General features: G+C 68.9%; 37 protein-coding genes. 17 read left to right on the top strand and 20 right to left on the bottom strand.

Annotated features, from left to right (window positions below; genetic code table 11):
* Nucleotides 1-205: 205 nt before the first annotated feature.
* Nucleotides 206-1261 carry an alkene reductase gene (locus HR086_RS07285; RefSeq protein WP_174465204.1) on the bottom strand — a complete coding sequence of 352 codons (1056 nt, stop codon included), beginning with the start codon at nt 1259-1261 and terminating at the stop codon, nt 206-208.
* Between the two features lie 89 nt (nt 1262-1350).
* On the opposite strand from HR086_RS07285, the gene HR086_RS07280 reads away from it, so the two are divergent.
* Nucleotides 1351-2277: a LysR family transcriptional regulator gene (locus HR086_RS07280; RefSeq protein ID WP_174462718.1), complete on the top strand. Its 927-nt coding sequence runs from the start codon at nt 1351-1353 to the stop codon at nt 2275-2277.
* A 166-nt stretch (nt 2278-2443) separates the two neighbouring features.
* Here HR086_RS07280 and gcvA read toward each other — a convergent pair whose 3' ends face one another.
* Nucleotides 2444-3361, bottom strand: coding sequence for a transcriptional regulator GcvA (gene gcvA, locus HR086_RS07275; RefSeq protein WP_174462719.1), 918 nt, complete (start codon nt 3359-3361; stop codon nt 2444-2446).
* 121 nt (nt 3362-3482) lie between these two features.
* Between gcvA and HR086_RS07270 the strand changes: the two genes are divergently transcribed.
* Nucleotides 3483-4088, top strand: coding sequence for a LysE family translocator (locus HR086_RS07270; RefSeq protein WP_174465203.1), 606 nt, complete (start codon nt 3483-3485; stop codon nt 4086-4088).
* Between the two features lie 4 nt (nt 4089-4092).
* On the opposite strand, the gene HR086_RS07265 is transcribed toward HR086_RS07270, so the two are convergent.
* A complete protein-coding gene (locus tag HR086_RS07265) occupies nt 4093-4869 on the bottom strand; it encodes a hypothetical protein (RefSeq protein ID WP_174465202.1) in 777 nt (258 codons plus the stop codon).
* Nucleotides 4870-5004: 135 nt separating this feature from the next.
* Between HR086_RS07265 and HR086_RS07260 the strand changes: the two genes are divergently transcribed.
* From HR086_RS07260 to HR086_RS07250, 3 genes are all read left to right on the top strand, one after another.
* Nucleotides 5005-7521, top strand: a complete 2517-nt coding sequence (locus tag HR086_RS07260; RefSeq protein WP_174465201.1) for a cellulose binding domain-containing protein — start codon at nt 5005-5007, stop codon at nt 7519-7521.
* A gap of 77 nt (nt 7522-7598) precedes the next feature.
* Nucleotides 7599-8171, top strand: coding sequence for a nuclear transport factor 2 family protein (locus tag HR086_RS07255; protein ID WP_217441708.1), 573 nt, complete (start codon nt 7599-7601; stop codon nt 8169-8171).
* Between the two features lie 14 nt (nt 8172-8185).
* Nucleotides 8186-9307 (top strand): serine hydrolase, encoded by a 1122-nt coding sequence (locus HR086_RS07250; protein ID WP_174462722.1) that lies wholly within the window; start codon nt 8186-8188, stop codon nt 9305-9307.
* Between the two features lie 10 nt (nt 9308-9317).
* On the opposite strand, the gene HR086_RS07245 is transcribed toward HR086_RS07250, so the two are convergent.
* Entirely contained in the window at nt 9318-9785 is a 468-nt protein-coding gene (locus HR086_RS07245) for an Lrp/AsnC family transcriptional regulator (protein WP_174456387.1), read from the bottom strand.
* A 64-nt stretch (nt 9786-9849) separates the two neighbouring features.
* On the opposite strand from HR086_RS07245, the gene HR086_RS07240 reads away from it, so the two are divergent.
* Nucleotides 9850-11979: a M3 family metallopeptidase gene (locus HR086_RS07240; protein ID WP_174462724.1), complete on the top strand. Its 2130-nt coding sequence runs from the start codon at nt 9850-9852 to the stop codon at nt 11977-11979.
* Here HR086_RS07240 and HR086_RS07235 read toward each other — a convergent pair.
* The gene (locus HR086_RS07235) at nt 11967-12599 is read right to left on the bottom strand and encodes a TetR/AcrR family transcriptional regulator (protein WP_174462725.1); all 633 of its coding nucleotides are present in this window, start codon (nt 12597-12599) and stop codon (nt 11967-11969) included. The two genes, HR086_RS07240 and HR086_RS07235, sit on opposite strands and share 13 nt — an antisense overlap.
* A 99-nt stretch (nt 12600-12698) precedes the next feature.
* On the opposite strand from HR086_RS07235, the gene HR086_RS07230 reads away from it, so the two are divergent.
* The gene (locus HR086_RS07230) at nt 12699-13286 is read left to right on the top strand and encodes an NADPH-dependent FMN reductase (RefSeq protein ID WP_174465200.1); all 588 of its coding nucleotides are present in this window, start codon (nt 12699-12701) and stop codon (nt 13284-13286) included.
* Nucleotides 13287-13292: 6 nt separating this feature from the next.
* Here HR086_RS07230 and HR086_RS07225 read toward each other — a convergent pair whose 3' ends face one another.
* The 3 genes from HR086_RS07225 to HR086_RS07220 form a co-directional block, all read right to left on the bottom strand.
* Nucleotides 13293-14204 carry a LysR family transcriptional regulator gene (locus HR086_RS07225; protein ID WP_174465199.1) on the bottom strand — a complete coding sequence of 304 codons (912 nt, stop codon included), beginning with the start codon at nt 14202-14204 and terminating at the stop codon, nt 13293-13295.
* A 99-nt stretch (nt 14205-14303) separates the two neighbouring features.
* Entirely contained in the window at nt 14304-16160 is a 1857-nt protein-coding gene (locus HR086_RS48345; protein WP_254626224.1) for an OmpA family protein, read from the bottom strand.
* Nucleotides 16161-16207: 47 nt separating this feature from the next.
* The gene (locus HR086_RS07220; protein ID WP_254626223.1) at nt 16208-21532 is read right to left on the bottom strand and encodes an HYR domain-containing protein; all 5325 of its coding nucleotides are present in this window, start codon (nt 21530-21532) and stop codon (nt 16208-16210) included.
* A 293-nt stretch (nt 21533-21825) separates the two neighbouring features.
* Between HR086_RS07220 and HR086_RS07215 the strand changes: the two genes are divergently transcribed.
* Nucleotides 21826-22218, top strand: a complete 393-nt coding sequence (locus HR086_RS07215) for a RidA family protein (protein WP_141641494.1) — start codon at nt 21826-21828, stop codon at nt 22216-22218.
* 176 nt (nt 22219-22394) lie between these two features.
* Nucleotides 22395-23138 (top strand): NIPSNAP family protein, encoded by a 744-nt coding sequence (locus HR086_RS07210; protein WP_373564267.1) that lies wholly within the window; start codon nt 22395-22397, stop codon nt 23136-23138.
* A gap of 35 nt (nt 23139-23173) precedes the next feature.
* On the opposite strand, the gene HR086_RS07205 is transcribed toward HR086_RS07210, so the two are convergent.
* From HR086_RS07205 to HR086_RS07190, 4 genes are all read right to left on the bottom strand, one after another.
* Complete coding sequence (locus tag HR086_RS07205; protein WP_174465197.1) at nt 23174-23932, bottom strand: hypothetical protein; 759 nt, start codon at nt 23930-23932, stop codon at nt 23174-23176.
* Nucleotides 23933-24216: 284 nt separating this feature from the next.
* A complete protein-coding gene (locus HR086_RS07200; RefSeq protein ID WP_174465196.1) occupies nt 24217-25029 on the bottom strand; it encodes a DUF4347 domain-containing protein in 813 nt (270 codons plus the stop codon).
* Nucleotides 25030-25039: 10 nt separating this feature from the next.
* Nucleotides 25040-25522 (bottom strand): hypothetical protein, encoded by a 483-nt coding sequence (locus tag HR086_RS07195; protein WP_174456396.1) that lies wholly within the window; start codon nt 25520-25522, stop codon nt 25040-25042.
* Nucleotides 25523-25553: 31 nt separating this feature from the next.
* Nucleotides 25554-27074, bottom strand: coding sequence for a sigma-54-dependent Fis family transcriptional regulator (locus HR086_RS07190; RefSeq protein ID WP_174456397.1), 1521 nt, complete (start codon nt 27072-27074; stop codon nt 25554-25556).
* A 303-nt stretch (nt 27075-27377) separates the two neighbouring features.
* On the opposite strand from HR086_RS07190, the gene HR086_RS07185 reads away from it, so the two are divergent.
* Complete coding sequence (locus tag HR086_RS07185) at nt 27378-28844, top strand: hypothetical protein (protein ID WP_217440406.1); 1467 nt, start codon at nt 27378-27380, stop codon at nt 28842-28844.
* A 6-nt stretch (nt 28845-28850) separates the two neighbouring features.
* On the opposite strand, the gene HR086_RS07180 is transcribed toward HR086_RS07185, so the two are convergent.
* A complete protein-coding gene (locus HR086_RS07180; protein WP_174465195.1) occupies nt 28851-32141 on the bottom strand; it encodes a bifunctional serine/threonine-protein kinase/formylglycine-generating enzyme family protein in 3291 nt (1096 codons plus the stop codon).
* A gap of 627 nt (nt 32142-32768) precedes the next feature.
* Here HR086_RS07180 and HR086_RS07175 point away from each other — a divergent pair.
* The 7 genes from HR086_RS07175 (at nt 32769) to HR086_RS07145 (ending at nt 42291) form a co-directional block, all read left to right on the top strand.
* Nucleotides 32769-34640 (top strand): glycoside hydrolase family 18 protein, encoded by a 1872-nt coding sequence (locus HR086_RS07175; protein ID WP_174456399.1) that lies wholly within the window; start codon nt 32769-32771, stop codon nt 34638-34640.
* Between the two features lie 308 nt (nt 34641-34948).
* Nucleotides 34949-35476 carry a fruiting body spore coat protein U gene (pru, locus tag HR086_RS07170; protein ID WP_174465194.1) on the top strand — a complete coding sequence of 176 codons (528 nt, stop codon included), beginning with the start codon at nt 34949-34951 and terminating at the stop codon, nt 35474-35476.
* Between the two features lie 18 nt (nt 35477-35494).
* The gene (locus tag HR086_RS07165; protein WP_174465193.1) at nt 35495-36274 is read left to right on the top strand and encodes a molecular chaperone; all 780 of its coding nucleotides are present in this window, start codon (nt 35495-35497) and stop codon (nt 36272-36274) included.
* On the top strand, nt 36271-38604 hold the full coding sequence (locus tag HR086_RS07160; protein WP_174465192.1) for a fimbria/pilus outer membrane usher protein: 2334 nt from the start codon (nt 36271-36273) through the stop codon (nt 38602-38604). Before HR086_RS07165 ends, HR086_RS07160 begins: the two co-directional genes overlap by 4 nt.
* Entirely contained in the window at nt 38588-39052 is a 465-nt protein-coding gene (locus tag HR086_RS07155; RefSeq protein ID WP_174465191.1) for a spore coat U domain-containing protein, read from the top strand. Before HR086_RS07160 ends, HR086_RS07155 begins: the two co-directional genes overlap by 17 nt.
* A gap of 140 nt (nt 39053-39192) precedes the next feature.
* Nucleotides 39193-40869 carry an isovaleryl-CoA dehydrogenase gene (locus HR086_RS07150; RefSeq protein WP_141645243.1) on the top strand — a complete coding sequence of 559 codons (1677 nt, stop codon included), beginning with the start codon at nt 39193-39195 and terminating at the stop codon, nt 40867-40869.
* A 207-nt stretch (nt 40870-41076) separates the two neighbouring features.
* Nucleotides 41077-42291, top strand: a complete 1215-nt coding sequence (locus tag HR086_RS07145) for a HAMP domain-containing sensor histidine kinase (protein WP_254626222.1) — start codon at nt 41077-41079, stop codon at nt 42289-42291.
* Between the two features lie 90 nt (nt 42292-42381).
* Here the strand turns inward: HR086_RS07145 and HR086_RS07140 are convergent, their stop codons facing one another.
* From HR086_RS07140 to HR086_RS07110, 7 genes are all read right to left on the bottom strand, one after another.
* A complete protein-coding gene (locus HR086_RS07140) occupies nt 42382-43794 on the bottom strand; it encodes a hypothetical protein (protein WP_174462736.1) in 1413 nt (470 codons plus the stop codon).
* A gap of 168 nt (nt 43795-43962) precedes the next feature.
* Nucleotides 43963-45909 carry an erythromycin esterase family protein gene (locus HR086_RS07135; RefSeq protein WP_174465190.1) on the bottom strand — a complete coding sequence of 649 codons (1947 nt, stop codon included), beginning with the start codon at nt 45907-45909 and terminating at the stop codon, nt 43963-43965.
* 450 nt (nt 45910-46359) lie between these two features.
* Nucleotides 46360-47961, bottom strand: a complete 1602-nt coding sequence (locus HR086_RS49155; RefSeq protein WP_174465189.1) for a M56 family metallopeptidase — start codon at nt 47959-47961, stop codon at nt 46360-46362.
* Nucleotides 47961-48350 carry a BlaI/MecI/CopY family transcriptional regulator gene (locus tag HR086_RS07125; RefSeq protein WP_141645248.1) on the bottom strand — a complete coding sequence of 130 codons (390 nt, stop codon included), beginning with the start codon at nt 48348-48350 and terminating at the stop codon, nt 47961-47963. Before HR086_RS07125 ends, HR086_RS49155 begins: the two co-directional genes overlap by 1 nt.
* Before the next feature lie 62 nt (nt 48351-48412).
* Entirely contained in the window at nt 48413-50074 is a 1662-nt protein-coding gene (locus HR086_RS07120) for a fibronectin type III domain-containing protein (RefSeq protein WP_174465188.1), read from the bottom strand.
* A gap of 140 nt (nt 50075-50214) precedes the next feature.
* Nucleotides 50215-52683 carry a hypothetical protein gene (locus HR086_RS07115; protein WP_174465187.1) on the bottom strand — a complete coding sequence of 823 codons (2469 nt, stop codon included), beginning with the start codon at nt 52681-52683 and terminating at the stop codon, nt 50215-50217.
* A 178-nt stretch (nt 52684-52861) separates the two neighbouring features.
* A complete protein-coding gene (locus HR086_RS07110; protein WP_373564268.1) occupies nt 52862-54664 on the bottom strand; it encodes an alpha-amylase family glycosyl hydrolase in 1803 nt (600 codons plus the stop codon).
* Between the last annotated feature and the right edge of the window lie 6 nt (nt 54665-54670).

Below are 54670 nucleotides of genomic sequence, written 5' to 3'. Positions count from 1 at the left end.
GGGTGACTTCCCGCCCCGCTGTCTTCCCCACCCGCACATAGTACGTATCCGTGGACACGAGGTCCTCCGCTCGAGGCTGCTGTCAGCAACGGCCCTCATCTGCCCACGGAATGTCAGCGACACAAAGCGGTATCTCCGATGTAGGTGCCATTCAGTCACCGGTGCCGTGATGACGCGGGGCCTTGTCCGGGCCGTGGGCTCGCCATCAGCCGAGCGCGGGGTAGTCCACGTAGCCTTCCGCGCCCGGTGTGTAGAGCCGCTGGAAGTCAGGGGCCGCGAGTTCGGCATCGCCCTTCATCCGTGCGACGAGGTCAGGGTTGGCGATGAAGGGCCGGCCGAAGGCAATCAAGTCGGCGCGTCCCGCGTCGAGCGCGGCCTGCGCGCGGTCACGGGTGAAGCCCCCGTTGAGGATAATGGGCCCGCCGAAGGAACGTCGGATGGCGTCCGCCGTCGCGGTGAACCCCTTCTCCACGCTCGCGATGAGGTGAACGTAGACCAGACCGCGCAGCTCACGCGCCAGCACCGTGTACTGCTCCTGGACACCCTCGTGGGCGGGCAGGTCGTTGTAGGTGCTGTAGGGCGAGAGCCGGATGGCCACGCGCTCCGCGCCGATGGCCTCGGACACCGCCCGCACCACCTCCACGACGAAGCGGGCGCGGTTCTCCGCGCTGCCACCGTAGGCATCCTCGCGACGGTTGGTGTGCGGGTGGAGGAACTGCTCCAGCAGGTAGCCATTGGCGCCATGGAACTCGACGCCGTCGAAGCCCGCCGCGATGGCATTGCGCGCCGCCTGGACCAGCTCGTCGCGAGTCGCGCGGAGGTCCGCCTCGCTCATCGCCTCCGGGGACGGATACGGCTGCAGGCCCGCCTGGTCCGTGTACATGGTGCCCTCGGGACGCACGGAGCTCGGCGCGAGGATGCGGGCGTTCGCCGGGAGGTTGTGCGGATGCGCGATGCGCCCCACGTGCATGAGCTGGGCGAAGATGCGCCCGCCCGCCTCGTGGACGCTCCGGGTGATGGCGCGCCACCCGTCGACCTGCTCCGGAGAGAAGAGGCCCGGGATGCGGGCATAGCCCAGCGCGTTCGGAGACGGCGCGATGCCCTCGGTGATGATGAGCCCGGCGGAGGCACGCTGCGTGTAGTACTCGCGCATCAGCGCGTTGGGCAGCGCGCTCGGCGCCCGGCTGCGAGTCATTGGCGCCATCACGACGCGGTTGGTGAGTTCGGTGGGGCCCAGACGGTAGGAAGAAAAGAGGTTCATGAGTCCGCTCCTTGGCGGGGTGACGCCAGGGAATGTGCTCCCGTGGGGCATTGTGGCCAATCGAATGATTTGGGAAGTACTGTCCGGCCATGCGGACAATCCGTCAGGCGGACCCCAACGCCGTCATCGCGTTCCTGGAGGTCGCCGAGCAGGGCAGCTTCCGGGGCGCCGCGCGCAAGCTGGGCATCCCCAAGTCGACGCTCAGCCAGCGGGTGGCGGGGTTGGAGGAGCACCTCGGCGCGCGGCTCTTCGCGCGGACCACTCGCAGCCTGACGCTCACCGACATTGGCGCCAGCTACCAGCGCGAGGTCGCCCCGGCCATCGCCGCCTTGCGCGACGCCGAGTCCGTGGTCGGCAAGCTCCAGGCCCATCCGAGCGGGCGCCTGCGAATGACGATGCCCTTCGAGCTGGGGCAGAACGTGCTCGACACCCTGCTCGCCGTCTACGCCTCCCGCTATCCCGAGGTGAAGCTGGAGGCGGACCTCACCGACCGGCGCGTGAATCTGGTCGAGGAGGGCTACGACATCGCGGTCCGCGCAGGCACCCTGGACGACTCACGCCTCATCGCCCGGCGCCTGGGCGCGCCCCAGCAGATAGGGGTGTTCGCGAGCCCCGCATACCTGCGTCGCGCGGGCACGCCCAAGGAGCCTCGGGAGCTCATGAAGCACCGCTGCCTGGCGATGACCGGCTCCAATACGCCGACGACGTGGACCTTCCGGGGAGACAAGAAGCCGCTCTCCGTGTCCATCGTCCCGAGCGTCGCGGTCAACAGCTTCCGGGTGCTGGTCGCCCTGGCCGTAGCCGACGTGGGCCTCGCGCGACTCTCCCAGATTCACTCCGCCGAGGCGGTGGCCGCCGGAACACTCCGCGAAGTGCTCCAGCGCTTCTCGCCACCTCCCGTGCCCCTCTTCGCCGTGTACCCGAGCGCCCGTCACGTGTCGCCGGCCGTGCGCGCGCTGCTGGAGCTGCTCACCGAGCACTTCCAGTCCCATCCCTGGTCGCCGGCCTCGCGATGACCCATGGGGGTCGTGTGACTTCACGCTCGCCGGGATGCGCTGAGTCTCCTCACGCCTCCAGGCACGGCCAGGGGCACCAGCAACCCCATGACAGCAACAACGGAAGATGTCTTTTCGAGGTGCAGGGTCACTTCCTCCGAGGGAGGGTAACCGAGCACGACGAGGTCTACTCCCGCCTCCGCGCGACCTCGGGCACCAGCCCCAATGCCTTCGAGGTGGCCTGGGCCTCGGCGAGCAGCCACGTCTTGAACGCGACGACGTCCCTCCGGCTCGACAGCGGCCGGGGGTGGACCAGCCAGTAGCCGAAGTCGTTGGGGAGGACCGTCGCGAAGGGCCGCACCAGCCGCCCCGCCTTCAGGTCATCCGCGGCGAGCAGCAATCGCCCGAGCGCCACGCCATCACCCTGCCGTGCGGCCTGAAGCACGAGCCCGGCATCGTTGAACGCGAAGCCCTTCCCGGTGTCCACGCCGTCAACGCCAGCGGCATCGAGCCAGCGGCGCCACCCGTCCTTCGGCGTGTCATGGAGGAGGCGCACCTTCCCCAGGTCCGACGGCGCGCGCAGCTTCCTGGCGAGGGCCGGGCTGCACACGGGCGCGAGCACCTCCGGCGCGAGCTGCTCCGCCTTCAGTCCCGTCCACCGTCCCAGCCCGGAGCGGATGCCCACGTCGAAGCGGTCGTCGAGGAAGTCCCACAGCTCGGACACGCTGCTCAGGTGAAGCTCGATGTCGGGATGGAGCCGGCGAAATCCCTCCAGGCGCGGCAGGAGCCAGGACGAAGCGAACGAGGGCAGCACGGTGAGCCGCAGGGGCCCCTGCTCCGCCTCGTACAGGCGCGTGGTCGCTTCCGACAGTCGCTCGAACACGGGCGTCAGCTCGCGCAGATACGCCTTGCCCTTCGTCGTCAACGTCAGCGCATGTCCCCGGCGCTCGAAGAGCGAGACGCCGAGCCAGTCCTCCAGTTGGCGCACCTGGTGGCTGATGGCCGCCTGGGTGACACGCAACTCCGTGGCGGCGCGGGTGAAGCTCAAGTGCCGCGCCCCGGCCTCGAAGGCACGAAGGGCGCCGAGCGGTGGAATGCGGCGCATGCTCGATGAGCTCCCTTTATCGAGCGCGCGAGGATAGCTCGCTGGGTGCTCGGCTCGAAATGGAGTTTGTGTCCCTGCTCGCGCCCCATCACCACCACGAGGGCGCGTGGGGGCTTTCGCCATGATTCCCGCTGAAGTGTGGGTGATGTTCCTGGGCTACACCGTGCCGATGGTGTTCAGCCCCGGGCCCGGCAACACGGTGCTCGCCACCGCGGGCGGACGCTTCGGCATCCGGGGCTCGCTGCCGTTCTGGACGGGCTTCGAAGCGGCCAATGTCGCCCTCTGCCTGCTCTACGGACTGGGGCTGGGCCGGGTGCTGCAAGGGATTCCCTCGCTGCACCACGTGCTGCGCTGGTGCGGCGTCGTGTACCTGCTCTACCTCGCGTGGGGCTTCTTCCGTGCCTCCAGCTCGCCCTCCGGAGCGGAGGACGAACCGGAGCGGCTCGGCTTCGTCGAGGGCCTCCTCACGGTGGCCCTCAACCCCAAGATTCACTCGATGGTCCTGGTGATGTTCTCCCAGTTCCTGAACCCGGCGGGAGCCCTGCTCTCGCAGGCCGCGCAGCTCACCGCGGCCTTCCTCGTCGTCTGCGTGGCGTGCCACTTCCCCTGGATTTACGGAGGGAAGCTCATCCTGGGACGCTTCCGCTCCGAGCGCGCCCTGCGCATCCAGGGGTGGACGTTCGGCGCCTGCATGGTCGCCGTCGCCGCCTATGTGGCCGTCGCCTGAGTCGCTAATCCGACCAGGTCATCACCTCGATGTAGCGGACGGAGTCTCGCGTGTTGTTGACGGACGCCACCACGTAGCCGCCGATGTCCCCGGGGCCCGTGCGGCCGTACGAGTCATGCCAGGACGCGACGTAGTAGCGGGCTCCAGTGCCCGCGTGCGCGCTCAGCCAGGCGAGCGCGCCGTTGACCTCGGCCGCGCTCGGCGCCTGGCCGAAAATCGTCGAGCCGAGCCTCGCGCTCAGCTCCGCGTACGTGACGGGCGCGAAGGTGGACGACTGCGGACCGAAGTAGCCGTAGTAGGTCCACTGGAGCGTGGTCTGGTTCGCCACACCTTCGCCCTCGGGGATTCCACCCTCCTGAATCCACGCGTTGCTCGCCAGCCGGCCGCTCGAGCCGAAAATCTGCGCGGGCGTCTGGGCAGGCGAAGCCACGTCCAGCGGTGACGTGGTCGCCGCCCCGTCATTCAGCTCGTGATAGCGGAACAGGTAGTCCCGGGCCGAGGTGTCGATGCCCGTGAGGAACGTGGGGCTGGCGACCTTGCCCGCGAGATAGGCGTACTCGGCGGCGTCCGTCTGCCCGTCGTCGGAGCTGAGGAACGCCTCCAGCGCGGTCTTCACTTCCGAGCGAATCACCGTCGTCCCACCCGTGCTTCCACTCGCACGGGCCGCCGTCATCCGCGACTCGAACAAGGGGATGGAATAGGTGCTGCCCCACGCGAAGGCGGAGGGAGCGGCGACGGCGGACAACACACAGAGCGCGGCACGCAGCGAGGAGGGCTTCATGGGTGTAGGACCTTTCTGGCCGTCCGGACGCCGGACGGGCTAGAGCTGTTATCCGAGCATATCTGACTAGTCTTGGATAAATCCGTATCAGTGGTGCAACACCTGCCACGCGGACACCCAAGACTGGAGTTGTTCATGCTCACTCGAAGAACCGGCTTGCTCCGGTTGGTGTTGTTGACGTTTTCCTCTGTGGCGGTCCTGGGCTCGACGCCGACCTGGGCGCAGACAGTGCTTGACCTGTCGCCGGCGAATCGCAGGGCGCCCATCTCCGGGCTGCCGGACTGGTCCAAGGCGGGCTACCGGGGCGGGCAGAACCTCCCGGGTGAAGGGGACATCAATCCGGACGCCACGTGCCGGGTGACTCCGGCGGAGCTGGCGACGACCTACGGCGTGCTCCCCAACGATGGCGTGGACGACACCACGGGTCTGCAGGCCGCCATCGACCACCTGCGCACGGCGTGCACCCCCAGCGCCTCGTACACGAAGCTCTCCCTGCTCTCACTTCCCGCGGGCCAGCTCGACGTGTCCCGACAGCTGGGCGTGGACGCCAGCTACCTCATCATCCGTGGCGCGGGCTCCTCGCCGGTGACGGGCACGAAGCTGGTGTTCCGCCCCGATGTGAACACCCGCTACGACACCCTGACGTCGGACGGTGGCGACTGGGACGAGGACGGCATGACGCACGGGGAGGGCAAGGGCGGCTGGCTGTGGCCAGGACGAGGCCTGTTCCGCGTGCAGTCGCGCGGCGTCCACACCTCGTACAACGAGGACGAGAACGACGACTACCAGACGGCGCCTCCCAACCGGGCGGACATCTTCGAGGGCACCGTGAATGTCCACTGGAAGGTCGGCGTGAAGCTCCGCGTGAAGCCGGGTGACACCGGCTTCGCCGCGCGCACGGGCGACACCGTGGTGTACCTGGCGGCGAACTCCGCCGCGCTGGCCGTGGGCAGGCTCGTCAACATCCGCGCCGCCAACTCACGGGCCTTCTACGCCGAGCAGCAGGCGCTGCCCACCCAGCACGCGCTGTCCAACCTGCACATGCGTCAGCAGCTCTTCCGCATCGCCGCCGTCGACACGGGCAACAAGACGCTCACCCTGGACAAGCCGCTCGAATACGACGTCCCGGTGACGTCGACCTCGGACGGGTCCACCGCCATCGACGGCTCGGTGTACGACTCCAAGGCGGCCCCGCTCGTCGACCCCATCGTCGGCGTGGGCATCGAGAACCTGTACTTCACTCAGGAGGTGCCGGGAGTGAGCGCCTCGGCCGCGCTCCACAACTACGGCAACCTGGCGCCCGCGTACGAGATGCACGGCATCGTCTTCAAGTGGGTCGCGGACTCGTGGGTGCGGGGCATCCGCGCGGAGATGACGGGCTCGCATCCCATCGTCACGGAGGAGGCGAAGAACCTCCAGATTGTCGACAACGTGCTCGACGGCGCATGGAACAAGGGCAAGGGCGGCAACGGCTACTTCCGAGGCTCCCGCGTCTGGGACTCGCTGTACGCCGGCAACACGTCCCGCAACCTGCGGCACTTCACCTTCCAGTGGTCCGCGTCCGGCAACGTCGTCATCGGCAATGACTTCGACTCCGACCTCAACCTGCACGGCGGCTGGGAGCGACGAAACCTCTTCGAGCGCAACATCAGCACGGTTCCGTATGCGCACCGCTCCGGCAACTGCAGCTCCCACTGCGGAGAGGAAGGGGGCGGCGGCCCGGATGACTCCAACTGGTATCCCATCTGGTGGGGCGCCGGGAAGAAGGCCGTGAAGTGGTCCGGCGCCACGGGGCCGCAGAACGTCTTCTTCAACAACGTCCTGCGCAAGCAGGTGGGCACCGACACGTCCCCCTACGCCGACTTCTATTCGGAGCCCTCGCGCATCTACCAGTTCGGCTGGTCGGGCGCGGCGTACAAGCACCTGGACATCAACGGGACACCCATCGCCGACTGGGCACACGCGGAGACGCTCGACTACTCCGGTGGCCATGGCGTGGACACCACGCGGACGGACACCGCGCCCTCGCTGTTCCTCATCAGCGTCGGTGCGCCGCCGCCTCCGGACACCACCCCTCCGAGCGCGCCTTCCAACCTCCGCGTGACGGCGGTGACCTCCACGAGCGTCACCCTGGCCTGGGACGCGGCGACCGACGACCGGGGCGTCTCCGGCTACTCCGTCTGGCTCGGCGGCAACGTGGCCGCCACCACGACGGGCCTGGGCGTGACGTTGCTGGGGTTGAGCCCGGCCACGGCGTACACCTTCACCGCCACCGCGAGGGATGCGGCGGGCAACGTGTCGGCGCCGAGTGCCCCGGTCATCGCGACCACGGCTCCGCCCGCGCCCTCCGGGCTCGTCGCCCACTTCGCCGTGAGCTCTTCCTGGGCCAATGGCTACACGGGCCGATACACCGTGGAGAACCTGGGCACGGTGAACGTCACCGGGTGGCAGTTGGAGTTCGACCTGCCGGCCGGGACGATTGCGCAGAGCCCGTTCTCCTCCACGATGACGCGCAACGGGGACCACTACACGTTCCTTCCCGTCAGCCACAACACCACCATCAAGGCGGGCGCGAGCAAGGAGTTCGGCTTCACGACGGTCGGACTCGGGCAGCCCTTCAATTGCACGCTGAACGGCAACCCCTGCGAGTGAGGCGGGCGCGTCGCTGACGCGTGGACAGGGATGGCCCGGTGCTCGTTCAGGCCGGGCCATTCCTGCTTCATGAGGCCATGCGGCGGAATAATCGCGAAGTGCCCGGGTTGCTGGCCGGCCGCGCGAACACACCCCGCCACCTCGCCTCGGAGTCCTTCGTGAAGCTGTCGCTCCTGCTGCTCACCTGCCTTGTGTCCCTGCCCGCCTTCGCGGAGGAGAAGCCCAAGGACACCGCCGTCGCCCGGCAACAAATCACCGCCGTGGTCGACGACTTCCGCGAGGCCATCATCCAGAAGGACCGGAAGAAGTTCCTCGGCTTGTTCCTGCGCGAGGACGCCACGTGGCAGTCCGTCGATGGAGAGGAGCTCCTGAAGCGCCGCCTCCAGAAGAACCCCAAGGCGACCCGGCTCAAGCTCGATGCACGGCAGAACCCGACGAAGTTCATCGATGAAATCGTGGCGGACGCGGAGCGTAGCGAGGAGAAGTTCACCAACGTCCGCATCGACACGGACGGAACCATCGCCTCGGTCTCCTTCGAATTCACCTTCCACCTGGGCGAGCGCGTCATCAATCGCGGCCAGGAGAGCTGGCACCTGGTGAATACGGGCACCGGCTGGAAGATTGCCTCCGTCATCTGGTCCAACAACTAAGGCCCACGCCCGACATGTCCTCCCACGCCCCGCTCCTCTCGCTTCTCGCCGTCGCGTGCTTCGCCTCCCAGGCGCCAGGCGCACCCCAGGCCTCCGTCTCCGCGAAGCTGGACGCCCACCTCCAGTCCTATGTCGACAAGGAGGGCTTCCGAGGCGCGGTGCTCGTCGCGAAGGACGGGAAGGTGCTTCATCGCGCCGCCTACGGCCTGGCGGACGAGAAGGGCCGGCGCTCAAACCAGGTCGACTCCCAGTTCCTGATTGGCTCGCTGACCAAGTCCTTCACCGCCGTGACGGTCATGCAGTTGGTGGACGCGGGCACGCTGGACCTGAACGTCCCCATCTCCCGCTATCTGCCGAAGCTCCGCGCGGACCTGGGCAAGAGCCTGACGCTCCACCTGCTGCTCAAGCACCAGTCCGGCCTGCCCACGCATCTGGACTCGCTGGTGGAGCGTGAATCAGAGACCGATGTCTCCTCGGCGGAAATCCTGCGGCTCATCAACACCGCGCGCGTCTCGTTCAAGCCCGGAGCGAAACACGAGTACTCCAACCTGAACTACCACCTCGCGGCCCTCATCATCGAAGCCGTCACGGGCAAGCGCTACGCGGAGGTGCTCCAGGAGAAGACGTTCGGGCCGCTCGGGATGACGGACTCGGGCATCGAGCGGAGCACGAACGTTCCGCCCAAGCGGGCCTTCGGCTACGCGAAGGAGCTGCTGGGCGTTTCGCGCGACGAGAACAACGTCTCCTATGCCCTGGGCTCCGGAGACATCTATTCGACGGTAGATGACCTGTACGCCTGGGACCAGGCGCTCTTCGGTTCGGGGCTGGTGTCCGCTCCGAGCAAGAAGCGCCTCTTCACGGGAGAGAGTCGCGCGCTCGGCTACTACGGCTACGGCTTCCGGATTCAGCAGTACCAGCGGAGGCCCGGCAGCAAGGAGCGCGGCGTGCTGGTGCGGCACGGCGGCTCCATGGATGGGTTCCTCTCCAACCTCCACCACTACACCGAGGACCAGCTGACGGTGATTGTCCTCGGCAACGTGCGGCCGTTTCCCATCCGGGAGCTGACCTTCGAGCTGAAGGAGATTGCCCTGGGACTGGAGCCCCGAAGCCGCTCGCGCGCGGAGCTGGACGAGTAATCCCGCCCTGTCAGGCGCCCTTGTCGACGGGCACGCCCAGTCGCGTGAAGGAGAACACCAGTGACGTCTCGATGCGGCTCACCTCGGGACGGTTGGTGAAGGACTGGATGGTCAGCACCCGCAGGTGCTCGGTGTCGCGACACACCACGTGCACCAGGAAGTCCGTCGTCCCGCCCAGGCAATAGACAGCCACCGTTTCCGGCAACGAGCGCAGGTGGTCACCGATGTTGCCGAAGGCCTCGTCCACGTGCTGGCGCAACTGCACGGCGATCAGCGCCTGAAGACCCAATCCCATGGAGCGCACGTTGAGCTCCGCGCGGTAGCCCTGGATGATGCCTTCCGTCTCCAGCCGCTTCACGCGCGCGAGGCAGGAAGAGGGCGCGAGCCCCACCTGCGCGGCGAGCGCCTTGTTGGACAGCCGTGCATTGTTCTGGAGGGCCTCCAGAATCGTGCGATCAATTCGGTCGAGGGGGGTCATCTGGGGTTCCTGGACGAATTTCATTCGATGGATGCGACCCGAAGCTGCCTCTTATTCTGTGTCAATGACACGATACCGAATTGGAGCACTCGTTGTCCTGCTGGCGGGCGCGGCCGTCGCCGCTCCTGAAACCCCTCCCGGCAAGGGCGCCACCCTGCTCGCGCCCTGGTCCGGACCTCACGGCGGAGCGCCTCCGTTCGACCGGGTGAAGCTGGAGGAGTTCCGTCCCGCGCTCGAGGAAGCGATGGAGCAGGAGCGGCGTGAAGTGGCGCGGGTCGCGGACTCGACCGAGCCGCCCACGTTCGAGAACACCATCGCCGCGCTGGAGGACACGGGCCGGGGCTTCACTCGCGTCTTCGAGGTCTACAACGCGTGGTCCTCGTTCGTGAACACGCCTGAGTATCAGGTCATCGAGCGCGAGATGGCGCCCCGGCTGGCCGCGTTCTGGGACGAGAGCACCCAGAACCGTCGCCTCTTCCGGCGCATCAAGGCCGTCCACGACTCGGCCGCGAAGGCGAAGCTGACGCCCGAGCAGCGGCGGCTCGTCGCGCACTACCACGACGTCTACGTCCGCTCCGGCGCGAACCTGGGCGCGGCGGCCGGCAAGCGCTTCACCGCGCTCAACCAGCAGCTCGCCACGCTCTACACGACGTTCAACCAGAACGTGCTCGCCGACGAGAAGCGCTTCACCCTCCTGGAAACGGAAGCCGACCTGGCGGGCCTGCCGGAGCCGCTGCGCAAGGCCGCCGCCACGGAGGCGGAGGCGCGCGGGAAGAAGGGCCAGTGGGCCGTGGCCAACACGCGCTCGGCGGTGGCGGACTTCCTCACCTATTCGGACCGCCGCGAGCTGCGCGAGAAGGTGTGGCGCAACTACGACAGCCGGGGGGACCATGGAGATTCCCACGACAACAACGGCGTCATCACCCAGATACTCGCCGCGCGCGCCGAGCAGGCGAAGCTCCTGGGCTTCCCCACCCACGCCCACCGGCAGCTCGCGACGTCCATGGTCAAGACGCCCGAGCGCGCGATGCGACTGCTGGAGCAGATGTGGACGCCCGCCGTCGCCCGCGTGCGCGAGGAAGTCGCGGCGATGCAGGAGATTGCCCGGCGCGACGGACAGCCGGAGACCATCGCCCCCTGGGACTACCGCTACTACGCGGAGAAGGTGCGCAAGGCGAAGTACGACCTCGACGACACCGAGGTGAAGCCGTACCTGCGACTCGACTCCCTGCGGGACGGCATGTTCTGGGCCGCCGGCGAGCTGTTCGGCTACACCTTCACTCCCGCGCCGGACGTGCCCGTCTACCACCCGGACGTAAGCGTCTTCGCGGTAAAGGAGCGCACGAGCGGGAAGCCCCTGGGGCTGTTGTACTTCGACCCCTACGCGAGGCCGGGCAAGTACAACGGCGGGCAGACCGAGACGTACCGCGTGCAGGAGCGCTTCCGGAGCGAGGTGACGGGCCTGGTGGCCATCAGCATGCCCTTCGTGAAGCCGGGGCCCGGAGGAGTCGCGCTGCTGGGTTGGCGCGACGCGCTGACGCTCTTCCACGAGTTCGGCCACGCGCTGCACTCCCTGAGCGCGAGCGTGACGTACCCGACGCTCGGAGGTGGCCGCGTGGTGCGCGACTTCGGGGAGTTTCCCGCCGAGCTGTTCGAGCACTGGCTGTCCACTCCGGAGGTGCTCAGCCGGTTCGCCGTGCACCACGTGACGGGCAAGCCGATGCCCGAGGACCTGGTGGCCCGCATCCAGAAGGCCGCGACGTTCAATCAGGGCTTCTACACGGTGGACTACCTGACCTCCGCGCTCGTCGAGATGAAGCTGCACCTCGCGGGTGCCCGCCGCATCAACCCCGACACGTTCGAGCGCGACGTGCTCCGCCAGATTGGCGCGCCGGAAGAGGTCGGCATGCGCAGCCGGTTGCCCCACTTCGGGCATGTCTTCGCCAGCAACGGGTACGCGGCCGGCTACTACATGTACCTGTGGGCGGAAATGCTGTCGGCGGATGCCTTCGAGGCGTTCACCGAGGCTGGCGGTGCCTATGACCCGAAGGTGGCCGCGAGGCTTCGCGAGCACATCCTGTCCGTGGGCAACACCGTGGACCCGTTCGAGGGCTACCGCGCCTTCCGGGGGCGGGAGGCGAGCCTGGACGCCTTGATGCGGGAGCGCGGCTTCCCCGCGCCTCAGCGGCCGTAGCCATACAGGAAGACCCGGACACCGGACGCCACGTGCTCGGCGCGCTCCTTCCTGGTGAGCGTGAGCCCTCCGTCATAGGGGCCTGGGACGGAGACCAGGCGGGTGAAGTGGAGGGCCGCGCGCTCCGGGTCCTCGACTCGCAAGAGTTCCTCGTCCGCCAACCGTCGCAGGTGGCGGGCGAGCTCCCGGCGGACCTGGAGCGGCCCGGCCTCGCGCCACGCCTTGATTGCGGGCGCGGGGATATGGCCCGCCTCCGCGTTGACCTGTCGCACCAGGGCGAAATGTTCGGCGGAGTCCGGCATCGGTGTCCCCCAGGCCAGGGCGAGTTCGATGAGGTCCGTTTCCAGGTTCGTGACTTTTCGCAGGTGCCTGTCCAGGAGGGCCGTCTGCGCCTCGGCGACCCGTGACGCGCTCTCCTGGATGACGGCCTGGAACAGCCGCGCCTTGTCCTGGAAGTGGTTGTAGAGCGTGCGCGTGGACACGCCCGCCTCGTCGGCAATCATGTCGATGCTGGCGCGGGTGTAGCCGTCCCGAGCGAAGACCGTCAGCGCCCCCATCAGGAGGGCCTGACGCTTGTCCCCCTGCCCTCCACGCGGCTTCGTCCGGTCTGCTCGGGGCATGTTCGTTCCTTTTGCACAGGTACAACCATCGTTTTACTCAGTATAACGTACGTTGTACCCTGGCGCTCGTTCTCGCGCACGCATCAAGGGAGGCTGAAGTTGACCCGGCTCGGCATCGTCATTGGAAGCACCCGCCCCGGACGCAGGGCGGCGGTCGTCGCCCGCTGGGTCCATGCCGCCGGACAACGGCATGCCGCCGTCGTGGCGGGGGACGCGACCCTGGAGGTCATCGACCTGGCGGACCACGACCTGCCGCTGCTGGATGAGCCCGTCCCCGCCATTCGCGGGGATTACCGCCACGCACACACGCGGAGGTGGGCCGCCACGGTGGGCGCGTTCGACGGCTTCGTGTTCGTCACGCCGGAGTACAACCACTCATTCCCCGCCGCGCTGAAGAACGCCATCGACTTCCTCTATGCCGAGTGGAACGACAAGGCCGCGGGGTTCGTGAGCTACGGGGGACTCGGAGGCGTCCGCGCGGTGGAGCATCTGCGCACGACGCTGGCCGAGGTGAAGGTCGCCACCGTGCGCGCGCAGGTGTCGTTGTCGAAGTACACCGACGTCGCGCTGTTCACCGACCCGGGAAACTGGTCGCCCGCGCCCGCCCAGGAGGCCGCGCTGCACACGCTGCTGGACGAAGTGCTCGCATGGTCCCGGGCCTTGAAGACCTTGCGCGCGCCGGGCTGAGCAGACCTATTCGACGGCGAGCGCCACCGAGGAAGCGTTGGCGAACACCCGCGTGAGCCAGTCGATGAAGACGCGCACCCGGGGCGACAGCTGGCGGCTCCGCGGATAGAGCAACGAGACGGGCGTGGGCGACGGGGGATGTTCGGGCAGCAGCTCCACGAGCGTCCCCGCGAGCAGCTCGCTCTCCACGTGGTAGCGCGGCAGTTGAATCAACCCGAGCCCGAGCTTCGCCGCCGAGGCGTAGGTCTCCGCCCCCGTGACGGTGACAGTCGCTGGGAGGGTGACGTTTCTCGGCGCGCCGTCGACCCTGAACTCCAGGGGAATCATCGACCCCGTGGCCGACGAGATGAAGCCCACCGCCACGTGGCCCTCGAGCTCCTCCAGCCGGGTGGGTGTCCCGTGGCGGGCGAGATAGGCGGGGCTCGCGCAGGTGACCTCCTTGAGGAGCGCCACGCGCCGCCCCACCATGGCGCTGTCCTGGAGGTCGCCCACTCGCAGGACGCAGTCGATGCCTTCCCGCACCAGGTCGACCAGCCGGTCTCCCTCGCCAAGGTGGAGCTTCAGGTCCGGGTATTCAGCCAGGAATGAGGGCAGCGCCGGCAGGACGAAGTGCCGCGCCAGGGTGCCGTGGACGTCGACGCGGAGCTGTCCCTTCGGCTTTGCGCCGCTGAAGGCGGAGTCGGCATCCTCCACCTCACCCAGGATTGCGACACAGCGCCGGTAATAGGCCTCGCCATCCAGCGTGGGCCGGACATGGCGTGTCGTGCGCTGGAGCAGTCGCACGCCCAGCCGGGCCTCCAGCTGCTTGATGGATTGCGTGGCCGTCGAGCGCGGAAGCTCCAGGTCCTGAGCGGCCCCCGTGAAGCTGCGGCGCTCCACGATGCGCGTGAACAGCCTCATGACGTCCAACCGGTCCATCCCCGCCTCCTCACGGTCCGCTGGGGCCGAGCAGTGCCTGGCCTGCTCGGCCTCAACGGGTCGCGGGGCACGTGGCCCCGCGACTCCGAGCACACCGACTCACCGCTTGATGACGAACTCCACGCGGCGGTTCTCGCTGCGTCCTTCCAGCGTGTCGTTCGTCGCGATGGGCTGGGTCGGACCGTAACCCCGGGCCTCCAGTCGCGAGCCGTCGACACCTCGGCGGATGAGGTAGGCGCGCACGGCCTCCGCGCGGTCCTGACTCAAGGTGCGGTTGAGGTCCTCGGGACCGGTGTTGTCCGTGTGCCCCTCGATGCGCACCGCGACGTTGGGCCGCGCCTTCAGTTGCTCGGCAATCTCGTCGAGCACCTTCGCGCCCTCTCCCTGAATCTCGGACGTCCCCACCGGGAAGGTGACGCGACGGTCCGCCAGCGAGAGCCGCTCCTCCGTCGGCGCCTTCGCCGGCTCGGGGCAACCCTCGTTCTCCACGGTGCCCTTCTCCTTCGGGCACTTGTCGGAGTCGTCCGGCACGCCGTCCCCATCCGTGTCCTTGGGGGCGGGGCAGCCTTCGTTCTCCACGGAGCCCTTCTCCTCCGGGCACTTGTCGGAGTCATCCGGCACGCCGTCGCCATCCGAGTCCTTCGCCGGCACCGGCGCGGGGCAACCCTGGTTCTCCGCGGTGCCCTTCTCCTCCGGGCACTTGTCGGACTCATCCGGCACGCCGTCACCATCCGTGTCCGTCGCGGGCGCGGGGCAGCCCTGGTTCTCCACGGTGCCCTTCTCGTTCGGGCACTTGTCCTCGGAATCCGGCACGCCATCGCCGTCCGAGTCAGGGCAGCCGCTCGTCTCCGCGCTCCCAGCCTCGTTCGGGCACTTGTCCAGCCGGTCGACGACGCCATCGCCATCCGAGTCGCGGTCGGGGCAACCCGCGTTGTCGGGCGACCCCGCCTCCAGCGGGCAACGGTCCGACTTGTTGGGCACGGAGTCACCGTCATCATCGGAGTCGGGGCACTGCTCGGGCGTGTGCTTGCGTCCGCCCTTGCAGACATCCTCGCGAGCCGCCGGGTTGTGCGCCCACGCGATTCCCGCGCCCACGCGCCACGAGGGCGTCCCTGGGATATCCGTGAAGCCATGCCCGGCGAGCGCGTTCAGCTCGAAGCCCATGCCAATGGGCAGCCGCACGCCTCCGAGCAGCTCCACGGCCACGTCCGGATGCACCAGCGACTCCGCCACCTGCAGGGCGATTTCGCCGCGCAGGCCGTCACCCCGGGTCGCCACCACCACGGACTGCTCCAGCTCCGTGCCCACGTCGCGGCCCGGCTCCACTTCCGTGGACCTCACCCGCGCGCCCACGCTCGCGCCGAGCGCGAACATGCCCACCTCGCGCCCCAGGGAGACCCGGGGCGAGAACTGGAGGCCCGCCCAGTGCTCCTGACGTCCGAAGGCGCTCGCCCGTCCACCCGGGAGCCCCACGTCGAGCCCCACCGCCAGGGACAACGGCGCGCCTTCCTCGCGCCGCAGCAACGAATAGCGCGCCCCCACCTCGGGCGTGCCGAGCCCCGAGGACGAGGGCTCCGCGACACCCGCCAGCCTGTTCGCCCCATGCCCGCCCTGAGAGATGATGACGGGCAATCTGGCGGAGACCTCCAACCGGTCCACCGGAGACCACGCGCCCATGAGCCAGGCCGAGGTCCTGTAATGGATGATGGAGTGCTCGCTCCCGTCACTGCCCTCCAACACGAGGATGCCGCGCTCGTAGTTGGCGAGGAGGCTGAGCCGAAAGCCTCCCTCGGAGAGCACCCGGCCCGTGTCCACCATCAACGAGTCCGTGGCGGCGGCGCTCAGACGCAAGCGCTCCGCATCGAACGCGACCAGGGGGCTGGAGAGTGCCTGCGCCGAGGCGGTTGTGGCGGCCAGGGCCGCGACGAGCACACCAGTCCGTGCCAATTCACGCAAGGGAAGGTCCTTCAAGCTGAAGAGTCGAATGAGAGGATTCAAGAGGCTCACGGGGCGACTCGCTCCCGGCCGCGACGACGACCCGCCCAGACGGCGAGGACCGACAGCACGACCAGCACCGCGTCTCCACCGCCGCCCGTGGACTGACAGCCACCTCCGGCAATCGAGATCAACCGAGCCTGGACGGAGACCTCGAACGAGCACTGCGCCGAGTTCCCCGCGGCATCCGTGGCCGTGACGGTGACGCGCGTCTGTCCCGAAGAGAAGCGCGAGCCGGACTCCGGCGACGCGGTGACGGTCGCCGGCCCGGAGACGGAGTCCGTCGCCGTGGGCAGCGTGTACGTCACCTGCGCGCCCCCCGGCTCGTCCGAGGCCACCTGGAGGTTTTCCGGGCAGCTCAACGTCGGGGCCGTCGTGTCCCGCACCGTCACCTGGAACGTACACGTGGCCCGGTTGCCCGCCGCATCGTCCGCCGTCACCGTGACCGTCGTCACTCCCAACGGGAAGGTGCTTCCCGACGGCGCTGAGTAGGCCACCACCGGGTCCGCCGCCCCCCCATCCGTCACGGTCGCGGGTTCATAGGTCACCACGGCGCCCGAAGCGTCCTGGGCCTCCACCACCGGGTCCGCGGGACAGGTGAGCACGGGCGAAAGGGTGTCTCGCACCGTCACCAGGAACGTACACGTGGCCCGGTTGCCCGCCGCGTCTTCCGCCGTCACCGTGACCGTCGTGTCCCCCAGCGGCAAGATGCTTCCCGACGGCGGTGAGTACGTCACCAGCGGGGTGCTCCCCACGTCGGAGGCCGTGGCCGGCGGATAGGTCACCGCGGTCCCCGCCTCCGCCACCTGATTCCCAGGACACGTCAGCACGGGCGGAACCATGTCTCGCACCGTCACCAGGAACGTGCACGTGGCCCGGTTGCCCGCCGTGTCTTCCGCCGTCACCGTGACCGTCGTGTCCCCCAGCGGCAAGGTGCTTCCCGACGGAGGCGAGTACGTCACCGTGGGCGAGGCCGTCACCGCGTCGGACGCCGTCGCCGCCGGATAGGTCACCGCGGTCCCCACCTCCGCCACCTGATTCCCAGGACACGTCAGCACGGGCGGAAGGGTGTCTCGCACCGTCACCAGGAACGTGCATGTGGCCCGGTTGCCCGCCGCGTCCTCCGCCGTCGCCGTGACGGTCGTATCCCCCAGCGGCAAGGTGCTTCCCGACGGCGGCGAGTACGTCACCGTGGGCGAGGCCGTCACCGCGTCGGACGCCGTCGCCGCCGGATAGGTCACAGGGGAACCCGAAGGGTCCGCCGCCTCCACCACCATGTTCACGGGGCAGGTGACTGTCGGAGGCGTCGTGTCCCGCACCGTCACCAGGAACGTACACGTGGCCCGGTTGCCCGCCGCGTCCTCCGCCGTCGCCGTGACGGTCGTATCTCCCAGCGGCAAGGTGCTTCCCGACGGCGGCGAGTACGTCACCGTGGGCATGGCCGTCACCGCGTCGGACGCTGTCGCCGCCGGATAGGTCACAGGGGCACCCGAAGGGTCCGTCGCCTCCACCACCATGTTCACCGGACAGGTGACTGTCGGAGGCGTCGTGTCTCGCACCGTCACCAGGAACGTGCATGTCGCCCGGTTGCCCGCCGCGTCCTCCGCCGTCGCCGTGACGGTCGTATCCCCCAACGGCAAGGTGCTTCCCGACGGCGGTGAGTACGTCACCGTGGGCGAGGCCGTCACCGCATCGGACGCCGTCGCCGCCGGATAGGTCACAGGGGCACCCGAAGGGCCCGTCGCCTCCACCACCATGTTCACCGGACAGGTGACTGTCGGAGGCGTCGTGTCCCGCACCGTCACCTGGAACGTGCACGACGCCTGATTGCCGGCCGCGTCCTCCGCCGTCGCCGTGACGGTCGTCATCCCCAATGGCAGCGTGCCGCCCGAGGGCGGTGCGTACGTCACCGTCGGATTCCCGGTGATGACGTCGGTCGCGGTGGCGGGGGGATACGTCACGACAGCGCCCGCCGGGCTCGTCGCCTCCACCTGCTGGTCCGCCGGGCAGGTGATGGTCGGCGGCGTTTCATCCACCACGCCCACCGTCACCGTGGCCACGTTGCTGTCCAGGCCGCAGTCCCGGGCCATGAAGGTGAAGCTGTCCGGCCCCACGTAGCCCGGATTCGGCGTGTACGTGACGGCGGGAGGCGTCCCGCTCAGTGTGCCGTTCGCCGGAGGCGTGACGATGACGTAGGTCAGCGGCGGCCCCACCTCGGTATCCGTGGCCACCAGGGTCACATTCACCGGGACTCCGTAGCCCGTTTCCACCGTCTGGTCCTGCGCCACCGGCGCGATGTTCTCCAGCACCGTCACCAGTCGCCCGCTTCCAATCCCGTTGGCGAAGACGGACAGCGCATAGGTGCCAGGCGGCGCGCTGGCGGGAATGGTCACCGTCGCGCCCGTGGCGGACAGGTCCGTCCCCGGCAGGCTCCAGAGCCGACCTCCCTCCACGCCTTGCAGCCGCGCCAGCGGGAAGTCCGCCGAGGAGTCCTTGTAGTCGCCCGAGCTGGCACCGGAGATGCCTCGGAACCGCGCGCCGGTGATTCGGGCGGAGCACGCGCGCGTCACCTCGTCCGGCCCCGTCACCACCGGACGCCATGAGGGCTGCGCCCCCGTGTCTTCGTACAGCTCGGCGCTCGCCAGCCACGCGTTGGCCGCGGACTGCCCCCCGAGCGCGAGCACCTCGCTCGTGGGCAGCACCACTGCGGCGAAGCGCGCCCTGGGCCCAGCGAGATTCGTCGCGGGCTTCCAGGTATTCGTCGCGCCGTCGTACAGCTCCGCCGTGGCGCGCACCGCGCCTCCCGGCCCCTGGCCTCCCGCGACGAGCACACGGCCCGACGGCAGCAGCACCGCGGAGTGGAAGGCCCGCGCCTCCGCGAGCGAGCCCGCCGGAGTCCAGGTGTTGGAGACCGGGTCATACAGCTCCGCCGACGCCAGCTCCGCCGCGAGCGTGGTGCCCGCCGACGCCAGCACACGGCCCGAGGACAACACCGTCAGCGTGAAGGACTCGCGTCCCTGCGCGAGGCTCGCCGCTGGAGCCCAGGTGTTGGTGGTCGGGTCATACAGCTCCGCCGTGGCCAACAGCGCCCCCGCGTTCTGACCACCCGCCACGAGGACACGCCCGTCGTTCAGCAACACGGCGGCGTGCCGCGAGCGAGGCGTGGCGGCGGATGCGGCCCCGCTCCAGGTATTGGTCGCCGGGTCATACAACTCCGCCGTCGCCGCACCCGCGCCGCCCACCACGAACACCCGGCCCGAGCCGAGCACCGTCGCGGTGTGGCCATCGCGGGCCGTGGCCATGTTGCCCGCGGCCGACCAGGCGTTGGCGGTGGCGTCATACTGCTCGGCGGAGGCCTGCGCTCCCGCGCCATTGGCTCCGCCGACGACGAGCACCCGGCCCGACTGCAACAGACTCATCGTGGCCCGCTCGCGCGCCGTCGCCAGGGAAGCGGCGGGCGACCAGGTGTTGCTCGCGCGCGTGTAGCGCTCCGCCGTTGCCAGCACGCCGCCCGGGCCGCGTCCTCCGGCCACCAGCACCTGCCCCGAGGGCAACAACACGGCCGCCCTGGAAGCGCGAGCCGCCGCGAGATTGCCGGCGGGAGCCCAGACATCGCTGGACGCGTCATAGACGTCGCCGTTGGCGAAGAAGGTGAGGCTCGGGTTGGAGGCGTAGCCGCCGTTGACCAGCACCTGCCCCGTGGGCAGCAGCGTCGCCACCATGTTCTCACGCCCCACCGCCAACGTCCCGGCCGGGCTCCAGGTCCCCGTCGCGGGGTCATACAGCTCCGAGACAGTCTGCGTGTTGCGAGCCGAGTCCGAGCCCCCCTGGACGAGCACCTTGCCGCTGGGAAGCAGCGTGGCGGTGTGGCCATTGCGCGGATGGGTGAGAGCTCCCGTAGCGGTCCAGGTGTTGGCCGCCGGGTCATAGAGCTCCGCATGGGTGGTGACCCCTCCGGCCGTGAAGCCGCCCGCGAGCAGCACCCGGCCATCCGGAAGCTGCGTCCCCGTCGCGTAGTGCCGGGGGACCAGGGCAGGCGCCGCGAGAGACCAGGTCTCGGAGACGGGGTCATACAGCTCGGATTCGGGGACCTCGCCCGGGATGAGGTTGCTGAAGCCGCTCATCACCAGCACCCGTCCATTCCTCAGCAGCACGGCCAGGTGGGCGCGGTGGATGACCGCCATGGGAGCCGTGGGGGTGAAGGTATTGGTCGCGGCATCATAGAGCTCCGCGGTCGCCAGGTTGGAGCCACCGGCGACGAGCACCTTGCCCGAGTTCAGGACGGTGGCCGTTGGCAGGCTGCGCGAAGCGGCCATCGCGCCCGTGGCGGTCCAGGTGTTCGTCTGGGCATCGTAGATGCGTCCCGTCAGGCTGCCGTCCGTCATCACCAGCGCCCGTCCCGTGGGCAGCATCACGCCCACCGCGATATTGCCCTGGATACCGGGGCCCGCGGCGGACGCCCAGGTCCCGCGCTCCGGGTCGAACCGCTCCGCGGTGGTCACGAAGCCCAGCCTGTTGACCCCGCCGGCCACGAGGACCGTGCCATCCGTCAAGAGCAGCGAGGAGTGCTGCGCCCTCGGGGTCGCCATGCTGGCCGTCGACGACCAGCCCGGGTCCACCACCAGCGGCGCGGTGAGTCCGGCGAGCGCCACTTCGGTGACGAGGCTCACGCGAGGGCCCTCCACCTCGAACACGTTCGCGAGCGATGACGCGCGAACCCCCGACAGGCGCGTGTCACCACGCCGGGACTCGCCCCGCGCATCGCGCACCTCGGACGGGTGGAAGCGCAGAACCGGCTGCCCGTCGGTGTCGAGGAACTCCACGTACTCGCCCACATCCCGCAGGCGCGTCACCGAAGGGGGCAGCGTGACGTGGTACTCCGCGCGGTGGAGGGGCTCGGAGCCATCCACCACCCAGGCCTCCTCCAACCGCGAGGAGCGCCACCCCTGGCTCACCTCGGCGGAAGCACCCACCGGGAACCAGAAGTGTCGCGGGCCCGCGAAGGACACCGCTCGCTCGCGAAGCAGGGTACCGGCGTCATCGGCGCCAGCTCCCTGCTCGACGCGGAAGAGCAGGCCCCGCGTCGTCAACTCCAGCGTCCCGCTCGCGGAGAGCCGCGACGTGAGAGCTCGGGAGTCCGCGACGGTGAGGGGGACCTCCGAGGAGGAGAAGACCTTCGACGGCGCCTCCTCCGTGGTCAGCTCCGGAAAGTAGGCCCGAGCCAGAGCGAGCGCTTCCGCTGAAGCCGGCAGGTCCTGCTTCTGCTCGCATGCGGCGACCAGGGCACAACCAACCACCACGACCAGGTATCGCGAGACGCGTCTCGACTGCATCTGTCACCCTCCACACCCATGCGTGTGGCACGGGCTGACGCGCGAGGGCCGCCACGGCTGGCGAGCGTGCGCGTGTTGCCTCCGGCTGTATCACGCTTTCACCCCACCGGGTCCTCACCGACGCCTCGAAAAAAGGACGCCAGGGGTCTGGGACACAGGCGGCACAAGTGACGCGTTGTTCAACAGGAGCGTCGCTTTCCCGCGAGGGGAAACACACGCCCGAGGCGGAGGCTGGTCATCCTCCCGAGCAGGATGGCAGGCTGCGGGCCCCGTTGGGCCTCCTGGAGGGACACATGACCGCGACGAAGCACGAGCCCGTCACCGCGCCTGGACTGCCGAAGCCCGTGGGTCCCTACTCCCCGGGCATGCGGCTGGACTCGCTGCTCTTCGTCTCCGGACAGGCCGCGACGGACCCAGCCACCGGGAAGCAGGCCGAGGGAATCGAGGCGCAGACGGAGCAGGTCCTCCGCAACCTGGAGCGCATCCTGCTGGCGGGTGGCTCCAGCCTCCAGCACGTCCTGCGCTGCGGCGTGTTCCTCGTCGACATGAAGGACTTCTCCCGGATGAACGCTGTCTACGAGCGCGTGTTCGCCGGGCACCGCCCCGCCCGCACCACCGTGCAAGCGGCCGCGCTCCCAGAGGCCGGGCTGCTCGTGGAGATCGACTGCATCGCCTACGTGCCTTGAGACGAAGGGGGGCGTCACGGTCCGAATCAGGACTGGAACTGTCCTAGTGGGCTCGTACGGTGCCTCCGATACCCACTACCGGAGGCCCGATGCGACGCCAGCTCTTCACGCTCCTGCTCTTGCTCACGTGGAAGGCGAGTGCGCTCCCACCGACGCCACCGTCAGGAGCCACCGCCGTGAAACCTGCCTCTCGTGATTGCTGTGCCGTGCTGGAGCTGCGGCAGTACACGCTGCACCCGGGACAGCGCGATGTGCTCATCGACCTGTTCGAGCGTGAGTTCGTCGAGAGTCAGGAGGACCAAGGCGCGCACCTGGTGGGACAGTTCCGGGACTCGGTGCGGCCCGAGCGCTTCGTCTGGCTGCGCGGCTTCCCGGACATGGTGTCTCGCGAGCAGACCTTGAAGCGGTTCTACGGTGGGCCCGTGTGGAAGGCACACCGGGAGGCGGCCAACGCGACGATGCAGGACTCGAGCAATGTCCTGCTGTTGCGCCCCGTCACCGGAAGTCGGGGGTTCCCCCCGCCGGGCTCCCCCAGACCCGACAAGGGGAACCACCCGACCCCGAACTCCGTCGTCGTCGTCACGATTCTCCATCGTGACGCTCCCGTGGACTCCGCGTTCCTGCGCTTCGTCGAGCAACAGCTCGTGCCCGTCCTGAGTGAGACGGGCGGCGCGCCGCTCGCCCTGCTCCAGACGGAGTACGCCCCGAACACCTTCCCGGCCCTCCCCGTGCGTGAGGGCGAACATGTGCTCGTCGCGTTCACCGTGTTCGCGAGTCGGGAGAAATACCTCGCCCATGTCGAACGACTCGCGAACTCACGGCGCTGGAACGACACCGTGCGCCCCGCCCTGCTCAAGCACCTGAAAGCCGCACCTGAGTCACTCGTGCTGGAGCCCACCGCGCGCTCACTGCTGCGGTGACGGGGTGACCGAGTTCATCACTCGCGGGTGGGTAACTACTGAGCAGCGGCGACGGAGACAATCCAGGGAGTGCGCATCCCGTGGGGGCCCATGAAAACCTTGGTCAAATTCAACCGGACCTTTTTCAGGACGACCACCCCCACGATTGCCCTGCCATAGAGCGCCGAGTTACGTCCGGGCTGCCCGATGGCTCCAAAAAACTCGGGCGTTCCCTTCAAGCCACCCATCCAGATGTCGCCAAACACTGCGATGTTGGCATCCTCGATGGCTGCCTTCTGTCCGAAGAGGCGAAACCCAAGCTGGCCAACCCTCACTCCATTCCCCTGTGGGGCTCCCAGTGGAGCAATGTCCATGTTGATAGAGGGCATGAAGCTCAGCACCGCGATATTCTGCACCCCCTCGGAATCGTCGACCGCGGACACATAGGCCACCATTGGCAGCTCCGCCAACATCGTCGCATTCCCTCCAGCCTGAATGAAATTCTCGAGATTACCTTCCTTGGCGGTCTTTTCATCCGGCCCGGTGCCGCTGGACGGGGTTCTCGTCGAGGTCATCGCGGCATGCAAGCTCAGCTGAAGATTGGGGAACACTCGAAAACTGAGCAGCTTCGCGGCGACACTGAACCCTGACTCGGACACCCCGGTGAAAGACAGATACTCCGCCACTTTCGGCGCATCCTCGCCAAAGTAGGCATCGGCGCTCCTTGGATACGCCAGCGGCTTCACCCACCCATAGGCCACCGGGGAGTCCGCGTGGCTCTTCGCTTGGGATTCCACATTGAGGCCCGCCTGCACGGCTGCCTTTCTGGGCGTCGGCGGAGCCGGGGATTGAGCCAAGACCACCGTCGGCGCCAAGCCGAACCACAGGAGCAAGCCAGACCACATCACATATCTCATATATCCCCCTGCGCTCATCGAAATGCAGCGCCCGCCGGACCTCGACGGGCGCGAATTAATCAGGCACGACCGGGACACACTTCTCTCGGACGCGCGAAGCGCCTCACGACAGGCCTCGCCCGACGCGACAATTCCAGACAGAAACCCAGAAGAGAAACACGGAACCTGCGACGACTCGATGCTCAGTGGGAAAGCAGGTGAGCCTTGATCTGCTCACGACTCGGAGCTTGCGAGCCGGCCGTCCACCGATAGACCGCGATTCGATTCGATGACTTCGACTTGATGGCGACGACCCGTCTATCCACGCAGAGGGTGACAATCAGGTCATTGACAGGGAATCGCTCGTCGACGATGCCAGCGGGCATGTCCTCGAGCCCATCCAGAACGTAGCCCGGCGGGAGCAACTGCATGACGCCCTGGACATTCACCGCGGCGTTCTGGGCGATGACCCCCAGGCGCCGCACCCCTGCCTCGGACGCACTCATCCTGTTGGCGGTCCTCAGGAACTGGCCGGCCACCGCCTCCCGGAACCCCTCGGGGCCAAAGTCCGAGTGAGCAATCGAGGCGAGGCTGCCCCAGACCGTCCGTGTCTTGCCCCCCTTTGACAGCTTCGCCTCGAGCCCTTCGAGAACCGCGCGGCCCTCCGCGAGGGTCGCTGTGTCGCAGCCCAGCAACCGCACGTGGGCGTCGTCGGTGAGCAGCGCATCCGCCCCCAGCTCCGGAAAGAGGTCCCAGCTCGCCTCGTGCTGGGTCACCACCTCCTGCCCCTGATCTCCCAGTGTCAACGTCCCGGACTTCCCGTGGCCGAAGATGTCCAGTCTCGACACCTTCTGGTTGGACTCGTTGACCACCTCGTTCACGACCCACTCGAGCTGCCTCCGCTCCTGACAACGCGCGAACCTCCGCAACGGGTTGCTGCTTCCATCCACCCGGAAGACAGCACGCTCGATGTCCCAGTCGAGCCGAGACGCATAGGCAATGATGGTCAGATGCATGACGGGCCTCTCACCCTTCTTCCTGCTCGTTCGACAGCACCTGGAGAAGCGCCGAGACAGAACGCATCACCTCATTGCCTCGAGAGGCCCCTTCCCGCCGCCGCTTCGACAAATCCGCGGCGAAGGGCCATTTGCCCCGACCATCCGAGTACGCGTCGAGGCTGCTGACCTGCTGGCTCGACAGGTATTTCTCCGTCAACAACAGGTAGCCGAACTGACCCGGCTGAGCATTCACGGCGGTGGAGGGTGCTCCGGGCCACACGTGCGAGGCATTGAAGAGGTCGACCTCCAACCCCACCAGGGTGGGGACGCCCGGCTCCATCGCCACCAGGTCGAACGTGAAGCGCCTCGGGTCCAGACTCTTCACCTGGACCTTGTACGCGCGATACCCCCAGCCGATGCCGTTCACCTCCGGCATCCACCAGAACTCCAGGTCCGCGGCGGAAGTCTGCGGCTTGATGGTCGACTGCCCGAAAAACGGCGTACTCGGCATGAGACACTCCAGGGGACTGCGGGTGAGACCTTCAACTTTCAGGCGACTGGGAATCCCTCGTCAGGCCGAATGCCTTCATCAAGTTGTAGATATGCTGACGGGTCAGGTCGAGCCGCTGCGCCACATCGGACACACACCAATCAGTGGCATCCAGTTCGCGGCGAAGCAGGTCTCGTTGAAAACGGCGGGTCGCCTCGTGGAAGGACACTGGCGCCATCCCCTGCGCCTCCATGCCCTCGAACAGGTGGCGTGGCTCCAGGAACGAGGCCGCCTCCGCGCTGGCGCGAATGAGCGCGGCCTCCAGCCGATGCCGGAGCTGTCTCACATTGCCCGGCCACTCCGCCAGCTCGCACGCCGCGAAACAGGCCGGTGAGGGTCGCAGGCGCGGCAACCCATTCTCCTCCGCCAACCGCTCCACCAACGCCTCCACCAGCGGGACAATGTCCTCTCGCCGCTCGGCGAGCGCCGGCATGCGCACCGACAAGACATTGAGGCGGTAGAACAGGTCCTCGCGGAAGCGCCGCTCACGGACCAACTGCTCCAGGTTGGCATTGCTCGCGGCCACCAGCCGGACATTCGCCTTGAACGCCTTGGGGCTGGCCAGCGGGAAGTACTGCCGCGACTGCAACAACTGGAGCAGCTTGGCCTGCGCGGCCAGGGGAATCTCCGCGATTTCATCGAGGAAGAGCGTCCCCCCTTCCGCCGCCTCCACCTTGCCGACCGTCCGCCGCGCTCCCGGGAAGGCTCCTGGGAAGGCACCGAAGAACTCACTCTCGAAGAGCCCCTCCGGGACAGCCGCGCAGTTGAGTTCCACGAAGGGCCCCAACCTGCGCTTGCTGTTGACGTGGAGCGCCTGCGCCAGCTGCGTCTTCCCCGTGCCGGACGGCCCCCCAATCATCACCGTCACATCCAGCGGCGCCGCGACGGCGAGCTGGGCGAACACATGCGCCAGCCCCGGACTCCTGCCGATGATGTCCTCCAGTTGGAAGCGCTCCCGGAAGGGGCGCGTCGGGTCCTCCTTGTCGCCCCCTCTCTGGAGCAGCGCCCGCTCGGACGCCGTGCCCAGGAAGTGGGCCACCGACTCCGCCAGCTGCACCAGCCCCTCCGAGAACGGCCCCGCGCCGCGCTTTCCCTCCAGATAGAGCACCCCCGGCAGTCGCCCACCCAGGGGTACACAGAGCACCGCCTCCAGGCGCTGCGCCTTGACGCTGGCCGAGCTGGCGAAGCGCGCATCCAGCAACGCATGCGCCGTGTGCACCGACTTGCCGGCCGCAATCGTCGAGGCGACGATTCCGCGCGACGTCAACGCCCGGATCTCCTCGCGCTCCAGCTCCGAGCAACCATGGAACAGCGACCACTCACGACGCGCCACGGAGCTTTCTCCATACAGCTCCAGGCCCGCGCGCTGGGCATCCGCCAGCTCGACCAGACAGGTCAGCACATCTTGAAGGGGTTGAAGGGGACTCGGCGCATCCAGGACTCGGAGCACCGCGAGATAGAGATCTCGCTCGCGGGCAAAGCGGGCCTCGAGGGTGACCATGTCTGTCAACATATCACCCAGTCGATGCACGGCAATGCTGGTGGGCCAGTCGGAGGTCATGGGCACCGGCAGACATTGCAGGGGGCGCGCCAGTCACACCGTGAGAGCGACACGCGGCGGAAGAGGTGTCGCGAACGTCAACGGGATTTGACAAGCAGGTCGCGCGTTGTCCAACACAGTGGACAAACACTCTCGACCCTTCCTTGGCCATACGTCTGCATCGTCCCGACCTTCGTCAAGGCATGGTGATTGCTCTGACAGGAACTCGGAGTCCACCTGTCCCCATGAGCAGGGGACCTTTCACCCGAGGAACCCATGTCACGACCCAAGAAGGTCCCTGTCTCGTCCTTGTCCCCGCGTCGTATGCCGGCGGAGCCCCCTGGCGGGCCACTTGACGGTCCCGCGGTCTTCTCGCCTGGGGAGCCCCACAACCTGCCCGCACTCGTCGAGGACGCGCGCGACGCGGCACTGATGGGAGAGCCCGGCCCCCGCGAGCCGTCGAACTACCAGGAGCTGTTCAGCCGCCTCTCCGCCGCGCGCGACACGCTTCCCGGCGCGTATCGCGACACCTTCTATCAACCCCTCCTCAACAAGCTGGGTGAGATGGGGGCCACGCGCTTCGCCCAGTTGCTCCAACAGGACCCGAGGCGCACGGGCGTCGCGGGCCTCCTGCTCGATGCCACCCACGCCGTCCTCCAGAACGCGGAGCGCTATGAGCTCCTCGCCACGGATGCATTCCAGGAGGTCGTCAGCGACCTCTTCGATGGATTCCTCAGCGCGGAGAGTCGCCGGGGTGTCTCCCCGCCGGACCAGGGAATCCTGCCGCCGCTGGTGAAATGGGGCAGTCCTGACTCCGGTCCGTACACCTGGCCGGTGGATGCCACCTCGAGCGTGCTCGGGTTGATGGCGGGTGTGGTCAGCCTGCCGCCCGCGAATGCGCATCAGGGATTGCTGGCGTGGGCCGCGCTCCCGCACGAGGCCGCGGGGCACGACATCCTGGATGCCGACTCGGGGCTGTCGGCGGAGCTGTCCAACGCCGTCCATGACAAGCTCAAGGACACGTATCCCTCGCTCGCGACCTACTGGGCCGACCGCATCGACGAGACGGCGGCGGACGTCCTCGGCATCCTCAACATGGGCCCCACGTCGGGCATCGGACTGCTGGGCTACTTCCGGGGCCTCAACGCCGCCTGGGGTGGTGGCCCGGTGCTGCGCCGCGACGGCCCGTCCGACGACTCCCACCCCGCGGACGTGCTGCGCGGGTACCTCGCCGCGGCCACCGTCGACAAGCTCCTGTTCGCCAACCGGGCCCACTGGGCGGGATTCATCGAACGGGAGGTGGATGCGGATGTGAATGGGCAGCGCATCGTCGTCGAGGGCGTCTCCGTGAGCCGCGAGCTCGCGAAGCACTCCGCCGGGGCCGTCGCGGAGGTGCTCGTCACGCACCGCGCCGCCGCGCTGGAGGGGCATGCCCTGGGACAAATCCAGAACTGGCGCGACACGGACGAGGCGCGCGTCCAACGACTCGCGCGAGGACTGCTGCACGGACCTCCGGGCCTGCCCACGGACCTGACCGAAGGCACCTATGCAGCGCACCTCGTCGCCGCCGCCATGGTCTCCGGACTGACGCCCGGCGCGGACCTGAGCGCCCTCCAGTCCCGCATGCTGCGCCAGCTCAAGCAGATGCACGACGCCAATCCGGTGTGGAGTTCGCTGGTCGTCGCATACCGGGGCAACGCCGTGCCGCACCGCATCTACCGTCCCCAGCGCACCGCCGTGTGAAAGCCGTCAGGGAGCAGGCACCCGCTCCACGCAGCGGGTGCCAATGCCGAACTCGAAGCGACGCGAAGGAAGGTGGTTGGCCCAGAAGAGCCAGTGCTGCCGCGTTTCGGGCGGCGCGTCCCAGCGCCCACCCGCAACCATGCGGAAGCCCGGGTAGTCACCTTCCGTGGCGATGGTCGCCGTCCACTCCGCCACGTTGCCCGCGAGGTCCATGATTCCATAGGGGCTGCGGTCCTCCGGGAACGAGCCCACGGGGGCGAACGTGGCGAAGGCATCCTTCCCATACAGGTTGGCGGGCGGCACCGTCCGGTCGTCACCCCAGACAGTCCGACGACGGGGCGCGGGATTGGGCACCTCGCCCTTCGCGTCGAGGACCTCCCCGCCCCGCCCCGCCTTCGACCACTCGTCGTAGGTCGGCAACTCCTTGCCCATGAAGTGGCAATAGGCCTCCGCCACCCCGGCGTCGATTCCGGTGACGGGAATCCTCGGCAGGTTCGCCGGCTCATAGTCCGGATGGGCGGGGGCGGCCTCCCGCGCTCCGCCCATGAGCGGAAGGATTCGCTCCTGGAACAGCCGAAACTCCGCGTTGGTGGCCTCCGTCCTGTCCATCGAGAACGCGCCTATCTCGAAGCGCGCCTCCTCCTTCAGCGACAGCTCGGGCCTCCAGTATCCGCCCGCCGGGACGAGCACCTGCCCGGCCCGGGACGTGGCGCAGGTCGGCACCGGCAGCCGCAGCTCCTCTCGGCGGGCCCGCTGCGCGTAGCCGGGAAGTCGCAGGAGGCGTATCCGCGAAGGAGGACAGTCCCCTCGCTCCACGGTGAGCCACGCGGCCCGCGAGGGCGCCTCCACGCGCTCGCGCCAGGCTCCCTGCTCATCCACCCGTCCCTCGGGAGGTGCCCCCTTCATGGGCAGCTCGTCCGGCCGTGCCTCCGGGCTCAGCTCCAGCGCCCACCGCACGGGCGCGGTGACGGGCGCACGGGTCCACGTCAGGGTGCGCGCATCGAAGTCGAAGAACTCCAGCACCAGGTCGAAGTCCCCCATGTCCGCGGCCATGAGCCGCATCTCCCGCTGCTGGCGCGCGGTCTCCTGCTGGTTCTGCTGGAACGCGAACACCACCGACGTGCCCACCCCCGTGGCGAGCACGAGCAGCAGCACCACCACGGCAATCCCCACCCGGCGCCGCTGGACGTGCCCCTGCTCCCGCTTGCGCCCGGCGTCAAGGAACGCGCGCGAGCGACTGGCGAGCGGCACCTTCCAGTCCGCCACCCGCCGCAACACCTGCCCCAGCGCATCACCGCCCCACGTCTCCTCGTCCCGGCGTCCGCGCCGATGCCACAGCTCCGCGGCCTGGTCGATTTCCGTGACGAGCAGGTGCTCATCACGAGACTCCTGCCGCCAGCGCGCCAGCTCCGGCCACGCCGTGGCCAGGGCCTCGTGCGCCAGCTCCACCAGCGCCCCGTCATTGCGCACGTCGCGGGAGGCGACCACCAGCCGGTGCGCGAGCAACGAGTCGAGCACCCTCCCCGCGCCCACGCCCAGCTCCTCCAACAACTCCTCGCGCACCCGAGGGCGTCGGGTCCCCTCGGGCGTGAGCAATTGAAGCAGGAGCAGTCGCACCGTGTGGATGTCATCCGCCGGGAGCTGTCCCAGCAATTGACGTCCCTGCGCCGCCAGGGCCCCCGCCACGCCGCCCAGCTCCTCGTACACGGCCGCGCGCAGCAGACGCCGCTCCTTGTCCCTGCGCTCCCACAGCGCCGAACAGGTGGCCTGCAAGAGCGGCAGGCCCGCGGGCTGGGCACGGACATCCGCGACGATGCGCTCGACCAGCCCGGGCTCGTCCGTGGCATGGCCCGCGCGACGCAAGGGACCAGTGACGGCCTCCACCAGCGCCGAGGGCGACAACGGCCCCACCACGAACGCATTGCCGAGAAAGGCCCCCAGGTGCTCCACCCGGGCGAACTGCCCCAGGTAGTCATCACGCAGCACCACCAGCACCCGCCACCCGATGCCCGCGGACGCCACCGCGAACAGGCACCGCACCAGGGCCATCGCCTCCTCCGCCGCCCCCAGGGTGAAGACCTCCTCGAACGCATCCACCAACAACAGCGCGGGCGCCGGAGCGCGCGCCCGCAGCAACTCCACGATGGCCCCGGGGGTCAGGACCAGCGTCCGCGCGACTCCCGCGTCCAGCGACAGGACCTCCGTCAACCGATGGAGGGGACGCGGGCCAGGACGAAAGGCGACCACCTCCCAGCTCGCCATCTGCCGCAGTCGCGGCACCAGGCCCGCATGCACGAGCGAGCTCTTGCCGATACCCGAAGGGCCCGTCAGCACCACCGGAGCCGCCTGCCGCAGCCGCTCGACGAGCGCCGCCACCTCCGCCTCCCGGCCCGAGAAGTCCTCCGCGTCTCCCTCCGTGAAGGCCCGCAGCCCCCGGAACGGATGCCGCTCGGGGTCTGCCTCCAGTTGCCTCCGGGCCGGCTCCAGCAAGTCCGTCAGCGCTCTCGCCAGAGACTCCGCCGTCGGCCGGGCCTCCGGCGCCAGCGAGAGACAGTCCTTCACGAGCGCCGCTCCGGCGAGCTCCGGCGTCGGGCCCGGGAGCGGGCGCGGCGTGAAGGCGAACGCGGGGAGACTCGCGTCGTCCACCGGGCGGCGGCCATCCAGCAGCTCGTGGAGAATCACTCCCAGCGACCAGAGGTCCATCGCCGGCGCGGGCGGGGTCCCCCTCCAGCGCTCGGGCGACATGTACGCGGGGGTTCCGGACGCCGCGCCCGCGGAGGTGCCCGCGTGACGGGCGAGCCCGAAGTCGACCACGCGCAGCCGCCCGTCCCTCGGCAGGAGGATGTTCTCCGGCTTGAGGTCCGCGTGGACGATGCCATGACGGTGCGCCTCCGCGAGCGCGTCCGCGATGGCGCGCCCCACGCGCAGCACCTCCCCCGGCGACATCCGCTCCCGAGACATCCGCTCGCGCAACGTCTCGCCCTCCAGGTACTCCAAGGCCAGAAAGGGTTGGCCCTGATACACACCCGCCGCGTGCACGGTGACGATGTGGGGGTGGTTGAAGCGGGCCGTGGTGCGCGCCTCTTCCAGGAGCCGCTCCGCGCTCTGGGGCCCCAGCAGCTCCGGCCGCAGGAACTTGAGCGCGATGTGTCGCCCCAGCGCCAGGTCCTGCGCGAGATACACCCTGCCCGAAGCGCCCTCGCCGAGCAGCTTCAGCACGCGAAAGCCTTCCACGAGCGCGCCCGAGGCGAGCGGCTCCTCCGCCTCCAGCAGCCTGCCCGGGGCCAGCTTGCTCATCTCGAACCACCCCCAGCCGCCATGACAGCCGCATCCGAGCCCGCACGCCTCCACCGCGACTCGCCTGGGATGTTAGGGCCAATCCACCAGGACGCGCCACGGCTCCACGTGAAGCAGGTCAGCCCCTCCGGACGCCCTCGCACCCATCCGGCTCAATCCCAGACACAGGGTCCGCCAGGACCGTGGCCGACGGGCGCCCAACCCCTGGGGCTCGATACACCCGAGACAGCCCTGACACCCCGCCTCCAGAAGCCCCCGCGCGGAGCGGACGTGCGCGAGCCGCGGGGGCCGCCCGCGCAGGTCCAGCCGTCCATGCAGCTGGAGCGCGGGTACCGGAGCCCGCCGGGCTGCCCCGTCATCGCCCTGCTTGTGCCCCGGCTCCTCGTACCCGGAGCCCTCGTACCGAGACGCTTCTGAGCATGTAAGGGATTGGTACTAGTCCTTTCCTCCAATTCCCTTGCGCAGTGTCTCCTCGCGAGCCCCCTCGGGGACAGGCGGGCGTTGCTGACACGGGCTGCTCACCCCAGCTTGCCGCGTGGCCCGTCCATCCCGGACAGGCTTCGAGCCCCGGACTTCCGCCACGCCTTGCGCGAGCGCGGTGCCCGGCCGGTCTCGAGAGGAGCACACATGAAGAGGTGGGTGGGTTGGGTATCCTTGGGGATGGCCTTGCTGTGGGCCTGGGGCGCGAGCGCGACGGAGCAGGAGCCACAAGCCCCCGCGAACTCCGACACGTTCGCCACGAACTGGATCTACCGCGATGCCATGGAGTCGCCCTGGTTCGACTACTCCTGGGCGACGCATTCACTCAGGGCCACCTCGCCCGTCGCGGAGGGGCAGTATTCCATCTCCGCGACGATGCGCAGCGAGGAGGCCCTGTACTTCTACACGTCGCCGCACGTCGCCGACGCGGGAGCCACCTTCGTCCTGCGCGTCCACGGAGGCACGGCGGGGACGGGCGCGGTGGTGCGCGTCAGGGCCTACGCCGACGACACGCTGACGACCGGCACGGAGCTGGGGCCGCGCTGCACCGGGGGACGCATCCTGGCCAACACCTGGGTGACGTGCACCGTGCCGTTCTCCGCCCTCGTCACCCCGGGTGCGCGAATCAAGGGACTCGTGCTCCAGGAAGGGCGCGGGGTGACGCTGCCCACGCTCTACTTCGACTCGCTGCGCGCGGAGGGACTGCGCATCCCGTCCCCCGTGGTGGTCTCCCTCAACCCCGCCTCCCTCTCGATGACGGCCGGAACCTCCCGGACCTTCATCGCCACGGTGACGGGGAGCACGAACACGGCGGTGACCTGGTCCGTCCTCGAGGGCGCGGCGGGCGGCTCCATCACCACCTCGGGCCGCTACACCGCGCCCAGGACGCCAGGCACGTACCACGTGGTGGCCACCAGCGTCGCGGACCCCACGCAGTCCGCGTCGGCTCCCGTCAGGGTCACCCCCGCACCGGCCAGCGGGCTCTGGGTGTCGGGCTACTACACCGGCTGGAACGCGGACCTCTATCCTCCGGAGAAGGTCGACTTCAGCGCGATGACCCACATCGTGGTCGGCCGCGTCACTCCCAATCCCGACGGCACGGTGAACACCCAGTTCGACAATGACAACGGCCCCGCCATCGCCCGCACCCTCTCCACGCGGGCCCACGCGGCCAACCGCAAGGCCATCATCATGGTGGGAGGCTCCGGCGAGCATGACGGCTGGGTGGGCGCCGCCTCCAATGCCAACCGCGCCCGCTTCGTGAGCAACCTCCTGGCCGCCATGGACAGCTTTGGCTACGACGGCCTGGATATCGACTGGGAGCCGGTGGAGGCCGCCGACAAGCCCTTCCTGCTCGCGCTGGTGCGAGAGCTGCGAACGGCCCGTCCCGGCATGCTCCTCACCTTCCCCATCAACTGGATCAACTCCAACTTCCCCGAGGACGCCGACCCGTGGTTCCTAAACCTGGTGCCCTACCTGGACCAGATAAACGTCATGTCCTACGAGATGACGGGGCCGTGGGGCGGGTGGACCTCCTGGTACTCCTCCGCCCTGACGGGAGAGTCGGGCACCCACCCCACCTCGGTGGCGTCCAGCCTGAATGCCTGGGTGGCCGCGGGAATCCCGAAGGCGAAGCTGGGCATGGGGTTGCCCTTCTATGGAATGGCCTGGCGCAACATCACCGGCCCGTATCAGCCCTACACGGACTGGTCCGACTACGTGGGCAGCGACAATGACTTCACCTACGGGCGCATCCTCGCGTTGACCGCCACGGGTGGGGTGTACCACTGGGACTCCGTGGCGCAGTCCAGCTACGTCACCTTCGCCACGCCCGTGGTGGATGGCACCGTGCGCTGGATTTCCTATGACTCGCCGCAAGCGATTGCCGCCAAGGGCGCCTATGCGCGCGCCAACGGCTTCGGCGGCACCATCATCTGGACCCTCAACCAGGGCTGCACCAACCCCGTGACGGGAGCCAACCCTCCACTCGACGCGGTGAAGGGCGCCTTCCTCCCCTAGCCCGGGGAAACGCACCACCCTGAGTGGGTAGCCGACAGCCTCCTCGGCCCCGCACCGGAGACCTCCTCTCGGCCCAGGCCCTGTTGCCCGCTGGACCGAGGGGATGCCCTCCATGGACAGGTGAGCGCCTCGCAGTGAATGCCCGGGGTGGCGCGGCTCCGGGTCTGCCACCCAGCACACGCATCAAGCGTGCGGTGAGCGGGGGCCGCCAGTCTGGCCACCTTGGCGCCCACGAGGTTGGCGCCCAGTCTGCAATGGCCAGACGCCAACCGGGGTGCCCCGGTCTTCTCGCAGCTGGAGCTGTCCACATGAAAACCCTGAAGAGTGCCATTGCCGCGACCGCCATCGCGGCCTCCCTCGCCGTCGCATCGCCCGCCGACGCGGCCACCGCCACCGCCAACCTGACGGTGACGGCCACGGTGAATTCCGCGTGCAGCATCAACTCCGGCTCGCTCAACTTCGGCAACTACGACCCGGTGCTCCTCAACGGCAGCGCGGGCGTGGACCTGCTGGGCACCGGGACGCTGACGGTGCAGTGCACCCTGCTGGGCACCGCGGTCGTCACGCTGGGCCAGGGTGCGCACGCCAACACGGGCTCCACGGATGCGGTGCCGCTGCGCCGGATGCTGCACACGACGTCCACCAACACCCTGTCCTATTCGCTGTACCAGGACCTGACGCGACTGGTGGTCTGGGGCAACACGCCTGGCACGGGCCTGCCGTACATCGGCACGGGGCTGTCCACGCCGGTGACGGTCTTCGGCACCGTGCCCAAGGGACAGAACGTTCCCTCCGGCACCTACAACGACACCGTCGTCGCCACCATCACCTTCTAACGGAAAGCCCTCCCCATCATGCGCCTCCATCCTTCCGCCTGGTCCCGATGTCTGGGATTGATGGCCGTCCTGAGCGGGGTCCTTCCCGGGGCGGGACACGCCGCGTCGCTCGAGGTCAATCCCGTCCGGCTCGAGCTGGAGACCGGAGCCCGGGGCGTGGTGGTCACCGTGAGAAACCAGGGCACGGAGACCACGCGCTTCCAGGCCTCGGTCCACACCTGGGTCCAGGATGAAGAAGGGCGCATGACGTTGGAGCCGACGCGGGAGCTGTTCTTCTTCCCGTCGATGCTGACGCTGGAGCCGGGGGAATCCCGCCCCATCCGGGTGGGCATTTCCTCGGCGCCGCGAGACACGGAGCGCTCCTTCCGACTCATCGTCGAGGAGCTGCCTCCGCTCGCGCCGGTGCAGCCCTCCATGGGCCTGAAGATTCTCACCCGCGTCTCCCTCCCCGTGTTCGTCGCGCCCAGGAACAAGGATGTCCAGGGCCGCGTCGAGGACGTGGACCTGCGCCAGTCCCGGTTCCACTTCCGCGTGAGGAACCCGGGCACGGTGAACTTCTTCATCCGTCAGACGCGGGTGCGCGGCCTGGATGCCCAGGGCCAGCGACTGGTGGAGAAGGACCAGGTGGGCTGGTACGTGCTGCCGGGCGGCTCGCAGGTGTTCGCGCTCGACACCTCCGCCGAGCACTGCCAGCGGATCCGCTCGCTGGAAGTGGAGGTGGAGACGGACCGGGGCGTGTTCCGCCACAGCGCCCCCGTCACCGCCGCCGCGCCCTGTGGACCCACGCCGTCGCCATGAGCCGATTCCAGAAGTCGGCGGCCCGGGGCGCGCTGGCCCTGGCGCTGGCGTGCGCCTTCAGCCTGGTGCCCTGGCGCGCGTCCTCGGACGAGCCCGAGCGCGTGGTTCCCATCGTGGTGGAGTTCACGCTGAACGGCGTCCCCCGAGGTGACGTCTTCCCGCTGGTGAGAGGCACGGACGTGCTGCTGCCCGCGGCCACACTGGAGGCGAACGGGGTCGACCTGACGCGGCTGGGGGCGCGCCTCGAGCGCATCGAGGGTCAGGATTATGTCTCGCTGCAATCCCTGGCACCCCGGGGCCGCTTCGAGCTCGACGAGCGCACCACCTCCCTGCACTGCGAGCTGCCTTCCACCGCCTTCGTACCGACGCGCATCGACCTGGGCACCGCGCCCCCCGAAGGCTACGCCGTCACCGGCAGCCCGAGCGGGTTCATCAACTACGCCGCGCACCTGCGCAACACGCGGCTGGCGCTGTTCGGCGAGGTCGGCGCGTCGGTGGGCCGGGGCCTGTTGACCACCCAGGGGCGGTGGAGTCCTGGCACGACACCGCTGCGCGGACTGACCCAGCTGTCGGTGGATTTTCCGGAGGTCATGGTGCGCGCCCTCGCGGGTGAGGCCACCGGCCTGGGCGGCGTGCTCGGCGGAGGCGCGGTGGTGGCGGGCCTGCACGTCATGCGCTCCTTCGAGCTCAACCCCTACTTCGTGCGCAACCCCGTGCAGGACCTCGCGGGCGACGTCACCACGCCCTCCACCCTGGAGATCTACGTCAACAACCGGCTGGTGCGCCGCACCGAGCTGCCACCGGGCCCCTACCGGCTGGAGAACCTCACCGTGCCCCGGGGCGAAGGCACCGCGCGCTACGTGGTGCGCGACGCCTTCGGACGCGTCAGCGAGGTGGATGCGTCGTACTCTCTGGGCGCGCAATTGCTGTCGCCCGGCGTGGCGGACTACCACCTGTCGCTGGGCGTCGAGCGGGAGTCGCCCGGCACGCGCAGCTTCGACTACGGACGACCGCTGCTGCTGGGCACCTTCCGCATGGGCGTGACGCCCTGGTTGACGCCGGGCGTGCGGCTGGAAATTTCACCGGACCTCTTGAGCACCGGCGCGGTGCAGTGGTTCCAGCTGCCGCTCGGAGAGCTGGAGGTGTCCCAGGCCGTGAGTCGCTCCGAGCGACACACCGGCGTGGCGGCCGGCGCGGCCTGGTCCGTCCAGGGGCGGTGGCTGGGAGGGTCCGTCTTCGGCCGGGCGATGAGCGCGCGTTATGCGCACAGCAGCCTCGCCCCGGACACGGCGCACCCGTTGGTGGAGTCGGGGGGCAACCTCTTCGTCGCGCTGGGCCGTCGGGTGAGCGTGGGCGGACAGGCGCTGGTGACGCGCTGGAGGACACGCGGCTGGTCCACCTGGTTGAGCGCATCCACCTCCGCGCAACTGACCGAGCGGACCCTGATTTCGTTCTCCGCCAGCCGAGGCCAGTTGCTCCTGGGCCCCTCCACGCTGGAAGGCATGGTGTCCCTGAACGCCATCCTCGACCCGAGGACGACGGGCTCGCTGGGCCACATCCAGAACCGGGGAGGCGGCATCACCTCGGTGGATGTCTCACGCGGTGTCCCCGTGGAAGGCGGACTGGGCTTCCAGGTCCAGGGACAGACGGGCATTCACCACCAGGCCCTCGGCCGCGTCGACTACGAGACGAACGTGGGCCGCGCCTCGGGCGGCCTGGAGTGGCGCCAGGGCGTGCTGGTGGCCGCGGCCGAGGTCTCCGGGGGGCTGGTGGCGCTCGGGGGCCGCGTTCGCCCCACCCGCGCGGTGGACCAGGGGTATGCGCTGGTGCGCGTGGAGGGCGTGGAGGGCATCGGCGTGAGGCTCGACAACCACCTCATCGGCCGGACGGACTCGCGCGGTGAGCTGATGGTGACGCGGCTCCAGTCCTACGGGGCCAACCGACTGTCGCTGACGGACGAGGACCTGCCGCTGGAGGTCTATCTCAGGACGACGCAGAAGCTGGTGGCGCCGTGGCGGCGCGGCGGCGTGGTGCTCGACTTCCAGGTGGACAGGGTGCGCGCGTTCCGAGGCCGGCTGGTGCTCGCCGACGACACGGCCCGGCGGACCCCCGCGCACGGTGAGCTTCAAGTCGACGTCGCGGGTGCGCGCGTCAGCTCCCCCGTGGGCAGGAATGGCGAGTTCGAGCTGGTGGACCTCCCCGCCGGCAAACACCCGGCCACCGTCATCTACCCCGGGGGACGTTGCGCCGCGACGCTGGACGTCCCATCCCTGGCGGGCGAGGTCATCGACCTGGGAACGGTGAGGTGCGTGGATGAGGATGCGCGGTGACCTGGCGCTCATGCTGGCGGGCCTGTGCGGGCTGACCTCCGCGAGCGCCCGGGCGGCGTGTGAGATTCGCAACGTCGTGGGCCTGCGCTTCCTCAACTACACCCCCACCTCCACGCTGCCGCTCGACACCACCGGGAGCATCACCTTCCGGTGCACCATCATCCAGCTCACCCCCGTCACCATCGACCTGAGCCAGGGCGGCTCCAACAACTACGCGCTCCGGCGCATGCAGGGCCCATCCTCCAGCACCCTCGCCTACAACCTCTACCTGGACGCCACCCGCCTGAGCATCTGGGGCAATGGCCTGTCCGGCACGTCCCGCTATGGCCCGGTCCTCCCCTTGCTGGGCCTGGACATCACCGTCCCCATCCACGGCCGCGTCCCCGCCCAGCAGAGCGTGGCGGCGGGCAGCTACTCCGACACGCTGGTGGTGACAGTGACCTTCTGACCCGCGAGCCCCATGCCCCCGTGCTCACACAGGCGTGCGAGTCTCCAGGAGCCGCTGGGACGCAGGGCATGCGCCCGGGGAGGCGCTCCGGCGCGGACGTTGCGCTCGCGGAGCCTGGGCCGCTCGCCTATCCTCGCACCATGAGTTCTTCCGACCCCATCGCGACGACCTTCGTCACCCATGAAGTCACCAATCAGGCGCCCCCCCTGGTGTACGACGCCTGGAAGACAGACCTCCCGCTGCGCGAGGCCGTGGCACGCGAGGGCGGAGGCTGGGCGGAGGCGGACATCGCGAAGTACGGCCCGCTCGCGGGCGGCGAATTGATGCAACTGGGCTTCACCGCCAACGAGAACAAGCCGAAGTTCAAGCCCTTCGACCGCTATGGCAACCGGCTGGACGAGGTGGAGTTCCATCCGGCCTACCACCGCATCATGGAGGCGGCCGTCGCCCACGGCATCCCCAACTTCGCGTGGCGACACGAGAAGACGGTCGGTGCCCACGTCGCGCGGATGGCGCTCTCCTATCTGCACAACCAGGCCGACCAGGGGACCAGCTGTCCGCTGACGATGACGTACGCGTGCGTGCCCACGTTCCGGGCACACGCGGGGCTCGCGGAGAAGTGGCTGCCGCTCGTCACGTCCACCACGTACGACTCGCGCTTCCAGCCCTCCGAGCAGAAGAAGGGCGTCACCATCGGCATGGGCATGACGGAGAAGCAGGGCGGCTCCGACGTGCGCAGCAACAGCACGCGCGCGCACCAACTGGGCGCGAAGGGGCCGGGCAATCCCTACGCGCTCGTGGGGCACAAGTTCTTCTTCTCCGCGCCCATGAGCGACGCCTTCTTCGTCCTGGCCCAGGCCGAGGGCGGCCTGTCGTGCTTCCTGCTGCCGCGCTTCACGCCGGAGGGCACGCGCAACGCCATCCGCATCCAGCGGCTCAAGGACAAGCTGGGCGACTGGAGCAACGCCAGCTCGGAGGTGGAGTTCCAGGGCGCGGTGGCCTTCATGGTCGGCGAGGAAGGCCGGGGCGTGGCGACCATCCTGGAGATGGTGGCCCTCACGCGGCAGGACTGCATGATTGGCTCCAGCAGCCTGATGCGTCAGGCGCTCGTGCAGGCCATCCACCACGCGCGGCACCGCAAGGCGTTCGGCCGGCGGCTCATCGAACAGCCGCTGATGATGAACGTGCTCGCGGACCTGGCGCTCGAGTCGGAGGCCCACACCGTGCTGACGGCGCGCGTGTCCCGCGCCGTGGACGCAAGCCACCGCGACGAGCGCGAGGCCGCCTTCGCGCGCATGGCCACCGCCGTGGGCAAGTACTGGGTGTGCAAGCGCGCCCCCACCTTCGTCAACGAGGCGCAGGAGTGCCTGGGCGGCGCCGGCTACGTCGAGGAGTCCAACCTGGCGCGGCTGTACCGGCAGGCGCCCCTGAACTCCATCTGGGAGGGCAGCGGTAACATCCAGTGCCTGGACGTGCTGCGCGCGGCCACCCGAGAGCCCGCCAGCCGCGAGGCCCTGTTCCAGGAGCTGATGGCGGCCCAGGGCGGCCACCCCGCGCTCGACGCGGAGCTGGCGCGCATCGCCAAGGACTTCTCGGACACCGCCACGCTGGAGACGCGTTCGCGCTTCGTCGTGGAGCGGCTCGCCCTGGCGCTCCAGGCCTCCCTGCTGCTGCGCGCCGGCAACAGCCAGGTCGCCGATGCCTTCTGCGAGTCCCGGCTCGGAGGCGCGCACGGCAACTGCTTCGGGACCCTGCCCGCCCACGCCCCGATGAAGGCCCTCATCGAGCGAGCCTTCAGCGAAGGCGCCGTGAGCTGACCTGGGCGACGCGCGCGCCCTCTGGAAGTCAGGCCCCCTGCCTGCCCGTACGCCCTGTCCCGGCCCACACCGCCGGGCAGGGAGGCTTCCGCCCCGCCCATCGCCACTGGGGGAAGGTGGCGCCTTCGTCTACTGGACGAAAGGGTGAGACAGCCGCTTGCATGGCGACAATTGCGTGTTCTCCTAGGTGGCTGGAAGCGGGGCACCTTGGGCGACAACCACGACCACCTTCTGAACTCCGGTAACGGAGCCATCACCTACTCGAGAGGTGAACACTCCCGTCGGGACACGGAGGACCAGCTCCGTCTGCTCATCTCCAGCGTCACGGACTACGCCATCCTGACGCTGGACGTGCGCGGCTACATCGCGAGTTGGAACCTGGGGGCGGAGCGCATCAAGGGCTACCTGGCCGAGGAAATCCTGGGCCAGCACTTCAGCCGCTTCTACCCGCCCGAGGACGTCGCCTGGGGCAAGCCCGAGTGGGAGCTGGAGTCCGCCATCCGGCTGGGCCGGTTCGAGGACGAGGGCTGGCGCATCCGCAAGGACGGGACGCGGTTCTGGGCCAACGTCGTCATCACCGCCCTCTTCGACGAGACGGGAGAGCTGCGCGGCTTCGGCAAGGTGACGCGGGACTTCACCCAGCGCAAGCACGCCGAGGAGACGCGCGAGATGGAGCGGCTGCGCGAGGCCCTGCACGCCCGCGACGAGTTCCTGTCCGTGGCCTCACACGAGCTGAAGACGCCGCTCACGCCCCTCCAGCTGAAGCTGTCCGCCATGCGCCGCACCGCCGAGAGCAACCCCGAGGCGCTCGTGGCGGACGGACGACTGGCCCGGGAGCTCGCCGCGGCGAGCGGTCAGGTGCGCAAGCTCGCCGACCTCATCGATGACCTGCTGGATGTGTCGCGCATCAACGTGGGCAGGCTCCCGCTGGAGCCGGCGCGCATGGACCTGTCCGCCCTGGTGCGGGATGTCACCACGCGCTACGAGGCCCAGGCCGCCGCCGCGGGGTGTCGCCTGGAGCTCGAGCTCCCCACCAGCCTGGAGGGGATGTGGGACCGGCGGCGGATGGACCAGGCCGTGACGAACCTGGTCACCAACGCCATCAAGTACGGCGCGGGCAAGCCCATCCGCCTGAGCCTGAGCGCCGACGACACCACCGTGGTGCTCACCGTGCAGGACGAGGGCATTGGCATCGCCCCCACGCAGCAGCACCGCATCTTCGAGCGCTTCGTGCGCGCCGTCTCCGAGCGCAACTACGGCGGCATGGGACTGGGCCTCTTCATCACCCACCAGATTGTCGAGGCCCATGGCGGGAGCATCCAGGTAGAGAGTCAGCTGGGACGCGGCTCGACCTTCACCCTCCAGATTCCCATGACGAGACTGCCGACGACGGGCGGCCCGGGGATGAGCACCCGCGCCTGAGCGGCGAGCGCGTCTTCCCGCGACACCAAGGCCCCGACGCGCCAGCCCTCGGTCGAGGCTGGCGCCGGACAGGCGTGAAGGCGGGGCCTGCTACTGGAAGCTCACCTTGCCGTCGCGCTGGTAGCAGACGTGCGGCGTGCTGTCCGTCGGGCGGACCGCCACGCTCGGACGTGAACCCTCCTGCACGGTGCCCAGTTGGGTATAGGTCCAGAAGCCCCGCGCATCCGGGGTGATGAGCTCCAGCTTCGTCCCATGGCGCTGGGCGATGAAGACCTTGCCTCCGCCGTAGGTCATGTCGTTCGAGTCGTTCTCGAAGTCGACCGGCGAGGTGGCCAGGGTGCTGGACGTGATGGGCGCCTTCACCGTGATGTCCTGCAGGGCGCTCCTCGCGCCGTCGACGCCGCCACTGGACAGGAGCAGCAGGTGCTGGCTCGGCCCCCAGACCGCGGAGAGCCACAACGTGTTCTCCAGCGTCACACCGTCCAGACGGGTGCGGTCGGTGGCCGCGCCGGGCCTCACGCTCACGTAGGTATCCGAGCTGGAGTTCGCATTGGACGGGATGTACAGCGTGCCCGAGGCGTCGAAGTTGACGTCGCCCATGAGGATCGACATGTTGTGCTGCGCGATGCCCCAGGTGCCCGGCGCCGTCCGGGTGGCGACGCGGACTCCCGTCCCGGCCGAGCCATCGCTGAAGACGACGGTGGGCTGCAGGCCCTGGTTGGGATTGAGCGCGACGCTCACCCGCGTATAGGACGTGCGGTTGGTGGGCTCGACTTCCTCGCGGACCCAGCTGCCATTGACGCGCGTGGCGTAGTTCATCCGCCAGTTGGCCGCCGTCGTGCCGGGCAGGCCCGGCCCCTTGAGATAGACGACGTGCGGCGTCCCGCTCGCCACGTCCAGCGTCAGGGCGATGTTCCAGTTCAACACGTAGGTGCCGCCGTTGTTGAAGCCCGGGCCATCAATCTGCTCCGTCGTCCACGTCGTGCCGTCCCAGGTCGCGTACCACAGCCCCCGGTGGGTCTCGTTCGTGTAGACGAGGTGCCCCTTGCCGGCGTTGTCGAAGGCCAGTTCGCAGAGCACACCCGTCACGTCCGGCCCCGCGTCCACCCCCGTCACCGGGACGACGACGGCGGAGGCCACCACGCTGAAGTTGAACGAGCCCTCGGCCGTCTTCCCCGACTCCGTCTCCACGGAGACGGACAGGGACGCCGTCCCCTCCTTCGGCAGCGTCCACGTGACGCGCTCGGCTTCGGCCGCGACGACGCCGGCGTTGGCGCTCCAGCGCACGGCCTTGAAGACCTCACCGGCGGCGGTGACCTTGAAGCGCTCCTGCGTCCCCTCGACATAGGGGCCCTCGCCCGTCTCGCGCTCGATGAGCAGCACCACCGTTCCGGTGCCGTGCGAGTCGATGACCTCCGCCTTCTTCTGCTCGCTGTCACACGCGGCGAACAGCGTCGTGCTGCCCACCAGGAGAATCCACGAAACCACCATCTTCTTCAGCATGACCCGTACTCCCCGTCGATGAGGTCCGACGAACCCCTGCCCGTCGGACCGGAGCCGTACTCGCTCCATGCAACGCATCAACGAGACGGCCTCACGGAAGTCTTATGAAAAGCGAGACATGCCGAAAGAAAGTCATGGAAGGAGCCCGACACAAGGGCGGGCGTGCCCTCACTGCGCGCCCTGCGCCTGCTGTCCTGGAGGTTGACGCCTGCCCGTGGGAGTGGAGACCGCCGCCTGGGTGTGGTCCACGAAGAGCAGCCCGTCATAGGCGGACGCGGCTCGGATGGACCGGGGCTGGATGGCCTTGCTGTAGACGGCACCATAATTGCGAGTGTACCGGGGCTGCAGGAAGAACTCCGCCGCGCCGCCGCCGCGCGGCAGGCTCCGCAGGTCGAGCGCGAACGCGGACACCTGAGCCTGGGCGAGCGTTCCATCGAGCCAGCCGATTTCCGCGGGAGGGAGGGTGTGGGCGGTGAGACCCCGTCGCGGCTCGTTCGGCTCACTCGGCACGTGCACGGCCTGGAACGCGCCCTGATTGAAGGCGAAGCCAAAGACATACAGTTGCTGACCGAGGGCCTCGCGCAGGTGCTGCCCCATGGGCGTCACCGCGTCGCGGCCCGTGGCGGCGACATGACCGTTGTGCGCCCAGAGCACCATCCGGGCCTCGAGGCCCTCGTGCTCGAGAATCCAGCGTGCGTTCTCCGCCATCGCCCGGTCCCGGAGGTTGTCATCGGAGAGCTGGCCCACGACGGTTTCGGCGAACTGACCAAGCACCCTCGCGTGGCGAGCCACCAGCGCCTGGGCCTTCGCGGAAGCCTTGCGTGGGGGGAGCTGACGCAGGCGGGCCTCGATGTCCGTGACGAGCCCCGCGAGCACCTGGCCGGTCTCCACCTTGCGAAGCGCGGGGCCCTGCCGCGGGTCGAGGAACGGCGCCATCGGCCCGGCGAGTCGCTGGTGGAAGGCGGGGTCCACCTGGGCGAAGAAGTCGAGGACGGCCCGCGAGGAGGCGGCGGTGGCCTGCATGTCCACGCCGTAGAACTTGAGCTTCCTGGCGTGGCGCGGGTCGGCGTTGTAGGCGCGCATCCACCGGATGAGGGCCAGCACCTCCTCGGTGTCCCAGGTCCAGAAGTAGAGGCCCGCGAGGCCCTTCGCCGGGTCGCCCTTGCCGGTGAGGACGTACTCGTTGAGCGCGAGCGCCTCTCCGAAGCTGGCTTCAATCGCGAAGACGGTGAAGCCCAGCTCCGTGGCGAGGAACTCCAGCATCCGGTGTTTGAGCTGGAAGAACTCGCGGGTGCCGTGTGTGGCTTCACCCAGTGCCACGATGCGGGCCTCGGTGAGCCACGGTTTCAGCGGTTGCAGGTCGGCGAACCCATGTCCCGCCTCCACCGAGGTGAGCGGCACCAGGGACTGCTTCACCCACGACACAACCTCCGGAGATGGCGGCGTGGTCTCCGGGAGCGCCAGCGCGGTGAAGTCCGTCACCGTCACGGACTTGTTGGCCGCGATTTCCAGCGAGCGCCCCATGGGCATGAAGCCCTCGGCGTGGACGGCGGCGCCATACCCGCCGACGGGCAGGGCCACCTCGTAGGCGCCGCTCGCATCCGTCTGGACGTAGAGCATGTCGCCCAGGAAATCGCTGTAGCGTCCCAGGAGCAGCCACACGCCCGCGAGCGGCTTGCCCGACTCCGACTTCACGCTCCCTCGGAGGACCTGCGTTGGCGGAGCGAGCACCACGTCGAGCTGGCGCGGGGCCTCGCTGGCCGTGAGCTTCACGTCCATGAGGAAGCCCGCCTCGTAAGCGGTCGCGCTGACGGTGAGGCCATACTGGCCGGAAGGCAGGTCAGCGAAGTGGAAGCGGCCATCCGGTCCCGTGCGCATGCGAGCCGCCGGGGGTGCGAGGTCCGGGTTCCAGTCCTCACGGGCGGGAACGAGCGCGACCACGGCGCCCTCCACGGGCGTGTTCGTGGCGCTCCGGACCCGGCCGTCCACCGTGACGGTGGCGACAGCGGGGGCTGCCTTCTCGGCGGGAGCGACCGAAGGGACCGGAACACGTGGCGTGCCGGAGCCGGCGCACGCGAGGGAAAGCATCAGGCACAGCAGGCGAAGGACTTTCATGCGGACCTCGGGACGGACGACGGGGGTGCGGCCAGGACGCGAAGGGCGCAGGAGGCCCAGCGCGTCGCCATGAAGCGACCTCGGGATGGACAACGCGAGTGCGGCTGGGACGCGAAGGGCGCACGAGCCCCAACACGTCCAACGTGAAGCGACCTTGGAATGGACGAGAGAGACTCGGCGGGACGCGAAGGACGCAGGAGGCTGAGCGCGTCGCCGTGAAGCGACCTCGGGATGGACGAGAGAGACTCGGCTGGGACGCACAAGGCGCGGGAGACCGTGCACGTCCGCCGCAAAGGGCATCAGGATGAAGCGGGGCGCGGGCCTCCTTGGGAGGAGGCGCTCACCGGTGACAACCGGCGACGGCGCGCGAGTGCTCGGATGAAGTCGGGTGCGGGGAACAGAACTCCCCCGCTCATCTCTCCGCTCGCAGCGGACCGCCGACGGTGACCGCTACGGCGAATCGTCCGCCAGGAAGTCGCTCGGGATGACGAAGCGCGTGACGACCGGTTCGACGACTTGGATGTCCGAAAGAGTGAGCGAGCCGAAGAGGTCGGACTCCTCACGGATGGCATAGCCCAGCTCGGCATCCACCCACTGGGTCAACGTGTCATGCGGAGCGTGGCTCCGGTGCCAACGTCGGGTGAGGCGTCCCTCGACGATGTCCTCCCCCTGGAGCACGCAGCCCGCCTGATTCTCCGTGCACCCGCCAGGAAGGTGCAGCGGAAGCCCCAGGTCCCCATCGTCGGTAAACACGTCGTAGGTGCGCGCCCTGACATCCAAATTCACCTGCTCATGGGTGTTGACGTCATAGAGGAGCACCAGGACCGAGGACCCATTCTCGGACTCCAGTCGGATGCGCCCACAGCGGGAGACGAAGATGCGGCTGCGCAAGGTGCGCCCGCCACTCCGGTAGGAGGCCACGGCGGTGAAGTCCTTGGGATAGACCACGCGCGAGCACACCGCCGTGGCGAGCCCTTGCGAGGACCGCGGGGGCAGGGACATCTCCAGCGGCACCCCCCACGCCCAGGCCGCGCCGGAGACCCCCAACGTCGCGAGCACACCCCCGACGAAACCCACGAGCCGGGCCTTCCGAGGCACCTCCAACACGGGCGACTGCCCCAGCAGCCGCCGCACCCGCGCCGCGAGCGGCCGTGCACCCGCGCCCAGCGCCAGCATCGAGCCCTCCTGCCGCAGCTCCTCGAGCCCCAGCAGCGCGCCGGAATACACGCGGACATCGCCACAGAAGCCCACCGCCGCGTCGTCGCAGCAGTGCTCTCGCTCCAGTCGCACCTGACTGGACAGCCAGCGCGCCGCCGGATGGAAGAAGAACAGCGCCTCCACCAGGCACTGCACGAAGTTGACGACGGTGTCATGGCGCCGCACGTGCGTCAGCTCGTGTGCCACCACCGCCTCCAACTGTTCCCGGGTGAGTCGCTCATCCACGCCACGCGGGAGCACGAGCACCGGCCGCACCAGCCCCAGCACCAACGGAGAGGGCGCGACAAAGGACTCCCGCACCTCCACCCCGCGGCGCAGGCCCAGCCGCTCCGCGACGTACGACACCGTCAGGCGCACCGACGAGGAGGCCGGCCTCGCGAGGCGAACCAGTCGCCGCGTCATCCGCCACCAGCCCAGGGCGAGGCGCAAGAGCGCCACACACGCCCCGCTGAACCAGAGACCGCCCAGCACGATGGGCCACGAGATGTCGAAGGCCACGGGCTCCGTCGCCGCCTGGGACGCCGGGCTCGGGAGGGAGGCTCCCGCGAGCGCCTGGGAGTCCTCGACGATGGACGTCACGCGCCCGCTCACTCCAACGTCCAGCGGCGCCGGAACGGAGTCCGGGGACGACAGCAGCAACGTGACCACGGGCGCGAGCACGAGCGCGGCCAGGGCCAGACACCCCACCGCATAACGAGCCCGCGCCGAGCGGCGCCGCAGCAACCACAGCGAGGCGGCCGCGACCAGGGCCACGACGCTCGTCTGCCACACGCCATGGACCAGCCACAGGGCCACACCTCGCCCCCACTCCGCCATCAGCCAGGCGGGGCTCATCACTTCTCCCCCTTCTTGTCCGCGTCCAACAACCGGCGCAGGTCCTCGAGCTCCTCCTTCGATGCGGGCTTGAGCGACAGCGCCTGCACGGCGAGCGCACCCGAGGAGCCCCCGAAGACGCGGTCGAGCAGGTCCTTCACCAGCTGACGCTTGGTGCGCCCCTCCGCGACGCTCGCGGCGTACACGTGGCTGCGCGAGCTCTCGTCACGGCTCACCAACCCCTTGGCGGACATCACCTGGAGCTGCTTGAGCGTGGTGGTGTAGCCCGCGCTCTTGCCGTCCTCCCGCCCGAGCGCCTCGTGAACATCGCGCACGGTGCTGGGACCGCGCTTCCACAGCACGCCCAGGATGGCGAGCTCCACGTCCGTGGGAATGGCATCCGTCGTCATGCCATCTAAGTACGACGTCAGTCGTATGTTGTCAACGATGCACGTCGTACTTCCGCGAGTCGTTACTCCGCGACGACTTCTTGCGAGGGGCCCTTCGCGCCATGGGCGGAGATGCATCTGCCGAAGTCGAACGGCTGCTGCGGGGTGAGCGTGCACCGGGACAGGTCACCTCCGGAGTCTCGCTCGCACTCGGGCAGCCGTCCCTGGTTCGCGTCCCGGGTGGCATCCCAGCCCGACAGGCAGCCCAGCTGGTGCTCTCGCGCGAACTCCACCAGGCCGCGCTGGTGCTCCAGGGTGAACTCCCGTCCATTGGGATGACGCCCGAACATGGGGCACGCCCCCAGGCGCCGCCACACCTTCGCCGCGTCCCACCGAGGGAAGGCCGCGGAGACATGCGCGTGCATGCCCCGGAGCGCGTGGACACAACACTCCAGTGCATCAACCGGTGCCGACTGCCCGAACTCCATCAGCAGGCCATTGATGAGCGAAGGCTCGATGCCCGCGGAGGACAGCTTCTGGAGGAAGCGCACCCCACCGTCGTTGAAGCCCACCAGCGAGCCCGGCGCGCCGTCCGCGGGAAGCGTGTAGGAGAGCTTCAGCGTGGGGTAGACGGCGAGCAACTGAGAGAGGGCCGCGAGGTGGCGCACCTGTGCGTCCTCGTCATGGAGGAACGCGCCCTCGAAGTCGAAGTCGAGATGGCGGACTCCGTAGTTGCGAAGGACAGCCGCGTAGGTCGCGACAAGCGTCGCCACCTCGGTCTCCTCGGCCTCGAGGGGCATGTTCGACGCGCCACCAAAAGACAGCACCACCGTGCCGCCGCTTCGACGGAAGGCTTCGATGTCCCTCTTGCCGTAGTCGGAGACCGTCGCGTCCCCCGAGTACGACTGGCCATCCTCCGAGTCCACCAGGGTGGTGTTGCCACCCCAGGACACCGCCCTGGCACCCCCGTCCGGTCGCGCCACGAGGAAGCCGAGGAAGAAGCCATCCAGGCCGGCCTCTCTTCCGTACTCGGACACGCGCGGCGTGGGCCACGACGTGTAGTCCACGAACGGGGCCCGGGGCACGTCCCAGTCCCCCGCGTCCGGCGGCGCGGCCGACGTGCGAATCTTCACCGTGTCCGAGGACGCCGACACGTTGTCGGACACATCCAGCGCCACCACGGAGACCTGGTACTCGCTCCCCGCCGACAGGCCCATCAGGGTGATAGCCGGCCGCGTCGACGAAAGCGTCTGGGCCACACCGCCGCCCACCTTCGAGTACGTCACGCGGTAGCCCGCGACGGCGACATTGTCCGTGGACGCGTCCCACCCCAGGGTGACGAGTGCGGAGCCCACGAGGGTTGCGCGCACCCGCTTGGGCGTCGTCGGAGGCTCGCTGTCTCGAGGAGGGTCCGCGGGGCGCCCGTTGACGGTGAAGTCGCGGGGGAGCGGCCCCAGGTCCTGCCCCTCCCCCCGCACCGACAGCCGGAACTCCGTCGAAGCGCGTGGAGGGATGACGTTGCGTTCGGCCACGAGCCGACCGGACACCACCTCCCCGCTGCGCGTCCAGACCAGCCCGTAGTTGTTCTGGATGACCTGCTTCGCCTCCACCTTGAAGGTGATGACGGGGTTGACCACCACCTCGTCCGACAGGTTCAGCAACGTCACCTTGAAGGTCGACCCCCAGGGACCGCCGCCTGACACCCACTCCGGACGCGCCACCACCACCAACGTGTTTCCCACCATGCCGACGGTTGTGCCGGATGCGCGGCGGGCACGACATTGCCCACGGGTTCCTGCCCCTTGTCTCTCAAGAGACAGGGTCCGGAGGAAGACGCGAAGCGCCCCGCACGGACACCGCGGGGCGCCTCCATGCCTCCAGCGTCCTACGGACGACGCTGGGCGAGCAGCCACTCGTAGAGGTTCGGGGTCTGCCAGGCGGCCCCCGTGTCATACGCGCGCCCCCAGGCCCCGTGGCCGACACCGGCATAGACGGAGACCTTGAGCGAGGGCGTGGGCGCGCAAGCGTTGAGTCGGTCCACGAACTGCGAGGCCGTCCAGCCCCAGTCCTGGTCCACCGCGCCGTAGAACATCCAGGTCTTCACACCGGCCTGGGCGATGTAACAGGTGTTCGTGGGGACATTGCCCAGGTCCGGCGCCCAGACGACATCGCCGTAGTGGGCGCCATCCGTGGGCGCAATCGCGGCGAGCCGCTGGGCATTCGCCAGGGAGAACTCGGGGAAGGCCGTGGTGCCGAAGCCGCCGAGCGACAGGCCCGTCAGGTAGATGCGCTTGGGGTCGATGCGGTGGTTGGCCAGCGCGAGGTCCAGCATCCGCTCCACGTGGTACGGGTGCCACCCGGAGGTGCTCGCCGAAATCTGGGGCATCAACACCACGAACGACTCCGTCACCCCGTTGACGACGTACTCGAGCTGCGCGCCGTCCTTGATTTTCAAGGGCAGCGCCGTCTCCAGCACCTTGGTCAGCTCCGTCGTGCCGTTGCCTCGCTGGCCCAGGCCGTGGAGGAAGACGATGAGCGGCCACTGGCGGTTGGGGTCCACGTTGTAGCCAGGCGGCAGGGACTCGTAGTAGCCGATGGTCGTGTTGTAGAGCTTGGGCACGGTGGTGGACCGCGCGGTGAGTGTCCGGGGGGTGGAGATGACGGGCGGTGCGTTGCGGCGCTGCCTCAGCAGCCACTGGTAGAGGTTGGAGGCCTCGGGCGCCGTCGGATTCGTCGCACGGCCGATGACCCAGTGGTCACCATCCGCGTAGCGCGTGTACTTCGGCGCGGGGTCCGGAGCCGGTGAGCAGGCATTGAGCCCGTTCACCGCGCCATCCGTCGTCCCCACGCCGACCGTCTGGTCATCCACCGCGTGGAACGCCCACACCGCGACGTCCTGGTTCGCCAGCCGGCAGAGCTGCGACACGCCGCCCGAGGTGTGCACGCGCCCACCGGCCACCGGCGCAATCGCGGCGACCTGGAGCGCGTTCGCGTCCGAGCGCTGCGGGAAGGTCCACGTCTGGAACGCGCCCAGCGAGTAGCCCACCAGATAGACGCGGTCCGGGTCGACGCGGAGGTTCGTCCGGGCCGTGTCGAGCATGGCCTGGGTGAAGAAGTCCTGCCACTCGCCATAGGACTCGTGCAGCTGCGGCTGCAGGACGATGAAGGACTCCGTGACGCCGTTGTTCACGTACTCCAGTTGCGCGCCCGTCTCCACGGGGATGCTGGTGCCCAGGATGATGGGCAGGCTCTCCGGCGTGCTGCCGCGCTGGCCCAGGCCGTGGTGGTAGACGATGAGCGGCCACTTGCGGGTGGGGTCCGTGTTGTAGCCCCGGGGCAGCGACTCGTAATACTGGATGACCTTGCTGTTGGCCGTGACGGCCTTCTGGGTGACGGTGCGCTGGAAGGGCGAGCCGGCGCCGGTGCTCTGCACCACGGACACACTCACGTCATCGGCGGCGCTGGCGCCCTCGCTGTCGGTGGCGGTGAGGCGGAAGACGTAGGTGCCCTGCACCAGGTTGCTCGCGACCAGCGGGCTCCACGGGCTCTGGTAGATGCGCGCGGTGTTGGGGCCGGAGACCTGCGTCCACTGGAAGGTGATGGCCTGCCCTTCCGGGTCCGTGCCCGCTGGAGGAATGGCCACGGTGTTGCTGGGCAGCGGCACCGTGCGGTCCGCGCCGGCGTTGGGAACAGGGGGACGGTTCACCACCACGCCGTCGTGCTCGATGAGTTCGAGCACGCCCAGGTAGCCATAGATGGCGCCCGGCTTGAGCGACACGGTGACCTCCAGCGCGCCAGCCGACGGGGCCAGGCCCGTGAGCTCGGCGATGCTGTTCACGTTGTTGCGCGCCTGCAGCTCCACCGACTGGGCGCCGATGGTGAACACCGTCGTCCGGTCCGACGTGAGGTCGTCGGTGACGCGCGAGGCGAACAAGCGCACCGAGTACGTCCCGTTCACCGCGAGCCCGGAGATGCGCACCTTCGCCAGGTCATCGAGCGTGCCCATGTGGTTGCCGATGAACTGCGAGTCCTGCGTCGCCGTCGCCGGATAGAGCGCGCTGCTGGTGGTGCCGTTGCCGTTGTTGGCCCCCGTCCAGCCCTGCCAGAAGGAGTCCGTAATCTGGAGCGTCAACCCGGACGAGACACCCGCCGAGTCCACCAGGTTGTTCAGCGTCGTCCCCGAATGGCCCACCGTGACGTTGTTCCAACCAGGCGTCGTGGAGATGTCCGCGCCGAAATCAATCAGGAACCGTCGCTCGGCGGCCATCGCCTGCGCCGCGAACAACACCTGAAACAACGTGAGAGCGACCGCGAGACCACGAAGCCCGGGCACGGCCCGGCGGGAGAAAATCATGATGGAAACCCTCCTGGGGGAACCATCATGCTATCCGGACACAGCTAGTATTTCATGTTTTACAGCTATGCGGCTTCATGCGACACCGCTACACATGCCACGGTATTGAAACGTGAGAACCCCGCCGCCCTCTTACTGAGAGACGACGGGGTCCAGGTGCTTCGAGGGAGGTGATGGGCTACTTGTCCCGCGACAGGATGACGACGCTGTACGGGCCCAGGTTGTTGAGGGAGCCGCTGGCGGGCAGGCCGTCCTTGCCGTTCCACTTGCCGCCTACGTCGAAGCTCTGGGCATTGCCGAAGTCGCCGGAGTAGCCCTGCCAGTCGCTGTTGTAACGCACCTTCCACGTGCCGTCGGAGGGCAGGCCCAGCTCGTAGTTGGAGAGCTGCTTGCCTCCGAAGTTGACCACGACGATGGTGTCGTCGCCCGGCCCGCCCTTGTCCCAACGGTGGAAGGCGATGACCTTGTCGTCGTTGTTCACGTGGTGGACATTGACGTTCTCCCCACGCAGGCCCGCGGTGTTGTCGTTCCAGTTGCGCCGGAGCTTGATGAGGTCCGTGTACGCCTGGTTGATGCCGGCGAAGGACTCCTTCTTCTGCCAGTCGAGCGGGTCGCCGTCCTGGAAGTGGCCGTCCTCGAGGAACTCCTGGCCCTGGAAGAGCATGGGAATGCCAGGGCTGGTCATCGTCAGCGCGGCGCCGATGAGCGAGCGCTTCTTGGCGTGATAGCCACCGGAGTCCCAGCCGCCCACCTCGCTGGGCAGCCGCTGCTTGCCATTGGCCACCTCGTCGTGGCTCTCCGTGTAGATGACCCGCTGGGTGGCGTTGCCGTTGTATTTGAAGCCAATCGCGCGGGCGACGGCGTTCATGTCGCGCTCCGCGTCGGAGAAGGCCGTCAGCGCCGTGCGCACGGGGTGCACGAAGTTGGAGTCCCACTGGCTGTCGAAGTTGGCGCCGTCCGGATGCGTGAGGCCGCCCTCGTTGCCCAGGTCCTCGGCGATGATGATTTTCTGCGGGAACTCGCGGTTGACGGCGTCGTTGATGTCCCGGAGCAGCTGCCAGCCCTGCGGGTTGTCCGCGCCGCTGGCCTGACGGATTTCCTTGGTGGCATCCAGCCGCAGGCCGTCCATGTGGTAGTCGCGCAGCCACATCATCGCGTTGTCACGCAGGTAGTCGCGCACCTCGGGGCGGCCGTAGTCCGGCCGGGTGTCGCCCCACGGCGTCTTCGCGCGCCAGTCCGTGTAGAAGTAGCTACCGCCCTTGCCGTACGTCTCGCCGTCGAAGTCCCAGTGGGGCAAATCGCTGGGCCCCAGGTGGTTGTAGACGACGTCCATCACCACGCCGATGCCGCGCTTGTGCGCCTCGTCGACGAAGCGCTTGAGGTCCTCGGGGCTGCCGTAGGCGCTCTCCGGCGCGTTGGGGAAGGCGGGGTTGTAGCCCCAGCTGAAGTCGGCGGCGAACTCGGCCGAGGGCATCAACTCCACGACGTTGATGCCCAGGTCCTTCAGGTGGTCCAGCTTGTCGATGGCGCTTTCCCAGTTGCCGGGGCCCCAGCCGGGTGAGTCGTTGAACGTGCCCACGTGCATCTCGTAGATGACCGCCTCGTTCCAGGCCGGCATCTTGAACTCCCAGTCGTGCTTCCACTCGTAGGACTTGTGGTCGACGATGACGGAGTTGCCCGTGGAGTTCGTCACGTCGTTGGCGCGAGGGTCTCCCTTCCAGCGCCAGTCGCCGTGCTTGCCCTGGATGACGTACTGGTACTGCTCACCGGCCTTGGCGCCGGGGACGTCCAGGGAGAAGTTGCCGCTCGGCTCGCGCTGGAGCTCCACCGACTCCCAGTTGCTGAAGTCACCGGCCACCTGCACGCGCTGGGCGTTGGGCGCCCACACGCGGAAGGTGCTCCCGCCGTCGTAGGGAATGGCGCCCATGCCCGGACGACTGGAGGGCTGGGTGGGCATGGGCACGGCGGTGGCCCGGGGCAGCTCCGC

Source organism: Myxococcus sp. CA039A, assembly GCF_013336645.1.
Lineage (GTDB): Bacteria > Myxococcota > Myxococcia > Myxococcales > Myxococcaceae > Myxococcus > Myxococcus llanfairpwllgwyngyllgogerychwyrndrobwllllantysiliogogogochensis.
Note: the sequence above shows the minus strand (reverse complement) of the source record. Positions and strands in the feature narration are given on the sequence as shown.

What these genes read in the sequence shown, in the direction of transcription:
- HR086_RS07285 (WP_174465204.1), bottom strand. Translation starts at nt 1,261, where the DNA reads ATGAACCTCTTTTCTTCCTACCGTCTGGGCCCCACCGAACTCACCAAC.
- HR086_RS07280 (WP_174462718.1), top strand. Translation starts at nt 1,351, where the DNA reads ATGCGGACAATCCGTCAGGCGGACCCCAACGCCGTCATCGCGTTCCTG.
- gcvA (WP_174462719.1), bottom strand. Translation starts at nt 3,361, where the DNA reads ATGCGCCGCATTCCACCGCTCGGCGCCCTTCGTGCCTTCGAGGCCGGG.
- HR086_RS07270 (WP_174465203.1), top strand. Translation starts at nt 3,483, where the DNA reads ATGATTCCCGCTGAAGTGTGGGTGATGTTCCTGGGCTACACCGTGCCG.
- HR086_RS07265 (WP_174465202.1), bottom strand. Translation starts at nt 4,869, where the DNA reads ATGAAGCCCTCCTCGCTGCGTGCCGCGCTCTGTGTGTTGTCCGCCGTC.
- HR086_RS07260 (WP_174465201.1), top strand. Translation starts at nt 5,005, where the DNA reads ATGCTCACTCGAAGAACCGGCTTGCTCCGGTTGGTGTTGTTGACGTTT.
- HR086_RS07255 (WP_217441708.1), top strand. Translation starts at nt 7,599, where the DNA reads ATGCGGCGGAATAATCGCGAAGTGCCCGGGTTGCTGGCCGGCCGCGCG.
- HR086_RS07250 (WP_174462722.1), top strand. Translation starts at nt 8,186, where the DNA reads ATGTCCTCCCACGCCCCGCTCCTCTCGCTTCTCGCCGTCGCGTGCTTC.
- HR086_RS07245 (WP_174456387.1), bottom strand. Translation starts at nt 9,785, where the DNA reads ATGACCCCCCTCGACCGAATTGATCGCACGATTCTGGAGGCCCTCCAG.
- HR086_RS07240 (WP_174462724.1), top strand. Translation starts at nt 9,850, where the DNA reads ATGACACGATACCGAATTGGAGCACTCGTTGTCCTGCTGGCGGGCGCG.
- HR086_RS07235 (WP_174462725.1), bottom strand. Translation starts at nt 12,599, where the DNA reads ATGCCCCGAGCAGACCGGACGAAGCCGCGTGGAGGGCAGGGGGACAAG.
- HR086_RS07225 (WP_174465199.1), bottom strand. Translation starts at nt 14,204, where the DNA reads ATGGACCGGTTGGACGTCATGAGGCTGTTCACGCGCATCGTGGAGCGC.
- HR086_RS07220 (WP_254626223.1), bottom strand. Translation starts at nt 21,532, where the DNA reads ATGCAGTCGAGACGCGTCTCGCGATACCTGGTCGTGGTGGTTGGTTGT.
- HR086_RS07215 (WP_141641494.1), top strand. Translation starts at nt 21,826, where the DNA reads ATGACCGCGACGAAGCACGAGCCCGTCACCGCGCCTGGACTGCCGAAG.
- HR086_RS07200 (WP_174465196.1), bottom strand. Translation starts at nt 25,029, where the DNA reads ATGCATCTGACCATCATTGCCTATGCGTCTCGGCTCGACTGGGACATC.
- HR086_RS07195 (WP_174456396.1), bottom strand. Translation starts at nt 25,522, where the DNA reads ATGCCGAGTACGCCGTTTTTCGGGCAGTCGACCATCAAGCCGCAGACT.
- HR086_RS07190 (WP_174456397.1), bottom strand. Translation starts at nt 27,074, where the DNA reads ATGTTGACAGACATGGTCACCCTCGAGGCCCGCTTTGCCCGCGAGCGA.
- HR086_RS07185 (WP_217440406.1), top strand. Translation starts at nt 27,378, where the DNA reads ATGTCACGACCCAAGAAGGTCCCTGTCTCGTCCTTGTCCCCGCGTCGT.
- HR086_RS07180 (WP_174465195.1), bottom strand. Translation starts at nt 32,141, where the DNA reads ATGAGCAAGCTGGCCCCGGGCAGGCTGCTGGAGGCGGAGGAGCCGCTC.
- HR086_RS07175 (WP_174456399.1), top strand. Translation starts at nt 32,769, where the DNA reads ATGAAGAGGTGGGTGGGTTGGGTATCCTTGGGGATGGCCTTGCTGTGG.
- pru (WP_174465194.1), top strand. Translation starts at nt 34,949, where the DNA reads ATGAAAACCCTGAAGAGTGCCATTGCCGCGACCGCCATCGCGGCCTCC.
- HR086_RS07165 (WP_174465193.1), top strand. Translation starts at nt 35,495, where the DNA reads ATGCGCCTCCATCCTTCCGCCTGGTCCCGATGTCTGGGATTGATGGCC.
- HR086_RS07160 (WP_174465192.1), top strand. Translation starts at nt 36,271, where the DNA reads ATGAGCCGATTCCAGAAGTCGGCGGCCCGGGGCGCGCTGGCCCTGGCG.
- HR086_RS07155 (WP_174465191.1), top strand. Translation starts at nt 38,588, where the DNA reads ATGAGGATGCGCGGTGACCTGGCGCTCATGCTGGCGGGCCTGTGCGGG.
- HR086_RS07150 (WP_141645243.1), top strand. Translation starts at nt 39,193, where the DNA reads ATGAGTTCTTCCGACCCCATCGCGACGACCTTCGTCACCCATGAAGTC.
- HR086_RS07140 (WP_174462736.1), bottom strand. Translation starts at nt 43,794, where the DNA reads ATGCTGAAGAAGATGGTGGTTTCGTGGATTCTCCTGGTGGGCAGCACG.
- HR086_RS07135 (WP_174465190.1), bottom strand. Translation starts at nt 45,909, where the DNA reads ATGAAAGTCCTTCGCCTGCTGTGCCTGATGCTTTCCCTCGCGTGCGCC.
- HR086_RS49155 (WP_174465189.1), bottom strand. Translation starts at nt 47,961, where the DNA reads ATGAGCCCCGCCTGGCTGATGGCGGAGTGGGGGCGAGGTGTGGCCCTG.
- HR086_RS07125 (WP_141645248.1), bottom strand. Translation starts at nt 48,350, where the DNA reads ATGACGACGGATGCCATTCCCACGGACGTGGAGCTCGCCATCCTGGGC.
- HR086_RS07120 (WP_174465188.1), bottom strand. Translation starts at nt 50,074, where the DNA reads ATGGTGGGAAACACGTTGGTGGTGGTGGCGCGTCCGGAGTGGGTGTCA.
- HR086_RS07115 (WP_174465187.1), bottom strand. Translation starts at nt 52,683, where the DNA reads ATGATTTTCTCCCGCCGGGCCGTGCCCGGGCTTCGTGGTCTCGCGGTC.